The 57671-nt window shown below is 36.9% G+C and carries 54 protein-coding genes and 3 pseudogenes (2 of these 57 cut by a window edge); 39 read left to right on the top strand and 18 right to left on the bottom strand.

Annotated elements, in window-relative coordinates; all coding sequences use genetic code 11:
• Together R8749_RS10465 and R8749_RS10460 are read left to right on the top strand one after the other, a co-directional pair.
• On the top strand, positions 1–160 hold the 3' portion of the coding sequence (locus R8749_RS10465) for a hypothetical protein (RefSeq protein WP_317696571.1). Its footprint begins 251 nt before the window's first position; 160 of the gene's 411 nt are visible here — the last part of the coding sequence; the start codon falls outside the window, past its left edge; it ends in the stop codon at positions 158–160.
• 215 nt (positions 161–375) lie between these two features.
• Complete coding sequence (locus tag R8749_RS10460) at positions 376–3471, top strand: BspA family leucine-rich repeat surface protein (protein ID WP_317696569.1); 3096 nt, start codon at positions 376–378, stop codon at positions 3469–3471.
• A gap of 45 nt (positions 3472–3516) precedes the next feature.
• Here R8749_RS10460 and R8749_RS10455 read toward each other — a convergent pair whose 3' ends face one another.
• The gene (locus R8749_RS10455) at positions 3517–4155 is read right to left on the bottom strand and encodes a CAP domain-containing protein (RefSeq protein ID WP_317696567.1); all 639 of its coding nucleotides are present in this window, start codon (positions 4153–4155) and stop codon (positions 3517–3519) included.
• A gap of 192 nt (positions 4156–4347) precedes the next feature.
• On the opposite strand from R8749_RS10455, the gene R8749_RS10450 reads away from it, so the two are divergent.
• From R8749_RS10450 to R8749_RS10870, 8 genes are all read left to right on the top strand, one after another.
• On the top strand, positions 4348–5709 hold the full coding sequence (locus R8749_RS10450) for a transglutaminase-like domain-containing protein (RefSeq protein WP_317696565.1): 1362 nt from the start codon (positions 4348–4350) through the stop codon (positions 5707–5709).
• A gap of 2 nt (positions 5710–5711) precedes the next feature.
• A complete protein-coding gene (locus R8749_RS10445; protein ID WP_317696563.1) occupies positions 5712–6209 on the top strand; it encodes a GNAT family N-acetyltransferase in 498 nt (165 codons plus the stop codon).
• 246 nt (positions 6210–6455) lie between these two features.
• On the top strand, positions 6456–7631 hold the full coding sequence (locus R8749_RS10440) for a DNA cytosine methyltransferase (protein WP_317696562.1): 1176 nt from the start codon (positions 6456–6458) through the stop codon (positions 7629–7631).
• 48 nt (positions 7632–7679) lie between these two features.
• A complete protein-coding gene (locus R8749_RS10435; protein ID WP_317696649.1) occupies positions 7680–7910 on the top strand; it encodes a hypothetical protein in 231 nt (76 codons plus the stop codon).
• Between the two features lie 50 nt (positions 7911–7960).
• Positions 7961–8527, top strand: a complete 567-nt coding sequence (locus R8749_RS10430) for a hypothetical protein (protein ID WP_317696647.1) — start codon at positions 7961–7963, stop codon at positions 8525–8527.
• The gene (locus R8749_RS10425; protein WP_317696645.1) at positions 8505–8894 is read left to right on the top strand and encodes a hypothetical protein; all 390 of its coding nucleotides are present in this window, start codon (positions 8505–8507) and stop codon (positions 8892–8894) included. The genes R8749_RS10430 and R8749_RS10425 overlap by 23 nt, the downstream gene beginning before the upstream one ends.
• Before the next feature lie 126 nt (positions 8895–9020).
• Positions 9021–9308: a very short patch repair endonuclease gene (locus tag R8749_RS10420; RefSeq protein WP_317696643.1), complete on the top strand. Its 288-nt coding sequence runs from the start codon at positions 9021–9023 to the stop codon at positions 9306–9308.
• A 32-nt stretch (positions 9309–9340) separates the two neighbouring features.
• Positions 9341–9445, top strand: coding sequence for a hypothetical protein (locus tag R8749_RS10870; protein ID WP_425613196.1), 105 nt, complete (start codon positions 9341–9343; stop codon positions 9443–9445).
• A gap of 122 nt (positions 9446–9567) precedes the next feature.
• Here R8749_RS10870 and R8749_RS10865 read toward each other — a convergent pair.
• Both R8749_RS10865 and R8749_RS10385 read right to left on the bottom strand, forming a co-directional pair.
• A pseudogene (locus tag R8749_RS10865) lies at positions 9568–12582 on the bottom strand (DEAD/DEAH box helicase family protein).
• Positions 12583–12597: 15 nt separating this feature from the next.
• Positions 12598–12762: pseudogene (locus R8749_RS10385) on the bottom strand (restriction endonuclease subunit S); the annotation flags it as partial.
• A gap of 416 nt (positions 12763–13178) precedes the next feature.
• Between R8749_RS10385 and R8749_RS10380 the strand changes: the two are divergent.
• From R8749_RS10380 to R8749_RS10345, 8 genes are all read left to right on the top strand, one after another.
• Complete coding sequence (locus R8749_RS10380; protein WP_317696626.1) at positions 13179–13346, top strand: hypothetical protein; 168 nt, start codon at positions 13179–13181, stop codon at positions 13344–13346.
• A gap of 139 nt (positions 13347–13485) precedes the next feature.
• Complete coding sequence (locus R8749_RS10375; RefSeq protein ID WP_317696624.1) at positions 13486–14052, top strand: immunoglobulin-like domain-containing protein; 567 nt, start codon at positions 13486–13488, stop codon at positions 14050–14052.
• A gap of 276 nt (positions 14053–14328) precedes the next feature.
• Entirely contained in the window at positions 14329–14559 is a 231-nt protein-coding gene (locus tag R8749_RS10370; protein ID WP_317696622.1) for a hypothetical protein, read from the top strand.
• Positions 14560–14981: 422 nt separating this feature from the next.
• Positions 14982–15392, top strand: coding sequence for a hypothetical protein (locus R8749_RS10365; RefSeq protein WP_317696619.1), 411 nt, complete (start codon positions 14982–14984; stop codon positions 15390–15392).
• 55 nt (positions 15393–15447) lie between these two features.
• Positions 15448–17082, top strand: coding sequence for a hypothetical protein (locus tag R8749_RS10360; RefSeq protein ID WP_317696617.1), 1635 nt, complete (start codon positions 15448–15450; stop codon positions 17080–17082).
• Between the two features lie 408 nt (positions 17083–17490).
• The gene (locus R8749_RS10355; protein ID WP_317696616.1) at positions 17491–17925 is read left to right on the top strand and encodes a hypothetical protein; all 435 of its coding nucleotides are present in this window, start codon (positions 17491–17493) and stop codon (positions 17923–17925) included.
• A gap of 398 nt (positions 17926–18323) precedes the next feature.
• The gene (locus R8749_RS10350) at positions 18324–18692 is read left to right on the top strand and encodes a hypothetical protein (protein WP_317696614.1); all 369 of its coding nucleotides are present in this window, start codon (positions 18324–18326) and stop codon (positions 18690–18692) included.
• Positions 18693–18784: 92 nt separating this feature from the next.
• A complete protein-coding gene (locus R8749_RS10345; RefSeq protein ID WP_317698562.1) occupies positions 18785–19570 on the top strand; it encodes an immunoglobulin-like domain-containing protein in 786 nt (261 codons plus the stop codon).
• A gap of 385 nt (positions 19571–19955) precedes the next feature.
• Here R8749_RS10345 and R8749_RS10860 read toward each other — a convergent pair whose 3' ends face one another.
• From R8749_RS10860 to R8749_RS10340, 4 genes are all read right to left on the bottom strand, one after another.
• On the bottom strand, positions 19956–20036 hold the full coding sequence (locus R8749_RS10860) for a putative holin-like toxin (RefSeq protein ID WP_425613232.1): 81 nt from the start codon (positions 20034–20036) through the stop codon (positions 19956–19958).
• A gap of 280 nt (positions 20037–20316) precedes the next feature.
• Positions 20317–20430, bottom strand: a complete 114-nt coding sequence (locus tag R8749_RS10855) for a putative holin-like toxin (protein WP_425613195.1) — start codon at positions 20428–20430, stop codon at positions 20317–20319.
• A gap of 250 nt (positions 20431–20680) precedes the next feature.
• Complete coding sequence (locus tag R8749_RS10850; RefSeq protein WP_425613231.1) at positions 20681–20761, bottom strand: putative holin-like toxin; 81 nt, start codon at positions 20759–20761, stop codon at positions 20681–20683.
• Between the two features lie 216 nt (positions 20762–20977).
• Positions 20978–24469, bottom strand: a complete 3492-nt coding sequence (locus R8749_RS10340) for a BspA family leucine-rich repeat surface protein (protein ID WP_317696612.1) — start codon at positions 24467–24469, stop codon at positions 20978–20980.
• A gap of 305 nt (positions 24470–24774) precedes the next feature.
• Here R8749_RS10340 and R8749_RS10335 point away from each other — a divergent pair, with 305 nt between their 5' ends.
• The 8 genes from R8749_RS10335 to R8749_RS10300 all read left to right on the top strand — a co-directional run bounded on the left by R8749_RS10335 (position 24775) and on the right by R8749_RS10300 (position 31524).
• On the top strand, positions 24775–24966 hold the full coding sequence (locus R8749_RS10335; protein ID WP_317696610.1) for a DUF1659 domain-containing protein: 192 nt from the start codon (positions 24775–24777) through the stop codon (positions 24964–24966).
• Positions 24967–24977: 11 nt separating this feature from the next.
• On the top strand, positions 24978–25205 hold the full coding sequence (locus R8749_RS10330) for a DUF2922 domain-containing protein (protein WP_317696607.1): 228 nt from the start codon (positions 24978–24980) through the stop codon (positions 25203–25205).
• A gap of 205 nt (positions 25206–25410) precedes the next feature.
• Entirely contained in the window at positions 25411–26019 is a 609-nt protein-coding gene (locus tag R8749_RS10325) for a hypothetical protein (RefSeq protein ID WP_317696604.1), read from the top strand.
• A 206-nt stretch (positions 26020–26225) separates the two neighbouring features.
• Complete coding sequence (locus R8749_RS10320; protein WP_317696601.1) at positions 26226–27854, top strand: hypothetical protein; 1629 nt, start codon at positions 26226–26228, stop codon at positions 27852–27854.
• Between the two features lie 73 nt (positions 27855–27927).
• Positions 27928–28275, top strand: a complete 348-nt coding sequence (locus R8749_RS10315; protein WP_317696600.1) for a hypothetical protein — start codon at positions 27928–27930, stop codon at positions 28273–28275.
• An 11-nt stretch (positions 28276–28286) separates the two neighbouring features.
• The gene (locus R8749_RS10310) at positions 28287–28454 is read left to right on the top strand and encodes a hypothetical protein (RefSeq protein ID WP_317696598.1); all 168 of its coding nucleotides are present in this window, start codon (positions 28287–28289) and stop codon (positions 28452–28454) included.
• A gap of 86 nt (positions 28455–28540) precedes the next feature.
• Positions 28541–28807 (top strand): hypothetical protein, encoded by a 267-nt coding sequence (locus R8749_RS10305; RefSeq protein WP_317696597.1) that lies wholly within the window; start codon positions 28541–28543, stop codon positions 28805–28807.
• Positions 28807–31524, top strand: coding sequence for an immunoglobulin-like domain-containing protein (locus R8749_RS10300; protein ID WP_317696595.1), 2718 nt, complete (start codon positions 28807–28809; stop codon positions 31522–31524). Before R8749_RS10305 ends, R8749_RS10300 begins: the two co-directional genes overlap by 1 nt.
• 548 nt (positions 31525–32072) lie before the next feature.
• On the opposite strand, the gene R8749_RS10295 is transcribed toward R8749_RS10300, so the two are convergent.
• Genes R8749_RS10295 through R8749_RS10285 form a run of 3 tightly spaced genes read right to left on the bottom strand, consistent with a single transcriptional unit; the run spans position 32073 to position 33713 of the window.
• Positions 32073–32531 carry a DUF4411 family protein gene (locus tag R8749_RS10295; protein ID WP_317696594.1) on the bottom strand — a complete coding sequence of 153 codons (459 nt, stop codon included), beginning with the start codon at positions 32529–32531 and terminating at the stop codon, positions 32073–32075.
• Between the two features lie 7 nt (positions 32532–32538).
• On the bottom strand, positions 32539–33516 hold the full coding sequence (locus R8749_RS10290) for an ImmA/IrrE family metallo-endopeptidase (RefSeq protein ID WP_317696593.1): 978 nt from the start codon (positions 33514–33516) through the stop codon (positions 32539–32541).
• Positions 33516–33713, bottom strand: a complete 198-nt coding sequence (locus tag R8749_RS10285; protein ID WP_317696592.1) for a hypothetical protein — start codon at positions 33711–33713, stop codon at positions 33516–33518. Before R8749_RS10285 ends, R8749_RS10290 begins: the two co-directional genes overlap by 1 nt.
• Positions 33714–33832: 119 nt before the next feature.
• Here R8749_RS10285 and R8749_RS10280 point away from each other — a divergent pair, with 119 nt between their 5' ends.
• From R8749_RS10280 to R8749_RS10265, 4 genes and pseudogenes are all read left to right on the top strand, one after another.
• Complete coding sequence (locus tag R8749_RS10280) at positions 33833–34840, top strand: alpha-L-fucosidase (RefSeq protein ID WP_317696591.1); 1008 nt, start codon at positions 33833–33835, stop codon at positions 34838–34840.
• A gap of 182 nt (positions 34841–35022) precedes the next feature.
• Entirely contained in the window at positions 35023–35286 is a 264-nt protein-coding gene (locus R8749_RS10275; protein ID WP_317696590.1) for a hypothetical protein, read from the top strand.
• Positions 35279–36376 (top strand): helix-turn-helix domain-containing protein, encoded by a 1098-nt coding sequence (locus tag R8749_RS10270; protein ID WP_317696589.1) that lies wholly within the window; start codon positions 35279–35281, stop codon positions 36374–36376. The genes R8749_RS10275 and R8749_RS10270 overlap by 8 nt, the downstream gene beginning before the upstream one ends.
• A 108-nt stretch (positions 36377–36484) precedes the next feature.
• Positions 36485–36748, top strand: a pseudogene (locus tag R8749_RS10265) (family 1 glycosylhydrolase); the annotation flags it as partial.
• Between the two features lie 416 nt (positions 36749–37164).
• Here the strand turns inward: R8749_RS10265 and R8749_RS10260 are convergent.
• The 3 genes from R8749_RS10260 to R8749_RS10250 all read right to left on the bottom strand — a co-directional run bounded on the left by R8749_RS10260 (position 37165) and on the right by R8749_RS10250 (position 38716).
• On the bottom strand, positions 37165–37815 hold the full coding sequence (locus tag R8749_RS10260; protein WP_317696588.1) for a Panacea domain-containing protein: 651 nt from the start codon (positions 37813–37815) through the stop codon (positions 37165–37167).
• A gap of 194 nt (positions 37816–38009) precedes the next feature.
• On the bottom strand, positions 38010–38501 hold the full coding sequence (locus R8749_RS10255) for a UTRA domain-containing protein (RefSeq protein ID WP_317696586.1): 492 nt from the start codon (positions 38499–38501) through the stop codon (positions 38010–38012).
• Between the two features lie 89 nt (positions 38502–38590).
• Entirely contained in the window at positions 38591–38716 is a 126-nt protein-coding gene (locus R8749_RS10250) for a hypothetical protein (protein ID WP_317696584.1), read from the bottom strand.
• Between the two features lie 523 nt (positions 38717–39239).
• Between R8749_RS10250 and R8749_RS10245 the strand changes: the two genes are divergently transcribed.
• On the top strand, positions 39240–40259 hold the full coding sequence (locus R8749_RS10245) for a hypothetical protein (RefSeq protein WP_317696582.1): 1020 nt from the start codon (positions 39240–39242) through the stop codon (positions 40257–40259).
• A 4-nt stretch (positions 40260–40263) separates the two neighbouring features.
• Here the strand turns inward: R8749_RS10245 and R8749_RS10240 are convergent, their stop codons facing one another.
• The 3 genes from R8749_RS10240 to R8749_RS10230 form a co-directional block, all read right to left on the bottom strand.
• Positions 40264–41667, bottom strand: a complete 1404-nt coding sequence (locus R8749_RS10240) for a glycoside hydrolase family 1 protein (protein ID WP_317696579.1) — start codon at positions 41665–41667, stop codon at positions 40264–40266.
• Positions 41667–43553: a beta-glucoside-specific PTS transporter subunit IIABC gene (locus R8749_RS10235; protein WP_317696577.1), complete on the bottom strand. Its 1887-nt coding sequence runs from the start codon at positions 43551–43553 to the stop codon at positions 41667–41669. Before R8749_RS10235 ends, R8749_RS10240 begins: the two co-directional genes overlap by 1 nt.
• A 152-nt stretch (positions 43554–43705) precedes the next feature.
• Positions 43706–44176 carry a hypothetical protein gene (locus R8749_RS10230; RefSeq protein ID WP_317696575.1) on the bottom strand — a complete coding sequence of 157 codons (471 nt, stop codon included), beginning with the start codon at positions 44174–44176 and terminating at the stop codon, positions 43706–43708.
• A gap of 309 nt (positions 44177–44485) precedes the next feature.
• On the opposite strand from R8749_RS10230, the gene R8749_RS10225 reads away from it, so the two are divergent.
• From R8749_RS10225 to R8749_RS10215, 3 genes are all read left to right on the top strand, one after another.
• On the top strand, positions 44486–44833 hold the full coding sequence (locus tag R8749_RS10225) for a hypothetical protein (protein WP_317696573.1): 348 nt from the start codon (positions 44486–44488) through the stop codon (positions 44831–44833).
• 251 nt (positions 44834–45084) lie between these two features.
• The gene (locus tag R8749_RS10220) at positions 45085–45495 is read left to right on the top strand and encodes a hypothetical protein (protein WP_317696571.1); all 411 of its coding nucleotides are present in this window, start codon (positions 45085–45087) and stop codon (positions 45493–45495) included.
• Positions 45496–45710: 215 nt separating this feature from the next.
• The gene (locus R8749_RS10215; protein ID WP_317696569.1) at positions 45711–48806 is read left to right on the top strand and encodes a BspA family leucine-rich repeat surface protein; all 3096 of its coding nucleotides are present in this window, start codon (positions 45711–45713) and stop codon (positions 48804–48806) included.
• A 45-nt stretch (positions 48807–48851) separates the two neighbouring features.
• Here the strand turns inward: R8749_RS10215 and R8749_RS10210 are convergent, their stop codons facing one another.
• A complete protein-coding gene (locus tag R8749_RS10210) occupies positions 48852–49490 on the bottom strand; it encodes a CAP domain-containing protein (protein ID WP_317696567.1) in 639 nt (212 codons plus the stop codon).
• A 191-nt stretch (positions 49491–49681) separates the two neighbouring features.
• Here R8749_RS10210 and R8749_RS10205 point away from each other — a divergent pair, with 191 nt between their 5' ends.
• The 5 genes from R8749_RS10205 (at position 49682) to R8749_RS10185 (ending at position 54775) form a co-directional block, all read left to right on the top strand.
• Entirely contained in the window at positions 49682–51043 is a 1362-nt protein-coding gene (locus tag R8749_RS10205; protein WP_317696565.1) for a transglutaminase-like domain-containing protein, read from the top strand.
• Between the two features lie 2 nt (positions 51044–51045).
• Positions 51046–51543 (top strand): GNAT family N-acetyltransferase, encoded by a 498-nt coding sequence (locus tag R8749_RS10200; protein ID WP_317696563.1) that lies wholly within the window; start codon positions 51046–51048, stop codon positions 51541–51543.
• A gap of 246 nt (positions 51544–51789) precedes the next feature.
• A complete protein-coding gene (locus tag R8749_RS10195) occupies positions 51790–52965 on the top strand; it encodes a DNA cytosine methyltransferase (protein ID WP_317696562.1) in 1176 nt (391 codons plus the stop codon).
• 48 nt (positions 52966–53013) lie between these two features.
• Positions 53014–54312, top strand: coding sequence for an NgoFVII family restriction endonuclease (locus R8749_RS10190; RefSeq protein WP_317696561.1), 1299 nt, complete (start codon positions 53014–53016; stop codon positions 54310–54312).
• Between the two features lie 46 nt (positions 54313–54358).
• A complete protein-coding gene (locus tag R8749_RS10185) occupies positions 54359–54775 on the top strand; it encodes a very short patch repair endonuclease (protein ID WP_317696559.1) in 417 nt (138 codons plus the stop codon).
• 133 nt (positions 54776–54908) lie between these two features.
• On the opposite strand, the gene R8749_RS10180 is transcribed toward R8749_RS10185, so the two are convergent.
• On the bottom strand, positions 54909–57671 hold the 3' portion of the coding sequence (locus R8749_RS10180) for a DEAD/DEAH box helicase family protein (protein WP_317696557.1). 225 nt of this gene lie beyond the right edge of the window; 2763 of the gene's 2988 nt are visible here — the last part of the coding sequence; its start codon lies beyond the right edge, outside the window; the stop codon is at positions 54909–54911.

Raw genomic sequence — 57671 nt, 5'->3', positions numbered from 1 at the left:
ACTTACCCATCAGCAAATGCGTGAGGTGTTAAAGCCGCTTAAAGAAGCATTTAATTCTCTGTCAGATCAAAAGCTGACCGTCGACGTTCTTAAAAGAAAGGCTCAGAGTGATTTAAAAACAGCACCTGGCACTGTTAGTAATATAGATGAAGATAATTGATGGAATTATCAATACATATGGCGAAATTGCTGTGATTAAAGCGGTAGTGTTCGCTTTTTTGTTTGGGAAGTATTTCTAAAGAAGTTCTGATGAATTGTTGAAATTACTGATAGTTTGTCAAATCCCTTTTTTGAAACGAATACTTTTAAAATCTAACAAAATTAAAGTGTTAATGGTGCTAAAATTTGTTCTTAGTAATAGAACTAGGAGCAAGCATGAATTTAAGTTGGAGAAATTTCAAATATTTTTTTGAAGTTTTGATCGGAATTTTAATTTTCATAGTTGCATTGAGCTGGCACCTTGATCTTAAAGCTGAAGATAGATCAGCAGAGGTATCAGTCAATAAATCCCAAAAACTAACACGTGATGATTCTTCTAAAATTGATGGAAGAGTTGTGAGAAATGGGGATTTTCGTTTTAAAGCAAGCATCACGACAACCAATGATCAAAGTGTTGTAAGTTTAAATTGGGATTCAATAGACGGGGCAACTGATGGTTATATTGTCCAAAAAAATAAGAGTGAAAGAGATCTTGATCTTGAGAGCGCGTGGTCAAATCTCCCGACTAATTACGACAAAAAAGTTAAAATTTTAAATGTTTATCCACCAGGCGGGAACTTTTTAAAAACGTGGCTGGATCAAACTGATCCTCAGACGGGACAACCAATTTCAAAAAATCTAATTTCCGTTGATGCCATTGATTTTAGTACTTTTAATGCAGATCCCAATTCGTATTTAAAGGATGCTGCAGGAAATTATAAGTACGACGGGATTTATTTTGGCTCAAGCGACACTAATGGCGGCACGACACCGGGCGTAAATGATTTGACAGCAGCTTCAAAGTCTTTGGTGTCCGATTTTGGCAATACGGGTCGTTCTTTAATTTTTGGTCATGACACGGTTACGCTTACTCATCCATATTTAGGCAGTTTTGCTGGTAACTTAGGGCTAGAATTTGGTTCTTCTTTACCAGCTGGCATGACTGTTACTGGTCTGCATTTTCCATCCAGTTCTAAAGTGGCGTTTGCAAGAAAAGGATCTCTGATTAGCTATCCTTATCAATTTACGCCAGAACAAATTCTTAATATTATGCCCGCTCATACGTCATATCAATTTTACAAGTATAAAAGTGGTGCTTTGAGATGGATGCAGTTTTCACCGCCCTTAAGTGACTTAAAGACCGGCACAAGTATGACTAATCCGGATTATTTAAATGATGACAGTGGTAATGTAGTTGGCGATAACAATTGGTATTTGGTGACTAAAGATAACTATGCAATGATCCAAACAGGTCATAGTACTGGTTCTTGTACGACTGATGAAGCTAAAATCATTGCTAACATGATCTACTACACGAGTACCTTGAACATGACTACACACGGAGAAGATCATGAAATTGATCAAGACCTTACAGCACCGAAGGCCCCTTATTTAGCATCCCTGAATGAAAACAACAATAATTTTAGAGTTAATGCAACAGATACCGGGAACGATTATTTTTACCGAGTAAAAGCAAAAACTGCAACAGCAGACAAATATTCGGATATGGTTAAACTGACGACCGCTGCCAGTGGAATTAAAGGATACGTTTATCAGATTGACAGCGATCCAAATGGGGTTGCAGCTCCTGTAAAAAATGCAGCTGGCGAAGTGACCAATATAAATCTTTTGCCGGATGTGTCGGGTACAAGTTCAGCGACACTTAATTTAACTTCAATTACGGGAACAGATCAATATCTTCACATTGTTGCTGTGGATAACAATAACAATTTCGATTTATCAAAAAGCCGCACGGTCAAACTCAATACCACGCCTTGGTGGACTTTTCAAAATGGCGTTCTCACAATTCATCCTCATCAGTTGAACAAAACTCTTGATACAAGCGAGACAGTTCAAGATGAGGACAGTTGGAAATGGTTTCCAATCTGGCCGTGGTATTCTTTTCGCGATGAGATTACTAAAGTTGTGATTGAGCCGGGAGTTTCTGGAATTGGTGATTTAAGCCATTTATTTTATCAACTGGAAAATGTGACGGAATTTGTTGGGATTACCAATCTTGATACGAGCCAAGTGACGGGGATTCAGTCGATGTTTGAATGGTGTAAGTCGATCAGCACGGTGGATTTCTCAGGTTTTGATACCAGACAAGTTACCGATATGTCACGAGTTCTAAGACATTGCGAGAACGTAACGTCGATTAGGTACGGGGCCAATTTTAAGACCGATAACGCAACTGATATTGGCGGATTTTTCGAATCGATCAAAAAAATGACGACTTTTGACGTGTCAGGTTTTAACACCAGCAACGTTGAAGATATGGAGGATATGTTTGGCGGGTGCGACGCTTTAATTAGTGTTGATGTAAGTAATTTTGATACCAGTAAGGTTAAAGAGATGCGTTTTATGTTTTGTAATAACGCATCATTGAAAGAGGTCAATCTTGGTAACTTTAATACCAGCAATTTAGAGTCGATGCGGGAAATGTTTGTTAATGATCCTGCTTTAACGAAGGTGACCTTTGGACCTGATTTTAAGACCGATAAAGTCACAAATATGATGGGACTTTTTCGTAATTGCACCTCACTGCCAATCCTCGATTTATCTAATTTTACGATTAATTCTGGGACTAATGTTGATCAAATGTTTGCGAATACGCCAAAGCTATGGCAGCTGACTCTTGGAACTGATACAAAATTATCAGATCTAGCTGGAAATGATGTTGGGCTCGTAAATCCTGTGCGTGGTACAGAAATTAATGATGAGACAGGTAAGTATTACTGTACATATTCAATGTGGCGAGAAGTTGGCGTTGGCACACCGCATGAACCTTTGGGAGAAAATAAAACAGCTGCTCAAATTGTGAGTGATTCTAAGATTTTAAGCAAAACTACCACGTATGTTTGGGATCAGCTGGGAAGCCAAAGGATTCGCACTACGTCCGATATTGATTTTGGGACGCATGAAGGTGCGACACGCCATCATAGTTATGAAAGTACCGCGCAGAGTTTAACAGTAACCGATGACCGTAATGGTAAATCTGGCAATGCTTGGCGGATTGAAGCTGCTAATAGTGATATGCAGAATTCATCCGGCAAAACGATTAGTGGAAATCCGCTATTTTATAATGATGGCAGTAATGAATATAACCTAACCCCTGTTGCCCAGACGATCTATTCTGGAACTCGCAGCACTAATTTGGAAGATTCAAAGACAATTTCATGGAATTTAATTTTCAAAGCTGCTGCCAAAGATATTCCTGAAGCAGGGCATTATAGCAGTACTGTTACTTTTACTTTAGTTAATGTGCCTTGAGGGTAAATTAAAAACCGGTTTGTAAAAAAGCCGGTTTTTTTGGTGTTATTTTGTCATGTCATAATGACTTTTATATTTAGCAGACTCACCTTTCTGGAAATAATAGTTATAGTAGTCGTGAATTTGTTCAACTTTATCCTTGCTGTTAGGGTGAATTCCTGAGAATGTTTGTACGGCGTAAAGGTTGCCGTCACTGCCTTTAGCTACTCCAACGCCAGTTGCAATATAAAATGGATTGAGCATATTTTTTCGATGACGCAAATACGGATCATTTTTGTCGAGATATAGTTTTTTAATAATGTTAATGGCATTTGTTTTGGCGTTTTTGCTGTCAGGCACTGTTACAATGTTTTCGCCTGCATAAGAATTAGGATGAACAGTTCCCCAACCAACGGTGTTTGAATTCTTAATAGCTGCTAAATGTTCAGCACGGTATTGTGAAGAGATATCTAATCCATTGACTTCTGTTAAAGAGGATCGTTTGTTTTGAGAACGAAGTCTTTTTAGTTCAGCAATCACAGCTTTTGAATTTGCGTTTTGAGCGGCCGGTTTACTTTTTGGCTTAGTCTTAGCCGAAGTTTGGTTATAATTGCTGTGAGCAGCGGATACTGGTTGGATCGCAGTACCTAACATCAACGTTGAAAGAACGATTGAAAAAATGATAGTGTTTTTATTTAGTTTCATTTTTTACCCCTTTTTTTAAAAACAAGGTTATTTTAAATACATTTTTTGGAATATGTAAGAATTTTTTTTAAAATGGGGATTCCAGCTCGCAATTTTTATTACAATGCAGGAACCGAGATAAAATGATAAAGTAAATTCAATTTCTTTATTTGATGCCATAAGAGGATAATTTTACCCAGTTTAGGAGATGAGATGACAGAAAACATTGCAAAATTAGTAGTTCCATTACCAGAAGACGTTTTAAAACTGAAGAATTTTGGAGACTTTGCGGGTGCCGAAAAACTGATCAATTTTAAATTAGAAAAAGACATCTCTGAAATTTTAAAAGAACGTCTGCGTTTAGAATTGGATATTTTAAAAGTCATGAAGGAAAATGAGTATCCTTATGATTTAAAGCAAGCAGTTGAGGTAATGAAGGAAAATCTGACTTCTTATGACAATGGTGAGCTAGAGGAGTTAAAGGATCAAGGGCTGGTCGATTGGATGTACATAAACGGAGATGTTCATTTTCAGCGTCGATTCTTTTTAAATCTATCCAGCACGGATCCGAAATACAAAGCACGTTTAAAGCAGCAAGAAAATAACGAAGAGCGGCAAAACGAGCTTAACGATAACGTTCGATTAATGAAAGAGAAGGGGTCTCGCAAAGTTAAGATCCGACTTAGATCTTCAATTAAGGTGAAAAAGAATCACGAACGTGTCGGTGATTTTGTGAGGGTTCATCTGCCAATTCCCAAAGACTGCCAGCAAGTTTCTGAGATTAAGATATTGCGGACAACGCCTGAAGCAACAGTAATTGCGCCAGTTGATTCAGCACAGCGGACAGTTTGTTTTGAGACAAAATTAGAAAGCAATCAAGAATTTTCGGTTGAATATGAATATGTAAATCAGGTTAATTACGTCGAGCTTGATCCTAAAAAGGCAGAGCCCGTTGATATTACGAGTGATTTAGGCGAACAAGATCCGCACATCAGATTTACGCCGTTTTTAAAAGCACTCGAAAAAGAAATTATCGGCACTGAACAAAATCCAATTAAGCAGGCGCGGAGAATTTATGATTATGTAACAACGAAGGTGAATTACTCTTATATGCGCGAGTATTGTACAATTGACAATATTTCTGAGTATGCGGCTGTAAATCAGAAGGGGGACTGTGGGGTTCAAGCGCTTTTGTTCATCACGTTATGTCGGATTGCAGGAATTCCGTCCCGCTGGCAGTCGGGACTTTATGTTACGAAATTTTATACTGGTTGTCATGATTGGGCACAGTTCTATGTTGCACCGTATGGCTGGGTATTTGCTGATTTGTCATTTGGCGGCAGTTCTTATCGGAGCAATAATTTAGAGCGTTGGAATTACTATTTTGGTAATTTAGATATTTACCGGATGCCAGCCAACAGTGAAATTCAAGCACCTTTTACACCTGAAAAAAAGCAGTTTAGAGCCGATCCAGTTGATAATCAGCGTGGTGAATTTGAATATGTTGATGAGGGTATGATTTATGCTAATTTGGAAGTCGCACAAGAATTGATCTCGATGCAGGAGCTGGATTGAGTTTGGTAAATTATGAAACGCCGCAAGTTGTTGACGCAGAATCTTTATGGCAATTAATGGCTCAAATCGATCGCGAAACAAAATTTACGCTGTACGAGACAGATGAAAGAGAATATGATTTAGAACCTTTAAAAAAGTTAATCGAAAATGCCAATCGAGGAGTCGATTTCTTGCAGACAGCAAGCTGCGATGAGCAGATGATTGGGTATCTTTTGGCTCAAAGAGGCAGACATCGTAGAAATCGACATGTAGCTTCAGTTGTGGTGGGAATCATTGCTGATTTTCATAACAGAGGAATCGGTTCCGCTTTATTTCATAATCTCGATCAGTGGGCGCAATTAAATCAGATTAAAAGGTTAGAGCTAACGGTGGTAGAGACTAATGTCGCTGCAAAAAGGCTCTATCAAGCGCAAGGCTTTGAGGTTGAAGGAGTTAGACAGCGTTCGATATTACTGGACGGTCGGTACGTTAATGAGATTTATATGGCGAAATTACTGTAGGTGAAGTGAATGCTGCAGAAAACAATAAAAAGGCTGCAGAAAGGAAAATGAGTTTTTGATGATTCTAATATTGATTGAGTGCAATTCTGATTTATTCAGGAAGTACCTGATAATCTGCTAGAATTTGATCTTTTTGAAAAAGTTTAAGAAATTTTAAAACAAATTATTTATTACTTATTTTAAGTAAGTCATTGCTGCTTTTTAAACGTAAGTGCTGTATAATTTTTTTGAAGGAGTTGGTGTGACATGAAAACTAAGATAATAAGTCTTTTCGCAGGAGTTGGCGGAATTGATTTGGGTTTTTCTATGACGAATAAATTTGAGACTATATATGCTAACGAATTTGATAAATACGCTCAGGAAACGTTCGCGCAAAATTATAGTAAAAAAATACTTGATAGACGTGATATTCATAGTGTCGAAACAAAAGATATCCCTGATGCAGATATTGTCATAGCAGGATTCCCTTGTCAGCCATTTAGTATTGCAGGGTACAGGAAAGGTTTAAGTGACGAAAGAGGAGATTTGTTTTTTGAAACATTGAGGGTTATAAAAGCTAAACAACCTAAAGTGGTTTTTCTTGAAAACGTCAAAAATTTAGTCACTCATGATCATGGAAATACTTTTAAGGTTATTAGAGAATTTTTAGTACATGCTGGATACTTTGTGAAGTGGAAAGTATTAAATGCAAAGGATTATGGAAATATACCTCAAAATAGAGAACGTATATATGTTGTTGGATTTAAAGATCGAAAATCTTTTGAAAAATTTGAATTTCCTACACCTGTAAAGTTAATTAAACCATTATCTGACATCATAGAATATGACAAAACTGTTGATGAAAAATACTATTATAAGGAAGGTAAACAGCCTTTTTATAATAAATTAGCAGAAGAAATGCAAAATCCTGATTCTGTGTATCAGTGGCGAAGAATTTATGTACGAGAAAATAAAAATGGGGTAATTCCTACTTTGACTGCAAATATGGGGACAGGGGGACATAATGTTCCTCTTATTCTTACCTCTGATGGAAGAATAAGAAAATTAACTCCAAGAGAAACTTTTAATGCTCAAGGTTTTCCAAAAAGTTTTAAACTTCCCAAAATTGCAGATTCTCATTTATATAAGCAGGCTGGAAATTCTGTGGTTGTTCCATTAATTAAGAGAATTGCAGATTCCATTTATATGGCTCTTACAGATGAAGATATGAGTTTACCAGATACAGAAAATAAATTTTCTCTTATATATACATATATGAATGGAAGAATGGCGGGGTCATCATATCAAGTTGAGGTTTTGAAAGATGTTGAATCTTTAAAAAGAGATTCGAAATCTTATTCCTATTCTATTTATGATAATGATGATTTTTATAAAACAATCAAAAGTGGTGGGGAACACGAATTTTTAACAATTGTTGGTTAATATTGATTTACACAAAAATTTAGTTAAATCTCTTAGTGGAGTCTGAAAATGACAGTTTGGGAATTTTATAGCAAAGAACAGCAGCAAGACTATATAAGTTTTATAAAAATGTATGCGTCTTTATCAAAAATGTTTAATCAAAAGTCTAGTACAACAGGTGCTCCTTATTTGGATTCAAAATTTCAAGAAACCATTTATTCTAGAAGTTTTGGCGCAAAAGAGGTTGATGTTGGAAATACACCACATGATATGCTTTCTGTTTTGGTTCTAAAAGAATAGGCATCGGAATTAAAACTTGGCTTAACAGTAGAGAATCATACCAAAAAGTAATGCAGTTAAAGGCTTATAAATCTGAGATAGAGAAAGTTATAATCAGTGGAAAATTGGAAGATATAGCCTATAAAATATCTTCAATAAAAAACGAAAAATTAAAAACTGATTATGCTAGGCTTGGATTAAGTGATAATGGTTCTGATAACATTTATCATTATATAACTCGTGATGAAGGGAAGCTGGTTATTCACGAAACTGCTTATCCGCTTGTGAATATTAATAATTTAAAAGAATTCAATATGACCAAAACATCATTTTCCTTCACAGATGGACTAAAGGACTATAAATTTACTTTTGGAGACAGCCAAATATGGATGAAATTCGGTAAAACTTCTGACTGTACATTGATAGATGAAATTTATGTAGGTATAATTGATGATCCTTTTCAATTTTTGAAGGAAGCTTTTGAAAATAGAAATAAAATTGTTCTTTATGATGATATAAAACCAAAAGAAAAGTCAGATGCGGTTTATCTCCCTTTATATTCAATACAAGGTAAAGGCGAAGTGCCTTCTAAGTCAGGATTAAATGCTTTTAACGGTGCCAAAATCTCGTGGCAGTAATAGAGATCGTCCTGAAGCAGAAGCTTATATACCAATTCCCGCAGAATTTAGAAATAAATACCCGTATTGGTTTGATGATAGTGTAGATATACGTAAGTATGATCAATATAAAACAATTACGGGAAAATCTTCAATAGAATTAGAACTTCATTTACCGAATGGCAAAGTTTATCCTGCTAGGTTGGCTCAAGAAAACTTCAAATCACTGCAGACAAACCCACAAAGTGCTCTTGGTAAATGGCTTTTATACGATGTACTTCATCTTGAGAAAAAAGAAATAGTCACGAGAACAATTTTAAACAAAGCTGGCTTTGATTCTGTAAGAATTTGGCATGAAGATCCTGATAATAAAAGGAGTTATGGATAGATTTTGCACCGTTAGGCTCTTATGAATTATTTATGGGGCGCAAAGACAGCAGTGATTTTACTGATTTAAATGATGATTGATGCTAATTTTAAAAATTTATTCTGTTATTTTTATGTGGAGTATATTTTGTCTAATCATATTATTACAAGAGAGCAGAGATCTTTCAACATGTCTCAAATTCGCTCTACCAATACAAAACCTGAAATTAAACTTAGAAAAGCTTTATGGAACAGAGGAGTTAGGTATCGAAAAAATCTTAATACACTTCCTGGAAAACCTGATATAGCTATTACTAAAAGTAAAATTGCGGTATTTATAGATGGTGAGTTTTGGCATGGTTACAAATGGAATGAAAATAAAAATAACATCCATAGTAACCGTGATTATTGGATTCCAAAAATTGAAAAAATATAAATAGGGATAAAGAAATTAATCAGCAGCTTAAGATGATGGAATGGAAAGTTCTTCGATTTTGGTCAAAAGATGTAATAAAAAATACAGAATATTGTGTAGAGAAATTTTATTGTTGGTTAGAAGTTAAAAATCTGTAAGAGCTTTTGCTAGAAGAGAAAATTAAACGTACAATCAAAACGTTTGTTCGTCATATAAAAAAAAGCCCATCTTTCTGAATTGTTGTTTTCAGAATTATAAGGCCTTTTTAATGTCTATCGTGCTACTTATCCATCTTTTCAAACTGCTCAATTAGTTTCTCTTTAAGTTCTTTTTTCTTTTTAAATGATAGATCCAATTTGGTATTAATTTCATTAACCTTGCTGTTTAGGCTGGGGTTATTTTTGATATCGACGCCAGGAATGAATAATTGGTAGGCTTCGAAGATATCTTCTGAATTATAGCCATTTTCATACGCCCAGCGGTTAAGTTCGAGTTCTTGATTCTCTTTGTGAATTTCCTTAATGACATTTTTAAAACTTTGCGACGTAAAGTGCTTATGGAAATGTCCCGCCAAGATACCCTCTAGCAAGCGTTTTAAATCTAACTCCTCCATTGATTTTGATGATTCGACGTGTTCTTTGATTGCAGCTTCGTTTTCTGGCGTTTTTTCATCCATATAGTTATTCAAAAGCTCGATTAAGTAATCGTAGTCAATGATCTCACTTGAATATTTTTCAACCGAAATTTTGTAATCAGTGAAATCCATTGTTTCTTTTTAGGCAACTTTTCGTTGACATCATTCATTCGGGCCTGCAGAGCGCTGAGCTCATCAATTGACTGGATCGGGAGTTCAACAGTTTCGCCAGTCGAGTTGCCAGATTCATCTACTTTTTCCACTTCTGTACCGAATTGGAAACCTTGCTGCACCATTTTTTGAACGGCACTGTTAACTTCTTGAGCAGTTAAAACGAACTTCATTTGTTCTTTTTCACCAACTGGTTCTTGAGAGAAATCATCGCCTGCCAGTTTCTTGAGTTCCTCAATTTTTGGCGTAATATCCTCGATTTGGGTTGACATTTTAGGGGCTAAAATATCGTTGTTCATCAAATCTTGCTGTTCTTTTGGCGATGACGGCTTTTCGGCATCAGCGATCGTGTCGTTACCTCCTTGGTGTAGATGACAAGAGCCTGACTGACATTTTCCTCCATCAGCTCACCTTTGCGGTAAAAACGGACTTTGCCGTAAGGTTTTGCTTCTTTGTTGAGAACTCGATTAGTTCGAGACATCGCCTGGATGAGCAATCCTTCAGCTAAAACTTTATCAAGGTAGATGATGTTAACGAATTTTGAATCGAATCCGGTCAGCTGATGATCTGAGACGATTACCAGATCAAGAATGTCGTTGGGGTCATTGTGATTGTATGGCTTTTTGCGAGCAAGACGCTTAGTGATGTCATTTAGAAAAGAGCGCTCAGAATTAGGGCTATCAAGAAAGTTCATTGTGTTGAACATTTTTTGATAGTCGGACATCGCAGTTTTCAAAGATTCCTGCAAGTTTGCGGTGCCAACTCCGTTGTCTTCGTCGCGAGAGTAGACATTGTAACCTTGAGTTGAGGAGCCAAGGTTTTGAATAAATTATAGTATTCGACGGCAGCTTGTTTTCCTGAAACGGCAACATTGCTTGGAAATACTTCTTCTGACGAATGCCGCCGATTAAGGGGCCGGATGAATTGTTGTCATCCAATGGTCAATAATGTCTTGAACGACTGATTCATGATAACTAGTGGTATTGTAGACCGCTTTTTCCATCTCTTTGTCGGTCTTTTGATCGCTATTTTCAGCTTCAATCGCAGTTTTGTAATAGCTAACGTCAAATCCGAGGACGTTGCCGTCACCGATTGCGTCTTTAATCGTATAACGGTGGAGTCTTTTGCCAAAAATATCATAGGTCGAAACGTTGCGCGACGTTTTGATATCTTTGACCTCATCGGAGTAGAAGTTAGGCGTCCCTGTAAAACCAAACCAGGTTGTCTTTGGCAGGCGCTTTTTTGATGCGAGAAACAGCATCGCCACTAGCCGAACGATGAGCTTCGTCCATAATGATAACCATGCGCTGCTCAGATGTGAGCCCTGATTTCACAGCTTTGTCGAGACCTTGGACAGTGATGAGAAAAACGTGAGAAATTTGATCTTTGATGTCTTTTTTCAGCTGATGACCGTCAACGATTTTAATCCGATTTTCGAAAGTTTTATAAGCGTAACTTTTGAAATTTTCGTAAGTTTGATTAACAAGATCGACTCGATCCACGATAAAAAGCACGTGCTGAACCCTTGGCATTGCAGCGATTAACTGGGCAACCTTAAACGAGGTGACCGTTTTTCCAGAACCAGTGGTGTGCCAGATGTAGCCGCCTTCTTTTTCGACGAGATGGTTTTGTTCCATTTCCCGCATCCGATCAAGGATGGCGCGCGTTGCTTGGATCTGATATGATCTCATGACCATGAGGTTGTCGTTGGCGGCATCCGGGATCATGTTGGTTGTCACGAGACGATGAAGTGCCGGATGCCCATTTCCTGATGAGTGAATTCCATTGTGTTGGTGACATCTTTTCCTTCGTCATCGCGCCAGCCGAAAACAAAATCGCGGTGTAGGAATCGCAATTTTTAGGGCGAGCGAGATAGTGAGCAGAATGCTGCGAGAGGATGAATTGAACCTGCACGAAGCTCATCAGACCAGTGTACATCCGTCTCCATCGTATTTTTGTAACTGCTCAAAAGCGTTCCACTGATTTTGCAGCGCTTCGTCTTTTTCTTCGACATGAGCAACGGGCAGGCCATTGATTAGGAGCAATGTCGATCCGTCGCTTTTGGCTGAGTCGTCGGGAGATGGTTAAAAGTGATCTGGTTGACGACCTCGTACTCTGATCGGCCGCCAGCAATTTCGTCGCCATAGAATATTTCAATTTCTAGTTGTGTGCCGTCGTCACGGGTTAGCGGAAGAGTTCCAATGTTTCCGGCACCGGCCAATACAAGCTGTGCTTCGTAGGGCGTCTTGTTCTTATTGAGTTCAATTTTAAGCGAGTTGAACTCCTGGTCTGAGAGAGGTGTACCGTCCAATTTAGTGCGATTGTTGCGATTTAAATGTCACGCCAGTGGTCGTACAATTTATCATCGGAGCAGCCGGAGAGGACTTCGTTGTATGTCCAGCCTTCGCTTTGGAGTTTGGTTAGGATCGCTTGTTCAAATTTTTCTTCTGCCTTTTTGGCCTTTCTAGGTGTTTTTAGTGGATGGTGCATGGATGTCAGCTGTAATTAGACAAACATTTTTTGAGAAATGTGCTTTTTGAGTTCTTCAATTTTTTGGGATTTGTGTTCGCTCATGGCGATGAGCTCGTCGATTTTGGCGAATAGTTGGCCAATGCGAGTTTGTTCGGGGATAGAGGGGATGGAAATAATTTTATTTTCCATCTCAGCTTTTGTAACATGATCATTGTTGAGCCATTTGTATTATTTAAAAGCTGGGATTTATCGGCTTCCAATATTTGTAATGTGAAATTTAGTTTGAGTTTTTCTGATAATTCTACTTTCCAAATATGGTAATGAAATATAACTTTTTTACCTTTCCAAATGATCCTTCAATGTTAGTCTTCGTCCCTACACTACTACTATGATGATGGTGCAGTTTTAACGACAGCTAACGTTCCTCAGAATTTCAAGAATTTAGTAAGCAAAACTCTTGTTGCTGGAAATCCTGACTTTGTTGATGCTAGCGGTAAAGTTTCAAATAACAAATTACAGCAGGTTCTTGTTAGTTCGTTCCTTAGCAGCTGGCAGCAAAATGACGGCAGTTTTAAACAGACTGACTCTGGTCTTGGGTTAGGTCTCCCCTATACATGTATGGCGGTTTTGGAATCAGCAATTCTGACAGCAAGAATTCATATACCCAGTGGCCTTTAGGCTACAGTGATAACAGTGGCGATTACAAGAATGCAGTGAACAGTTTTTCAGGCGACTTTTATCGTGGCGGAACAGATCTTAAGGCAGCCGATGTAAAAATTTGATTAAAGGGATTCCTTTTAACGCTCTAACCGCTGACGTTAGTAAAGTAGATATCACAAACCTGGTACTTATCCGGTCGTTTATACCTACACCAATCCTGACAATGCGAAAGATACCGCAAGTATTACGGTTCCAGTAACTGTGTCGGAAGTTTCAAAACCAATTTTTGCATTCCAAGGAAGCGCTGATTCGACAATTAATGTTGATGACAGCTTTAACGAAAATGAGTACAAAGTAGTCGGATCATGGGCAATTTTTAACAACTACGGCGGTGACTACAGCAAGCTGCCTAATTTTGAAGGCATCGCTAAGAATAATGATGGATCTCCAAAAGTAACGATCACGGGGCATGTGGATACTCATACTCCTGGTATTTATCAATTAACCTACGAGGCCACGAGTATTAGCGGCGAAACTACGACAATGATTAGAAAAATTACCGTTTTGCCGAAAAGTATTGCTACCGATTGGACGATTACCGATATGAAGGCCGTTGGCTACATTAACTATGTTCCAAATTACGGAATTATGGTTTTCAATGCGCCAGCCGGCAGTGCTACCGGTCAACGATTAGCTCACACTACGGCGTGGAGAATCAGCCAAAAAGCAGTTAATGCTAAAGGGATGTTTTCTATCGCGTTGGCAAGAATCAGTGGATCAACGGGAGATATGTGTCATTTAGTCCAATCAGCACTATGGCTCCGCTAAAAGGCGAGATTGAAATTGTCTACGTGAGAGGTTATGGCGTTAACATTTGGAAGAGTGCCGGCACGACTAATAGTTACTACATGGATAGAAATTGAAACATGGAAGCAAGTGGAAGACTTTTGGTCTTCAGAACGGCTTTTACAAAGTTGGCCGAGATCAGTGGGTTCAAGGAGATTTCGCTAGATACAAAGCATATAAATAAAACAATTGAATGATTGAGTTCTTTTTTGCGTAATTTTCTTATAGACGGAATTATCGTCGAGAAAGGAGCAAGAGATGTTAAATCATATTGAGAAAATGAAGCTCGATTACGAATCAGGTCTGGAGACCCAGTGGACAATGGGAAGAGCCGAAGGTAAAGTCGAAGGTAGGGCCGAGGGAAAAGTACAAGGAAAAGTTGAAGGAAAGCAAGAGTTTGCCCGTAAGTTAATGAACAAAGGCATGTCCATTCAAGAGATTAGCGATTTAACCGATCTCAGCATTGAAGAAATCGAGAAACTTAAATAGATTTTAAGACAAGAGAAAGTAGAATTTGAGAAATTGAGTTCTACTTTTTTTCTTTTCAAAACTCGTTCTACTTTTAAATTTTGGATTTACTTATAGACACTTCTGAACCTAAAAACTGATTATAAACGACGTATTATTAAATCGTATACTAGTTAGATAACTAAATTTTGTTTCATATTTTGCAAACTTAAGATTTAAAAATGCGTGAAAAGTTTCATAATTGCGGTATAATTGAAACTAAGTTTCACAAAGAAGGAGAAAGTAATGAAATTTAAAGTAGCTGGTTTAGCTAGTACTGCATTGCTGTTATTATCACCTATAACAGGTGCTTTTACTGCAGCTATTAATACTAGTACAGTTCACGCGGAAATAATTGGGATTACGACGTTGATAATCCTGGCATCAATTCTTATGATGCACTTTTGCAAAATGCTGGTCCTAGTGATGGGATCGTTGATTGGTATCCTGCTAAGGATGCATTGGGAGACAACCCGACAGGACAAGAATTAGTTAAAGAACTAATCGACCTTTCAATCGCAACGAACGATTCAAGCTCTAATGCTAGAAAAGTTCTTTTTAACGATACTGTAGGTAACCTTAACGATATTCGCTCTGAATATAAAACTACTTATGATAAATATCCCGTTGCCTTAGGATTTATTGCGCAAATTCTTAATTTTAACAATTCTAAGTCAGGTCTGGTGCAAAACTTGAACAAGACGCAGTTGACGGAGATCAAGATCCAACTGATAGTGATGGAAATTCTGTTATTGCAGGCAAAATCAAAGAAATCCAGCCGATCACGCTGCACAGATTGGAAAAAATGTTTCTGACGTTTTAGGCTCAGCTTTCTTTGGCGACCCGGATGATGCTTACGCTCAGATTTATTTGAATGGTTACGACAACGTTTCGCAAAACGAAGCTAATATCATTCGTGAATCAACAAGCAGTATTACAATTGTTGCTCAAAGTAAGTCAACAGGCAAAAAGGCAACAGCAATCTTCAAACTTAACAATAAGACCCTCCCTAAGGGTGCTGACGGCATGAAGCTTAATAATTACGTTGATAATAGTGTTTATGCCCTTGACAATAAAAACGGTAATGGCGAGATCGCTGGCCTTAATATGACTACTGCTTCTCAGTCCACAATTGATAACCTTAATTTTTCAAAGCAGTCAACTTTTTGGGCTAGCGGTACAAAAAATGCTAATGCTAAAGATGATGGTGCAGGAACAATCGTTGTACCTCGCGGCACAACTGCAAAGCAAGTTGCTAAATTAATTGCTGACCGTAAGCTTGATGGGAACAACTCTCTTCGCGAATCAGCTCCAATGAAGGCTGTTCAAGCGGCCAAAATGCCTGCTGACGCCGGTGCTGATAACGAAATTGCAGGAGCACCTACAGGCAGTAACACTTGGAAAGATGTTTCTATGATCATTTTTACGAAAGTACAGGAGTTGCTAAAGCAAACGGTTCAGGTAGTGACTCATTATATAACTTTGCTGACAGTATTAATACTGGAATTAATGGTCCTGATAACCCAGCTTTTTCTTTTTTCTACGATAAATGAAAATCGTGAATACAATGGGCCATTTAACTCAAGAAATGGTTGGTTTGGTCAAAGCTACAATACTACCAAAATGAATACACGTATGATTGATACAAATGAACTTTTTGACCCAAGTAAGACTGGAAAATTTACTAATAAGTCTGCAGCTTCTTTACCAGGAGTTAAACAATCGGAAGCGACACCTTTTGATTCAGATGATGTTTCTTTGGGCCACGCAAAAAATATGACCGATTTAAAAAGTAAGGTCGCTGGAGTTTTAGATGATAATAGTGAAAAAGCAACTAATGTCGGAAAAGTTACACATTTATTCCAACCGTCTGATTATTTTAAAGAAGCTTATGATGCTAACCATTTTGTTACAAATAGTCCTTCTTTAAAAGATAATAATGTCGATGATATTGCAAGTAAAATCGCAAATAATGGTAGTTTCTCTGGTACTGATGTAAATGCTCAAATCAAAAAAAGCTTTACATACGAAACACCTGTTTCTGCTTGGCTTTATAAGTCTTACAATAACCCGTACTCTACAGTTGTAAGTAGTGCAGGTGCAAAAACTGTTGATGGTAAAACGCTTGATGAAACAGTTTCTACCGCAAATTCAACCGTTCAGCCTCAAGAATATCTTGATTTATCAAATCCTAATAATCAGGAAGCAAAAGACGATCCAAAAAATATAAAACTTTCTGAAAATATATCACCTATTTTTGTTGGTAATTATAATCCTTCTACATATGAGTTTGATGCAACTCCAAGTGGAACTAATCCCGTATTCTTCTGGGCAGGAACATTTAAGAAGGGTTTGCCATCTGATTCTACCAATATCTTGACAATTGATTTTAATACGATGATAAATGGAACATCAGGATCAGTAGGACTTCCTAGTGTAAATACTGGAAATAAAATCATGATTCCAGCGGGTACGTCAGGAACTTTGGTAAAATTGGAGCAGTAGGATCAGATACAGATAGTAGTTATGGTTCTGGCTCTACTACTGGAAAAGAAATTGGTCAATCAACTATTGATAATTCTGGTATAGGTATAGGTACTGGTAAAATAAATGGGCCAGGGGGACTTGTTATCAATGGATCAAATCAGAAATGGGTTATGAATGGAAAAAACATTGGCCTAGAAAATGGTTTGAACGGAGAAACTTAAACTTCAATAACCCTTATGACAAAATGGAAGTTTGGGATAATTCCCAATATTTTGTTCAAACATGGGATAAAATAAGACAACTAAAGAAGCGCAGGGTGACACATTTGTTCCTACAGATAAACCTGAGCCTTTATATAATATAAACATCACAAAAGATCCTAATCAAGCAGGTGGAATAAATTCAGATAGTTTTGAAAAGAAAACTTTGTCAGCTGTGGATTCACCTAATTTTGAAGCCAAGTATTACTATTCTGGATATTTTGAACTAGCTCCTGATGGTTCTGGTGACTATACAATTAAAAGGTTTTTAATAGGTAATCACCTTGCTCAAACTGCAGCATCAACGAGAGCATATTTCAACTCTAATCTTTACAATAATCCTAACGGATATTTTGCTAACGATTTAAGTACTGGGGAAGCAAAAACTTACACAAACAACAGCCGTTTCTTCGTATCACAAGACTTCTCTGTAGGACCTGTTTCAACAGATATGGTTAGTGATCCTGGTGGAACCGACCTCACAATTAATGGAGTAACTTATCCAGCTTCGAAAGGAACTAATCCAGAAGTTAATGCTGAAAAGATTATCGAATTTACAGCTAAAATAATGATCCTACCCAAAATCCCGCAAATCAATTAGCAGATCCTAAAGTTAAAAACGAATTCACAGCCGATAATGGTTACAAATTAGTTTCACTTGATGAAGCAGCTGAAAAGCAAGGAACAACAGTTGATGCTTTAGCAAACGAAGTTGCTAAAGTTACTGGTAAATCAGTTCAAACTGTTAAAAACACTAAATGGCTTGAAGCATCATTACCTCGTGTTAAAACAAACGCCGGTCAAGCTCGCATTAACGTCGTTGTTTATGATAAAGAAGCAGTTCCTGCTCCTACTAAGCAAGATACAAAACCATCATTTTCAACTACAGATTTAAGCAGCGGAAATGATCCATTTAATGTAAGCTTACGTCCTTACACAACAACTTACGATGACGGTGCTGTTTTAAAAACATCAGACGTCCCTGATAGTTTTAAAAACTTGTTAAGCACAACTCTTACTGCTGGCAATCCAGATTTAGTTGACGCAACTGGTAAAGTTTCAACAAATAAATTACAGCAGATTCTTGTTAGTTCATTCCTTGGCAGCTGGCAGCAAAATGACGGCAGCTTTAACCAAACTGATTCTGGTTCTGGCGTAAGCTCCCACTCTACTTGTATGGCGGTTTCGGAATTAGTAATTCTGATACTAAAAATTCATACGCTCAATGGCCAATGGGTTACATTGATAACAGTGGCGATTATAACAACGCAATTAATAGTTTTTCCGGCGACTTTTACCGTGGAAGTGCAGACCTTAAAACAGCAGATGGCAAGACTACTATCAAAGGAATCCCCTTCTCTGCTCTAACAGCTGACGTCAGCAAATTAGATATTACAAAACCCGGTACTTATCCAGTAGTTTATATATACTAACCTGACAATGCTAAAGACACTGCAAGCATTACAGTACCAGTTACTGTTAGTGATGCATCAGCACCAGTTTTTGCCTTTCAAAATTCTAAAGATTCAACAATTAAGGTTGGTGAAAGCTTTAACCAGAATGACTACAAAGTTGTAGGCTCATGGGCAATTTTCAACAATTACAGCGGCGACTACAGCAAGTTACCTAATTTTGAAGGCATTGCTAAAAACAGTGACGGAACACCACAAGTCACAGTTAGCGGAAATGTTGATACAAATACACCTGGGATCTATCAGTTGACCTATAAAGCAGTAAGCACTAGTGGTGCAGTAACAACAATGGTTCGTAACGTTACAGTTTTACCGAAAGAATCAACAACAGACTGGACGATGAATGATATGAAGGCAGTTGGATATATCAACTATACTCCAGGATATGGTATTATGGTTTACACTGCTCCAGCAACTGGTGCAAAAGGTCAGAGATTAGCTCACGGCACTTCATGGAAGATCAGTCAAAAAGCAGTTAATGCTAATGGCGACACTTTCTACAAGGTCGGAACTAATCAGTGGATCAATGGAAAATACGTAACATTCAGTCCAATTAATACAATAACTCCTCTCAAAGGTGAAGTTAAAATTGTCTATAAGAAAGGTTACGGTGTTAACCTTTGGAAGAGTGCTGGAACAACTGGCGGCTTCTATACTGGTCGTAAATTAAAACACGGCACATCATGGAAGACAAGCGGTAAGCAGAACGGCTTCTATAAAGTCGGTAAGGATCAATGGATTCAAGGCGACTACGCAAGTTATAAATCATATTAATACATTAAATTTCATAAATTCTCTACACGTTTAAGTAGGATTCGGGGCAACATACCGAGTCCTATTTTTTATAGAAGTGTAATTCTTGATCATAGAATATTATTATGCTATCCTAGTATTGCCAAAGTTTATGTATAGAATGGTTTTTTTATTTTTCTTTATGTTCTAGGATGGCTACGACGAGTAGACCAAAAATAGAAAAGTTAACACTTGGAATTTGCATTCCTTGAATAAGTTTGTTTTACATTATATATTTAAGTACAAAAAGAGCCGATGCGCTAACATCAGCTCCAATGTAAGCCGCTTCAAAGGCGGTGGCGATATTATAAAAATGGATTAAGCCATCCTATAAACTCTCCAAAGTTTTACATAGGACGGCTTTTTGTTATCTACTTTTGTGATCTAAAATGGCTACGATAAGTAGACCAAACGAGATCAGCAGAGTTAACACTTGGAACGTATCCAAGAATGCTGTTCCTTTCTATAAGATTTAGGTTCATAAAACCACCACCTTTCGAAATTTCACAGCCACCGCCCTCAAAACTTCTTACTGAATTAGTATACCAAATGATAATTTTATAGAAGCGCTTGAAGAACAATCCATTACATTATATAATTTAGGTATAAAAAGAGCCGATGCTCAAACACCAGCTCCAGTGTAAGCCGCTTCAAAGGCGGTGGCTCATTATATTAGATTAGTAAAATCGTCCTATAAACTGACCCAAGTTTAGGTAGGACGGTTTTTTTTATTTTTCTTTGTGTTCCAGAATGGCTACGATGAGTAGACCAAACGAGAACAGCAAAGATAAAACTTGGAACGTATCCAAGACGTTGCGCCAATAACAAAGATTTAGGTTCATAAAACCACCACCTTTCGAAATTTCACAGCCACCGCCCTCAAAACTTCTTACTGAATTAGTATACCAAAATGATAATTCTATAGAAATACTTGAAGAACAATGGATTACATTATATAATTTAAGTACAAAAAGAGCTGGTGCGGTAACACCAGCTCCAGTGTAAGCCGCTTCAAAGGCGGTGACTAAATTTATAAAACTTACAGTCGTCCTATAAACTTGTCAAAGTTTTTGTATAGGACGGCTTTTTTCGTTATCTGTTTTTCTGATCTAGAATGGCTACGACGAGTAGACCAAACGAGAACAGCAAAGATAATACCTGGAACGTATCCAAGACGCTGTTTCCTTTCCATAAGATTTAGGTTCATAAAAACCACCACCTTTCGAAATTTCACAGCCACCGCCCTCAAAACTTCTTACTGAAATAGTATACCAAAATGATAATTTTATAGAAGTGCTTGAAGAACGATATATAATTTAAGTACAAAAAGAGCCGGTGCTGCAACACCAGCTCAACTTAGTCCACTTGCCTCATAATTTCTCAAATTCATTAAATTCCAGAATCGTTTACGAGCGTAAATGTAACTTGACCAGTATAGTGACCGGTTGCTGGAATATCAATTGGGTTAGTTTTAATTGCTAAATTCCAAGGTATTGAAATATTATCTTGATAACCTGCACCCGCAGCACCCGTGTGAACGGTTTGTGCAGTTGAAGTTAAATTGTACTTATTGCCAGTGTCTGTATCGTAAAACCAAAGAGGGTTTCCACTAATGGATTTAGTCGAGTCCGTATCCAATTGCATTGGTTTAGTAACAGAGGCTTCAATCTTCCAAGTTTTACCTTGACGAGCATTTCTTGTATCAGTTTCGGTGAAAGTCTGGTTAGTGCTTTTCACTTCTTTATTGGTAAACGCTGGTTTTTGGAATCCAAAATCAATTAATGCATAAGTATAAAATGTTTGCCATCCAGTTTGATCCCAGACATAAGTTCTAACGTCGCGACGGGTTACAGAATCAGTCGTAATTTGACTCGCTTTAAGAGTTGGTCCCTTAGGATCGTGAGGCGTTCCTCCGGTACCTAATTCCTGCCATTGTGGATTAGTAGCATAGTAAATTGGTGTTGGCTGATCCAAATCGTTGATTTGAGTTCCGCGAACTGGATCGGTAAGTAGAGCTTCTTCAATTACTGAATTCGGTCCAAGCGTTAATTTCCAAAGAGAGGGAGTATTTTTAGTAATCCAAGTACGAAGGTAACCGGGAGTTCTCCTGATATTAAAACTACTTAAATCCAAACTAGTTAATTTGGTACAACTCTGAAATAAACTATTGAAATTATCGACTTTATTAGTGTTCCAATGATTTACATCTATACTAGTTAATCCTGCACAACCAGAAAACATTCCATTAATATTTGTAGAATTACTAGTGTCAAAGTGACTAACGTCCAATTCTTTCAAAGCGGAACAATCAGCAAACATAAGTTGCATATTTGTCACCTTACTAGTATCAAACTTACTAACGTCCAAACTTTTTAATACGTAGCATAGTCTGAACATCTGAGCCATGTTAGTTACTTTATTTGTTTTAAACTTATCCGGATCAAATTTTAAATCGGTCATTTTTCCGCACCAATAAAACATATATTGCATATCGGTTACTTCACTAGTGTCAAAGTTTAAAATATCTAAATTAGTAAACTGCTTGCAATAAGCAAACATGTAAGCCATATTAGTCACGTGAGTAGTGTCAAAACCTGTTACGTTAACTGATAATAAATTCATGCAGCCATTAAATAGTCCTGCCATATTAGTTACTTTACTGGTATTAAAATGACTTACATCGATATTAGTTAATAATTGGCACGTAGCAAACATCGAAGCAATATTAGTAACTTGGCTGGTATCAAAATTAGATACATCTAAACCAGTTAATGATGAATCACGATAAAACATTCCAGCCATATTAGTAACCTTACTGGTATCAAAATGTTCAACATGTAAAGAAGTTAGTGAATCACAGCTTTGAAACATATATTGCATATCAGTTACTTGACTGGTATCGAAATGAGATACATCTAAACTAGTTAACAACTGACAACCATTAAACATGGATGCCATATTAGTTACTTCACTAGTATCAAGCATTTCTAGTCCTTCAATAGATGTCATTTTGCGTAATGGTGAAAACAGTTTGATTAACGATCCTCTTGCTGTAACTCCGGGTGAAATTATTGCTTTAACTATTTCTGTATTGAGTACACTATGTTTTGGATACCATGGCCAATCCTGTTGAGTATAACCGCTAGTATCAACCCAATTGACATGATCTCGATCCCAGTTAAGTTCGTGAGGATAGATTGTTAAAACATTATTACTATCAACGTTCCACCAAAGATAATCACTCAAATTAATCGTCTGCATTTTAGCAGGATCAAAATTATTGTTTTTGTCTACTGCGATCACATGCAGATACTTGTTAATCCCGTCGGCGCGGTTTACATTAACCGTTCCCGACCCAGTCCCATCCGGCATTAAATTAAGATTAGAGACCTCGCCATTTACATCTTTGATTGGAGTTACTACACCATTAGGATTATTGTCAATTTGATAAACATATCCTTTTAAACCGCTGGTGATCGTCGATTTAACCACGTCTGAGTATTTAGTGGCACTTGCTGTTTTGGCTTTTACTCGGTAAAAATAATCTGTTCCCAGATCAGCGGCCTTAATCGTAATAGTTGCTTTATCATTATCGGTTGTTACTGTTGTCGTCGGCTTTTCCGGCGCGGCACTGTCTTTAACTGTATGGTCCTCACCATGAGTGGTCATATTTAGGGTGCTGGTATAGTAAATCATATTAGCAATAATCTTTGCTTCATCAGGTGTACAGGCACTCATCCCGTTGAAAATCGAATGACCAGTTTGGATCATCGCATAATTGTTTTTGGTAACGAGATAGAAATTATTATCAGCAATTCGATGCCCATCATCACCAGGTACTTGATTATTATTTTCATCAAGATAATTAATATCTTTCGCTTCTCCAGCAAAAGAAAACGGCGGTTCGTATTCCATCCACTTTTGTGCCCCGCCTTGATATAAATAGTATTGGCCGGACGAATGCGAGAATTTGATTTCCAATGTCTGATCTAACGTAAATTTATATGGGTATTGATTTAAAAATCCATCCATTGAAAATTTAACTTTAGTTGAGCCTAACCCAACGTTTCCCCCACTGCTGGGATATCCTGGCAATATTTTTAATCCTAGACTAGGACCAAATTGAGCTAAATATGTATGAGGATAATATACTGTATCGTGCCCCAAGATAATTGAACGTCCAGTTTGACCGTAAGCAACTGTTGCTGCATACGAAGTTGCGTTCAAATCGTTGTTAGGTCCATTCCCCCCGTTACCATCTTCAGAACCGAAATAGACACCGTCATACTGATAATTTCCTGCTGCGTCTTTTAAGTACTGATTGGGATTACTGTTAAAATCAGCGAAAGACACTGGCACAACGTTAATTAACCCCATCGAAACAGGCTGCCCCGTACCAGGATCAATTTGATTCATCCAAGTCTGAAGGTAATTACAGTTATCGGGGTAGACATTAAGAATCGTTATGTGTTTACCGTAATTAGTGGGCGGAATTTGCCATAAAGCATCATTGGTTGGCAGAGTTGAGTCATTAGTTCGTTGAATCACGTAACCATCAGAAATATCAGGGACACTGTCCCAGTCTAAAACCTCAAATGGCTGATTAGAAACATTGATCTGATTATCAACTTTGAGGCGAAAATCGTTAGTTTTGACAACTGTTCCAAGAGTTTGAGGACTAACGCCGCTTCGTCCCTGAGGCATTAATTTACCCTTTTGTGACAAAGATTTAGCTGAATTGGCTGAAGTTTTGCTTGAGTTATTTGATGACGTTAAATTATCAGCACGACTGTTTTCTCTAGGCATGATACTACTAAAGGCAAACAATACCATAAATCCCACGATGAAAATTAATGGCAGCTTTGCTTTTTTCCAATTCATTAATAAATCCTTTCAGTTGTGAAAAATTGTCTTTAACCCGATTCTAACATCCCGTTAGGGTTCTTTTTATTTACCTTTTAAAAAAAAATTTATCAAAAACCTAGAAATCTTATTTTTTATGATTGGATTAATTAAAAGCTCGGAAGCATTCAAATAACGGACGTGTTTCTTCATATTAAATGTGTTCAGCGTAAGCTGAATTTTTTTATTTTAGGGCTAAAGTTTTCGGTAGTTCATACGATATATATAGTGTAAGAGGCAGCGGCCGAGTCATCTTACGAAAATAAAACAGAAGGAGTATTGAAATGTCTAAGGTTTTAAAAACTAATTTACAGGTAACTTTGGTTAAAGGAGCAGATAGAAAAACTAAAACTTTTTCTAATGTCGTTGCAGGAGTTGACGATGTAAAGGCACAAAAGTTAGGACAAGTTGTCGCTAGTCTTTCACCAAACGCTAGTCTCGAACAAGTTAGAGCTGTTGAAACAAAGGAATTTTAAGGAGGAGTCAAATGGCAAAAGTATTACAATTGAAGTTTAAAAATGAAGCTGGCAAGAACACAAGTATGAGTTTCACTTATGTGAACGATAATTTATCTCGTGAGACCGTTGCAAAAGCAATGGAAGATCTTGCTGCTCTAGATTTATTTAAGGACAAAGACGGAAATCTTCTTTATAAGACACCCGTATCTGCAAAATATGTTGAAACGACAGAAACAGAAGTCGTTCCAGCAAACTAACTATAAAAACTAAATTCCAAATTAAACATTGAAGATCACTAAGAAATAGGTGATCTTTTTTTTGCGTGGTTATATGCCCTTTACAATAAAAATTACCATTACTGTTGCAAATATGTTACAGTATTGATATTGGTACATATTTTGGTTTCTCAAAAATATTTTGAGTTATAATCATAAATGACCAAAAAGATTGAAAGGGAGAATTATGAAAGCAAATCATAAATTCAAATTTGCTGGAGTAGCGAGTACAGCTCTTCTGCTGCTGTCTCCTATCTCTAGTGCTTTTACCGCTGCTGCTCAGGCAGTTAATGTTCACGCTGACGGTAATAATTGGGATTACGATGTTGATAACCCTAATTTAAGTGAATATGACCAGCTACTTCAAAACGCTGGACCTAGTGACGGTTCAGTCGACTGGTACCCCGCTCAGCGTTTTGCCAGCAGTAAAAATATTAATGCGTCTCTATTAGTTAAACAATTAGTCGATCTATCGATCGCTACCAATGACTCTACTTCTGACGCTCGGAAAATTCTTTTTAATGATACTACCGGCGATAATGCTAATCAAAGTTATAAAGATACTTACGATAAATATAACCTCGCTCTTGGCTTTATCTCCCAGATCCTAGCATTCAAAAATGCTCGGGTTGGAAAGGTGCTTATCTTAAACAAGGCTTTGAATCGCCTGATGGAATACAAGTTGGGAATTTTGATCCTAATGAGGATAAATTCGCTGATACTGGCGAAACTCCGAGAGATATCATCCGCCAAATTCCGCAGTCTAAAGACGGCGTTAATATCTCTGACGTTTTAGGTACTGCCTTCTTTGGCAATCCTGATGATGCCTATGCGCAGCTTTATATTAATGGCTATGATAACGTTTCGCAAAATACGGAAAATATTATTCGCGAAACGACTTCTTCCATTACGATCGTTGCCCAGAGCAAAGCTACTGGTAAAAAAGCGACTGCCGTTTTTAAACTTAACAACAAGACTTTTAATCAGCTGCCTGATAAGGTTTTGTTAGAGAACAGAATCGATAAGTCGCCCGCATTTTCCGGTACTTGGGGCACTAAATATATTCCTGAGTCTGAGAAAGCTGAAGCTAATTCTAAAGGCTTGTCGCGGTTAGGGGACTCTACCAACGGGGCCTTTAATCAGACCACCAATCTTAGAAATGGCTTGACCGATGATCAGAAGTTTCAGCTCACCGGTGGTGGGTCGACTGCTTGGGTTGATCCCAAATCTGGTGATGGGACGATCGTCGTGCCGCGCGGGACGAGCGCTGATGTCATTGCCAAGAAGATTTATCAGCTTCAATACCAAAGCAACTTCTCTATCCGCAACGTTGCTCCGATGAAGGCTATTCATGGCGATGAATTTAGTACTCACCCTTCCGGCAGCTTGTCTACTAAGGATAACTCTTACAACGTCCAGTTTAATCCTAAAGGAACTGTTGGAACTAATGATGTTGATAAATTTGCAGCAACTAACGATAATCTGACGCCTGTTAACAATGATAATTTTAGCTATATTGATCCTGTTTCGAGCGATACAGTTTTAAAAGCTGAAGGTGTTAATAACTACCTTGCGGTCGCTGATCCGAGACAAAAAGAAGATGGATCTCAGGCTGGGCTGAAGACTGATTTCAGCAACAAGCTTCTTCATACCCCGCTTGACACTAACTCTACTGGAAATGATGGGATTGGCCAAGATTATGACAATACCGTAGCTAAAAGGATCCCTAATCAGGCTGATACTAGTGCAGATGGGATTGATACGCCGATCGGGGCCAGTCATATGGATACTGATAAATTCGGGCATGGACTTCCAAATACTGTAAACTTTTGGCCTGCTTATGATGTTAATACTTCTTTAGGTGCCGGAGTTAATGGTCTTGGTGTTAATGACGCTATTAATAAAGATCAGGCAAAATATGATAAAACTAATAATTACTATGAAGTGCCCACCTATCCATTTGGAGGACCAGACACAGCTTCAACGTTTGGGGGTGGAGATGCAGAATCAATTACTTTAGATCCAACATCTGCGGAAAATCAGCTTGGTAATGTTGTTCATGCTTTTGAGCCAAAGGACGGCAAGAAAGATGCTGCTTCTCCATTCATGGTCCGTGAAGCTTGGGACAGTACTCACGGCATCTTCGGGACTGCTCCTTTTACGGGTACAACGGAACAGCAGATTAAGGATAAGGTTGCAGCTAACGGTTCATTTACTGACACAACCGGTAAGTCAATCAAGAAGAGCTTTACCTATGAAGCACCTTTAAACAACATGGTCTTCAAGTCTTACCGTAATCCTTACAGTACGGTCATCTCTACTGCTTTGCCTTTTGCGAAAGATAATGCTGAATTTACTACCGGGAAGTATGATGACGGCAGTACATTCCCTACTGGGGGACTTGATAATCCTGCAGGATTAGCTGAACCGCTTGTAACACATCCTGGTGATATGAATAATTCCACTAATAGTTTCAGTGGTGAGTATAGTAATGAAACTGATGGCAATACATTACTATCAACGCTCCCATATACGAACCCGTGGTATGTCAATTATAGGGGTACTGCCAATACTATTGGTAGTATGGACTATAATGACAAGATTACTGATATCAAGGAAATGCAGAAGTAAATATTCAGGGCGCTCCAAACGCTACGGCTAAGTCTCTGCACTTAAATGGTCTTACTTGGGAATCTAAACGAATTTGGATACCGATGGTAATGGTGTTGTTGATACAACTGACACTAATACTAAAAAAATGGGTATTTATAATGCAAATAAACATGTTCAAAAAGTTGATGACTCAACTTTGAGCCAAGGATATGGGCCCAGTGGAAATATGAAAGTAGATGTGACTTCTGATCTAAGTATACCTCCAGCAGGTTCGACTCCTAATGAAAATAATACATATAATAGATGGATTGAGACAGATGGAAATAAATTAAAGGGAAAAGAATTACATAATGAAATATTTACCACTGCTGATACGGCTCATTCAGTGCCAAATTGGGAGGGGGAACTCATCATCCTCATGACCATAATGGAACCATAGCTGATAATGAATTGAAGCAAGTTCAAGATGCTAACAATAATGATGGGTTTAATTTAGACGACAATGGAAAGCCATTTTTGAAACCAGGTTCATTTGTTCGTAGTACATTGGTTGGAATACCGTGGTCGGGTTCGATAGGATCTTCATATAACAATGCTGCTGAAACAGGGGATTTGTAGTACCTAGTTCGGAGGTACCAAATCCAAACAATACTTCAGGAGAACAAGTAACAGGTAGTGGACCCTATTATGGTAATGGAAATATTGTGGTAAAATCTGCGACACAAACCCATCATGAGGTCCATAAACAGTTTGCCAAGAATGTTGGATATGTACTGATTAACGCAAGTGGTTTGAGTGAAGCTCAAAGCAGAAAGTTATCTAAATATCAAATTCCTGATGGAAAAAGGGGAACGGATTCAAATAATTATTTAAACTATATATCAAATTCTAATGATTTCGGAGATACTGAGCGTCCTTATATTTCTCCAGTAAATGATGATCTTACCTATCGTGGTGGATTACTTGGGTAATGAGTATTCATGGAGACCAAAGTAAGCCAGGAATGACTATTGATCATTATACAGCTGCTGATACAGATGCTACTGATCCAAATCCAAACTTATATTTTATTAGTCAAGGTAGTACAGCAAGTCCATCATTAGCTGGAAGCATCTATAATTCGATATTACAGAATGCTTCTAATGCTGATCCAATTTTCTTGGAAACACCTGGTCTTACACCTGATGAAAATAATGTCAGAGTAGATAAAGATAATGGTCAATTTGCTTCAGATACAGACTTGCATTATGGTTTGGCTTGGAACGATTCGTCAGATTTACCGCAGGTTAAAATCAAACGTTCACTTAACGTTCAGTATTTAGTTCCAGTTTCAGTTGCTAGAAACGTTAAAACTACATGGGAACAAACTGTGGATACTAGATACGAACAAACTTCTGATGCTCCTTCTCCTACACACGGTTATTTCTATGATATTAAACAAACCGTTAAGACAGACTACGATAACTATAATCTGTATTTAGGAGATGTAAAATTAGGTTCTTCACAAAGCGCAGATAGACCTATTGACGGTGTACTTACAAATACTTCTGATACCAATTCATCATATTATAATAATTATAATGCTGTTAATACAAAAACCGATTCGCTTGCTAAACTTCGTCCAGTAAACAACCAGATCGCCTATACTCGTATTGACAAGAGTTATCCTCATTATGATTCAGAGCTGTTTGATAAAGGTTCAAATACTGATGATATCAGTGCTAATAAATCATCAGTTAGTGGAAATAAGTGGATTGGCGAATCTAACGAAATTTCAGCTGATTCCAACAAAGAAAAAGATGCTGAAGCTTCAAAGAAGATCGGTACTTCTGATGATTATTCAATCGGAATTGTTAAAGCTCCTGATAAATTCTTCAAAACCACTGGCGGTGTTCCAAATGATCCGAAAAAAGGTTTAGAAGCTAATGATCAAAATGTTGTTCAATCAACCGAAAATGCAGCTGACGGCAAACAAGGAATCAACAAGACGATGGACGTTGATGCCAATGACAACGGAATGGCAATCAGTGATCCTGACAGCTACACAACATTAGCTAAAGCATATAATGTTAATATTAGTGGTGATGGTGATAAAGCTAAAGTTACTCCTAATGATAAAGATAACAGTTCTAATAAGTGGGATCGTGTTAAGTTAGTTGAACAGTTAATGCAGAACGGCGGAGATGCAGGTGCATTCTACTACATTCCATCCCTTCCTCGTCTTTACAGCAATTGGGGCAAAGCCAGAGTAAACGTAGTAGTTTATGATCAGGCAGCAGTTCCAGCTCCAACTAAACAAGACACAAAACCATCATTCTCAACAACAGATGTATCTGGCGGAAACGATCCATTTAATGTCAGTCTTCGTCCATATACCACAACATATGATGATGGTGCAGTATTAACTACTGCTAACGTTCCACAGAACTTCAAAAACTTATTAAGTAGAACACTAGTAGCTGGTAACCCTGACTTAGTAGACAATACAGGTAAAGTAGCAGCTAATAAATTACAGCAGATCTTAGTTAGTTCATTCTTAGGCAGCTGGCAGCAGAATGACGGCAGCTTCAAGCAGACTGACTCAGGACGAGGTGTAAGTTCACCGCTCTACATGTATGGCGGCTTTGGAATCAGTAACTCTGATACGAAGAACTCATACTCACAATGGCCGAAAGGTTATGTTGATGGAACCGGTGACTACAGCAATGCCGTAAACAGCTTCCCAGGGGACTTCTACCGTGGCGGAGCAGATCTAAGACTTACTGACGGCAGCGGAAAGATCAATGGAATTCCAATGACCTCCTTAAGTGCAGATATCAGTAAAGTAGATGTCACAAAACCGGGAACTTATCCAGTAGTTTATACCTACACTAATCCAAGCAATGCCAAAGATACCGCAAGCATTACGGTCCCAGTTACGGTAACTGATTCAAGTGCACCTGTATTTGCCTTCCAGGGCAGTACCGACAGTACCATTAATGTTGGCGACAGCTTTAATGAGAATGAGTACAAGGTCGTAGGGTCATGGACAATCTTTAACAATTACGGCGGAGATTACTCGAAGCTTCCTAACTTTGAAGGAATCGCAAAGAGCAGTGACGGAACACCTCAGGTAACGATTACGGGACATGTTGATACTCATACGCCTGGTATTTACCAGTTAACGTATAAGGCAACAAGTATCAGCGGTGCAACAACTACAATGGTTAGAAACATTACCGTACTGGCTAAAGAGAATGCAGCTGAATGGACATTAACCCCTAATAAGATGGTTGGGTACATCAATTATGTACCAGGCTATGGCATTATGGTATACAATGCACCAGCAGGCAAAGCAACCGGTCAGAGATTAGCACATGGTACAGCATGGAAGATCAGCCAGAGAGCAGTTAATACAAAGGGAGAAGTTTACTATGCAGTAGGCAAGAACCAGTGGATTAACGGCAAGTACGTGTCATTCACGCCAATTAACACGATTACCCCACTACGAGGCGAAGTACAGATCGTCTACAAGAAGGGATACGGAGTTAACTTGTGGAAGAGTGCAGGTACAACGAACGGCTTCTATCCAGGACGTAAGTTGCAGCATGGTAGCAAGTGGAAGACATCTGGTAAACAGAATGGCTTCTACAAGGTTGGTAAGGATCAGTGGATCCAAGGCGACTATGCGAGTTACAAAGCTTACTAAGAGCTAAAGAAATAGAACTCAGTTGATTCTGGGTTCTTTTTTTGCGCATATTACAGCGGGTATTTTTTGAAGATCAAAGTAAAAAATGTTTTAAAATAAAATTGATTTTATTGCAGTGCTAAATTATTATACTTGTAGTTGATCTAACAAGTTATTTTAGAACTTCTATAACTTGTTTTTAGGGAGTGTTTTTGGTAGGAAACACTCTTTTTTGTTTTAATAATTGAAAAGTTAAGTATAATATCTTATAGAGATCAAGTTCGGAGGGCCCGAGGAGTAGGTGCCGAACTAACGAAATCCTAGAATCTGTGAAAATCGGATCTAGGGTTTTCGTTTTTTATGAGAAATATTAGGTATACAAAAATTTCAAAATATAAAGAAAAAAAAGCCTCAAGCCACTGGACGCCAGTGTGAGACTTTCTCTGTAGAGAACAGAACGAGCGTTGCGACGCACAACTGTTTTCTGTTCCACCATGAAGAACATGTTATCAAATCAGTTTTTGTTTTGTCAACTTTTATTAAATATTATTTTTTTCTGCTAACAAAGATTAAAATGACAATTCCATTTCTTTTAAAAGTTCGTACATCGGAATTGTTGAAACTTCGTATCTATTTGCGACTGCACTGATTTTAGGTTCTTTGTTGGAGAAAGATTTTTTATCAGGAAGAGAAGTTCGTAAATTTCCATCTAGTGTAACAATCGTAAAATCATTTACTTTTGCAATTGCAATTAACCACGGATCAGCTTTTTCTGGTTTTTGCCATTCCGCAAAACCTGCTTCTGACCAGCGAGAACAATTTCTAACCCACTTAATTAATTTATTATAAACACTAATTATTTCTTCATTAATTTCGATTTCGTTTTTCTGGTGTTTTTCTTTTACCCAGGTTACAAGTTCATCCGGGTATTCAATTTCATTGTTCACGTAATCAATTATTTGAACTTCGTGTCTTTTGTTGAGCTCAATCCATAGTTTCGAAAAAACTTCGGGATTATACCATTTCATGTGAGCGTCAATCAAAGAGATAATCAATTCCCAAAACTTTATTTACAAAATTATAGTAACTTTTCAAACCAACTCCTAACATTGAAGCAGCAGTTCTTAACGGCAGTTCACCACTAGATTCACTATTAATGACCGCACTCGCGTATCTACGGTCAACTCTCGAAAGAGCTGTAGTGTAGAAGTCCCTTTTTTCACTTTCCTTTTTCTCTGATTTTATAACCAGATTTTTAGATTGTTGTTCTTTTGCCCATTTAATTAATTCATTGCAATTATCACTAATATTAAGTTCTTTAGCTCTGATTGCGGTAGAAACTAAGCTAGTATGAAATTTATTGCTTAAGCGCTTAAGATTTTCTTGACTAGAAATACCGTCATTAATGTAATCTTTAAAAACATTCTCTGGCATCAGGATATTCACAGTAACTTGGTTAATCCAACGTTCTTTTTTGATTTGAGAATCTGGTCCGACATTTAGAATTTCGTTCTCTCCAACTAAAATATGAATTAGTTCATGCAATAAAGAAAATATTTTGCCTCGAACGCTGTCACATGAATTAATGAAAATCATTGGAGCAATCTCGTCGTATAAAGCAAAAGCTCGAAATTCATTAACATCAAGTGTTCGGTGGGTATCATTTCCAACAATTCCATTTTGCATGACTGTAATGCCTAGGGAGCTAATGCTTTTACGAATCACATTAAATGTATCAATATCAGTTCTGCTTCGTTGGTAAACTTTTGAAAAATCTAAAAGTTCAGTAATTTTATTTGCAACAGTTTGGGGATTATTATCGAATGTAAATTTGGGAATTGATTGAAATAGGATTTCACCGTTTTGTTCAATAAGGTAGTCTTTCAACCATTCTTGACGTGTTTGCATGCTGTGGATTGTGTCAATTAAACGTCTGCTGGGGTATACCTCTAAGTTGTTGATAGTTCTAAAATTGACAAATGAATTCTCTTCTTTAGGAATTTGTTCATCCATTAAGTAAACAAAGGGATTTTAGTATCATTACTAAAATTTTGAAGCTGTTTCAAAGTAGGGTAGTCTTCTTCTTTTTGAGGGTTCTGCCATCGATCAAGTTTATATTTTTTCTCTAATTGAGAATAATCTTTTTCACCGTGCTGAATTGCCCAGACAATGACTTCCCATTTTACGTGAATTCTTATTCTTTTATTCAATGAGCTACCCCCCTTTCATTTTTTATTTAGTATAATTGATAAAAATTCTTAAAGCAAAAAGATATTGTTAAGTAATAATTAATGCTTGACTTATTTAGCAAACGTTTTACTCTAAAGCCATGAATAAAAACATTGAATGGTTTAAAGAAGCTCGATACGGCATGATGATCCACTGGGGTTTATATTCACTTTTGGCAGGTGAATACAAAGGAAAATCAGCCGGAAATTATGCGGAGTGGATTCAGTCGCGCTTACAAATTCCAAACGCTGAATACGAGAAGTTAACGTCAATTTTTAATCCGATTTACTTTGATGCCAGAGAGATTGTTGCCCTCGCCAAGAACTGTGGAATGCAGTACTTGGTAGTGACGACCAAGCATCATGATGGTTTTGCGATGTATCACTCGTTGGTGGATTCTTACAATATCTATGATGCAACACCATTTCATCGCGATGTCATTGCTGAATTTGCTTCAGCATGCGATAGTGCTGGGTTAAAGTTTGGAGTGTATTATTCGCAGGATTTAGATTGGCATGAACCTAATGGGGGAGGCTATACAGCAAACGATGTTGAGTCCGCGGGGACTACTTGGGATAACAGTTGGGATTTTGTGCAACATGATAAAGATTTTTCTCAATGCTTTCACGATAAAATTTTGCCCCAGATCAAAGAAATTATGACAAATTATGGCGAGATTGCGACAGCGTGGTTCGATGTTCCAATGACTTTAAACTTGGAGCAAAGTCAGGAAATTTATGATGTTGTTAAGAGTCTGCAGCCCAATTGCTTAATTAATTCTCGTTTAGGTAATGGCAAATATGACTACGTTTCGCTTGGTGATAACGAGATTCCTGCGCGTAAAAATGAAGCGAAAGATGTTGATTACAATGCGTTAGGCGGGTTTAAACCATCACCTAACGGTCTATACGAAACTGCGGCAACGATGAATGACTCGTGGGGATTTTCCTATCGTGATCAGAATTGGAAGTCACCGACAGAGATTCATCAGTCTAAGAATCATTTGAACCACTTAGGGATCAATTACCTGTTAAATGTGGGACTTGATGGACTAGGACGCGTGCCAGTACCGGCAGCGGAGATTTTGCGGGAGGAAGTAAGGATTTAAATATAACTATAAAGTATTTTTATATATAATATTTGGAATTTTGTTTCTTTTTTGGTAACATTAATTAAAAACGGATGGACCTATAAGATCGAAGTAAGGTATAAAAATAAAAAATTGGGAAACGATGCAAAGATCTAAAATGTGCTAGAAAAAAATTCGGAAGTAGAAACGCAGATGGTCTTTTGTCTCTTGTTAATTTATTAGAAAGTGCTGAAAATTTACAAGATATTAATCTTTTTAGAATTTATAATCTACATAAATTATCTCATGATCGTAAAGATAAATATGCATTGGATATAAATGGTCGTAGAAGCGGTTATCGATTAATAATTCAACCAATTAATATAGATGGTACTAAATTTATAAATAAAGGTGATAATTTAATAGAATTTTATCGAGAAGTTGAAATAATTGGAGTTGAGGAGGTGTCAAATCATTATGAATAAAATAAGCGTTGGAAATTTGATTGCCTTTCATCCGGGTTATTATATTTTAGAGTATTTAAATCATGAAGGAATGACACAAGAGGAACTCGCAGAAAGGTTAAATACAAATAAGAAAAAAGTTAGTGAATTAGTAAATGGCAAAATTAATCTAGATGATGAATTAATTACAAATTTATCACTAGCCTTAGGGACATCAGAAACTGTTTGGCGTAATCTCAATAATAAGTACAAAGAGGTAAAAGCCAAAATCGATGCCGAAAGAAATCTAGAAAGTGAACGCCCAATTTTAGAACAAATGGATTATTCCTATTGGGTTAAACTAGATTGCGTAAAAAACACGAGAGATTTTAAAGAAAAAGTCGAAGAATTAAAGAGACATTTTAGAATCTCTACTTTAAAGGTTCTTAGTAAAAAAAATTTTTTGGTTCAGTATCGGACTTCTGTCAAAGAGGTTGAATCCAAGAATATTATTAATTCTAATGCTTGGGTACAAACGGCATTAAATATCGCTGTTCAAAAAAATGTATCTTCAATAGATCTAGATTATTTAAAAACAAAGTTACCGGATATAAGGAAAATGACGAAACAAAATCCAGAAGTTTTTTTGCCTGAACTTAATCGTATTTTCGAAAATTCTGGTGTGGCTTTTGTAATTCTCCCAAATTTAAAAAATTGTGGTATTAATGGAGCTGTTAAATGGATTGGCAAAGATCGGATTTTGTTGGCAGTTAATGATCGTAGTAAATATGCGGATCAATTTTGGTTTACATTATTTCATGAAATAAAACATGTTTTTCAGAGAAAAAAAGGACACATGATCGTAACGCCGATTGGAGATAATGGGATTACTAATAATTTGGATTTAGATCGTTTAGAAAAAGAAGCAGATCAATTTGCTCAAAATCATTTGATTAATCCTGCAGATTATAAAGCTTTCATTAAAGAAAATGATTTTTCTCGTCGAGCAGTATTAGAATTTTCTGAAGGTATTCAAATTCATCCGGGAGTTGTAGTAGGTAGATTACAAAGAGAGAAGTATCTAGATTACAGACACTTAAATGACTTAAAAATTCAATATCATTTCGACTAAAAGGAATTCAGTTTATCTGGATTCTTTTGTAATTATCTCGAACTTTCGTAAATGATATTGAGCAGCATTTCAGTAAAAATTACAGGGATTGACTGGAGATCAACTGCTGATTATCGAATCGATTATTTAAAAGATCATCTTTCAGCAATGGCGGATGCAATTAATATTGATCATATTCCTTGTTTAGGCTATACGATGTGGGGTCCAATCGAGTTAGTGTCATTATCAACAGGCGAAATGAAGAAACGCTACGGCTTTTTTTATGTAGATATGGACGATCTAGGACACGGTACCTTAAATAGAACTCTAAAGAAATTTTATCAGTGGATGAAACATGTTGTTGAAACCAATGGTGAAGCTTTAGACGAATAGAAAAAACGCTAATGAATTCAAGATCTGATTTCATTGGCGTTTTCTATTGGGGGAGCACTTAAACATCAAGATATGGCATTAAACGTTTTAACACCATTTTAAGTAATTGTTTAAAATATAATCCAAATCTTTTGGATTGAGCTTTTGTCCTTTACACATTAAATTAAAAGTCTGAAATTCATCGTATAAGATAAGTTTTCTAGAATCCAGTTTGACAAAACTAGATTTCGGGAATGGAGGATAGTTGTTACTCAATAAGTAGTTACTTTTAAATATTAATTTATTTTCTTTCCCCGCACTAGAGGAAACGTTCAGTACGTGAACGCCATTTTCTAAAACTTTAACTATTAGGTATGGTCGGCTATATGCAGGCATACTACCGTCAGCAAAACAAGTTTTACCCCAATAAGCTTCTATTACATAATCACCAAATGTCCGTCATCAATCGAAACCGTATATGATTCTTCATCTGCTTCAAATGAATCTAGTTGAGGGAGAATTTCATCAATATTGATCTCTTTTGGATCGTAAAAGAAGGTTACACCATTAATTAGTTCTTTAGTTTGGTTAATTTGCCGGTTATTTTGATAAGTATTTAAAACTTCTTTCATTTTATCAACTTCTAAATCTAAATCCTTATTTGTTATTTCAGCTAATTCTTTATGATGATAACCATTTTCGTTTGTTGACGCTTGATAACGCTTTTTCCAAAAATTGAATTGATGGTTTAATTCAGAAAGTTCTCTAGCAGTTAAATTTCCAAAGATATCAATAGTTTTATTTAAAACATCGTACTCTTTTTGAGAAAAATCAGGATCAAAATTTATTGAATCTTGTTTGAAAGAATTATAGTCATTTTTGTATTTTTGGCGAACTTCTTCAATTACGGTACCGTTTTCGAAAGCACACATTTTTTCAGGAAACAACAATTCTTTGTTTTCGGCATAATTAATAAAATTTGCGAAAAAAAGAAGCTTTTGTAGTTTCATATTTCCATCAAAAGTATCAGGGTGAGAATCAAAACCATTTTTTAAAAAGAATTTGGCATAATCAGTTACATTCCTCATTTTGATTTCCTCCATTTTGGCAATGCTTAAGCATTTATATTATATCAGTAAAAATATCTGTATTATAGAAATAAAAAAATAACATTAATAAGTATTGTTATTGGAGGATATTCGGGATCTTATCTCGTAAGTTATTTTTCAGTTGAAGTAAAACGAAACCCTTCCTTTTCAAAAATCGAAAAAGAAGGGCTTTTCTATGAATTGATTGATTCAATTTTGACTCCCCAATACAGCGGATCTTTATAAGTTATAGAGTATTCTAAACCTTCTGTATGGCTTGTGGGAAGAAAAGTAGTTTTTTTGTTGCGAATAAATAATTTGCTTTTTTGATCGCAGTTAAAGTAATTTAAAATTTGAGAATCTTCTACAACAATTGCTTTACAGATCTGAGAGTAATGCATCTTATATGGATCAAGGTCACAATCTTCAATAATTCGCTGATATATTGAAGCATAGTAGTCAAGAGGAGCATGAGGGCGCATTTTTAAATGTTTGCCATTGATATAACTAATTATGTATTCAGTTATGTTATTGCCAACTGAACAGAGCTGTTTAATTTCTATATACTTCTCGTTCGACGTTAAGTGAAGCTTAGCTTGAATGTCGTTACTGTTCTTTTCTTTTACTGATAATACTTTTGTGCTTTCAGGTATTTTATTATTCACGTTTAATTTACTAATTTGCACTAGCTGCTGGTGATCTTCTTTTGAAACAAAAGTGCCTTTTCCTTGAAGTCTTACAACGTATTTTTTCTCTTGTAGTAAATTTAAAACTTTTACCGCTGTGGTTGAACTAACGTGATAACGATTACATATCTCGGCTTCACTATAAAACTAAAAGTACCATTATTAATTTCATTAATTAAATGGTTTGATATTTCTTGATATTTTGGGGTTGTCATTCGTAAGCTCCTTAGTTTCTGTTTTAAAGCAAGATTAACTTGAGCATTTAACAATCCACTACTAACTAGGTAAATATTATCTAAATTAAGTTAGTAATTTCTATAGCTTGAGTTATATTCGTTCAATTATAATTTTAAACCAAGTAATAACAAAAAATTGATTCACAATTATAATTATTCTTGACACGAATCATTCTAATTTAGCTCTTAGATATTTTGCCCCAATGACCATTTAATTTCAAGAGGGTTTAAATAAACGTTAGAAATGGTTTTATTGAAGTTAGGACAATGTTTCGTTTGCCTATCTTCTTTGATGTTCGTGAAAATGTAATAGTAGCTATCTAATATATAATTAATTAAATCGGACTTTAGATCATTTATATTATTAATCAAGTATAAATTAAATCGGTTCAATGAGATCTTAATCTCAAAAAATTAAAATTTATTTAAAAAAATTACTTTAAATTTAATTACGATTTATGAAATAATAAAAGGAATTTTTAATTTTTGAAGGGGAAAATTAATGGGTACGTCAGATGGTAATGGACCACATGATCATACAGACATCACAAAAATGCTAGAAGTGAGAGAACAATATGGATTAAATTATGACGAAGAATTATATCAATTGATAAATAAGATCTATAAAAAATTAAAGAAAGAAAAACTTAGTGTAAAAGCTTTTTCAACTTCCCTTATTTTTTATTACGCAATGATCATTTGTTATGTAGCTTTGTTTATTTTGTTAGGCCTATTTTCAAATAAAATTACAGTAGAAAAAAACTCTAAATCTTTTAAATTTCCTTATTTTCCATTTAAATTGAACAAAAATATCTTTTTTTCAGTTAATTTTTGGCTAGATACATTAATTGTAATGTTTTTAATATTTACAATTCTTTTTATATTTTTTATTTTTAAAGATATAAAAAATTTGCGTAATTCAGATAAACGAGATAATTATTACAAGTTATTAAATTCAGCAATTAATAGGGGTGAAGGAAATGCTTATGAGTTCAAAACATTATTAAGATTTACGTATAATTCAATAAAACAAAGTAACTTTACGATAAAAATTAATATTGATGATCCCAAAAGTTATATAGAAATTTTTTCTAATTATTTTTCAAGAAGTGCTAAAAGAAATAAGAATTTTCGATATGCGGGATGGATAATAATTTCCATAATATTAATACCCATGTTTCTTGATATTTTTAATAAGTTAAAACATATCGAAGTACAAGTATTTATTCTTATTATTTCAAGTATACTTTTGGGAATACTCTTTTTCACTCTTGTTTACTCAGATCCGGTGTTATTGGAAAAAATTTTTATTCCCAATTTAGCAAAAGAATCAGACGTAATTGACCTTTTAACTATTTATTTTTATTACTATCAAAAAATTAAGGACCAGGTTGAAAGTGAATCTGGAGAAAAAGAGGATTTAAATTCTGAAACAAAACTGGCAAATGGTAAAGATAAATCTTCAAACAAAGTTAAAGGATCTGCTGATGACCCTAAAAAAATATCAAATGATAAAAATTAAACCACTAGTCACTCAACCCATTATTTTTAATCACTTTCCTATACCAGTAAAAACTGTCTTTAGGGATTCTCTTTAAATCCTTAAGATCGAAATCAGTACGATCAACGTATATAAAACCATAACGCTTTTTAAATCCTTGGTGAGAACTTAGTAAATCCATTGCTGACCAAGGACAATAGCCAAAGAGCTCGACGCCGTCTTGAATGGCATCATAGCATGCTTCAATGTGGTCATGAAGATAGCTAATTCGGTAAGGGTCTTTGACCTCGCCATCACTAGTCAGCTTGTCAGCAGTACCAAGACCGTTTTCGGTAATGATCATTGGCAGGCGAAATTGACGGTGATATTCATTAAGTAAAATTCTTAGGCCTGTCGGGTCAATTTGTGCTCCATACTCGCTTGCTTTAAGTTCAGGATTTGGCATGATCTTAAAATAGCCGGCCAGGTCAAAATCAATATCTCTAACTCTAGTGCCGAATGGATGCTCTTCATCAATCGGGAAATATCCTGCCATTAAGGTTCGGTAGTAATTCACAGCGATAAAATCAGGTTTAGCATTCTTAAGGATGTCAGTATCGGTTGGTTCGGTTTTTGGCGCGATGTCCATTTTATTTAAATATTCTTTGTAATAACCCGGATACTCCCCGTAACAATACATCTCCAGCGCGTAGTTGGTTTTAAAATTATCATTCATCTTAGCAGCCCAGACGTCCATTGGGCGACTTGTTGCAGGATAGGTCATCGTTGAAGATACCGCGGGACCAATTTTTGCATCTGAAATCATTTCGTGGCAGTTGTTAATGGCTTGAGCGCTTGCTAAAAACATATGGTAGTCCATTTGAGCCCGAACTCTTTCACAGTCTTCTTTTGGTGTGTCCCACATATTCATCCGTTCGTCCACGCGAATCATCAAGTTTTGTTCATTAATTGGCTGCCAGTATTTGACCCGATCACCAAACGCTTGAAAACAAGTTTGGGCATAACGACTAAAAGCATGAACGCAAGCGCGGTTTTCCCAGCCGTTATACTTTTTCGCTAAAGCCAGTGGCAGATCAAAGTGATAAAGCGTGACCAAAGGGATCATGCCTTCTTTAATGAGACAATCGATAACTCGATTATAGAAGTCAATTCCTTTTTGGTTAATTTCGCCATCTCCGTCAGGAATTATTCGGCTCCAAGCAATTGAAAAGCGGTAAGCCTTCATCCCCATTTTCTTCATTAACTTGATGTCATCTTCATAGTGGTGATAAAAATCACTGGCCACAGTAGTATCAGCCTGCTTATTAGAGAGCTTAAACGAATTGAAGTCGGCAACACTTTCGCCTTTGCCATCCTCATTCCATGCTCCTTCAATTTGAAAAGCCGAGGAAGAAGCGCCCCACAAGAAATCTTCTTTAAATTTTTTCATTAGTTCTCCTTTTTGATGAATAAAAGTTCGTCATTTTGATTAACTTCTTTAGCAGCAGTTGCGCCAATTGCTGCATAGTCTTTTGAGTTGGTAATAATAATTGAAGTGGTCAGGTCAAATCCTTCTTTTTTGATCGCTGAAGAATCAAAGCTGACGATCTGTTCACCCTGTTTAAGGTGCTGATCGACGTCGACTGCTTTTTTAAAATACTTGCCTTTTAGTTCGACGGTATCAATGCCGATATGGATTAACATTTCTACGCCGTTATCTAAGGTCAAGCCAATTGCGTGCATCGTTGGATAAAGCACATTTACTGTACAGTCCATCGGGGCTGCAACTTCGCCAATTGTGGGATCAACGGCGATGCCTTTACCCATGGCGCCGCTCGCAAAAACTTCGTCGTTCACTTCTTCCAGCGGGATAACTTTTCCGGCAACGGGTGAGAGAATTTGAATGTCACTTTCGGTAGGCGCGACTTGATCATCAACGACGTCTTGGGCTGCAATTGACCTGGTTTCATTTTCTTCAGGTAAATCTTTAAATCCCAAAATCATTGTCATTGCACAGGCACCAAAAAAGGCAATCATACATCCCAGAATATACGTAATAAATCCTTTGGCTCCTGCACTCGCATAGACGGGGATCGTCAAAACACCCTGATTGGCAAAAGCATTTCCGAAAGATCCGCCCCAGCCCATTAAACCACCGCCGATAGCACCGCTGATTACCGCATAGACCATTGGCTTTTTAAGCCGTAAGTTAGCTCCGTAAATTGCCGGTTCGGTAATTCCAAAGAGGGCAGTGACGGTAGCTGAGGCTGCGACAGTTTTCAAATTTTTATTTTTGGTTTTGAAAAATACTCCTAAAGCAGCGCCAGCTTGTGAAAAGTTTGCAGCTCCCGCAAAAGCTAACAAGTTCTGCCGCCCCGTTTTGGCAACATCGTTAATTCCAATGGGAATAATTGCTCGATGAGCTCCGAAGATAACCAAGACGCACCAGATTCCTCCGATGAAAGCACCAAGCAGAATTGGACTAATATGCATGATGAAATAATAAAGCCAGTTGACGAAGTTACCGAGGTAAATTCCGATTGGGCCAAAGACCATTAAGGTTAGAGGAATCATGATAATCAGAGAAAGCGTTGGCACCATGATGATCTTTAAGACTTCCGGCATGATTTTGGTAATAAAGCGTTCAACGTAAGAAAGAATGAAGACCGCGATAATAATTGGAATAACAGAAGAGGTGTAGTTAGCTTTTGTGATGCCAATCCCAAATAGAGTTACGGCGGATTTGCCGGTCATTAAAGTCACGATTGTCGGATAGCAAAGCGTGGCGCCGATAATCATGGCGATGTAATCATTAGTTTTGAACACTTTGGCCGCTGAGCGGGCTAAGATAATTGGCATGAAGTAGAAAAGAGCATCAGAAGCCGCATTTAAAATGATATAAGTATTGAATGTTTTGATGTCAGTATGGTACATGTTGGTGCCGATAATCGCAGCAACGGCGAGAATTCCTTTAAGCATGCCAGAAGCGGCAATGGCGGGAATTGTTGGGGTGAAAATCGCCGCAATAACGTTTAAGATTTTAGTCCAGATGCTGACCTTTTCTTCTTTGTCAGGCTGATCATTTTGGAGTTCACCTAATAACGGCATGATCGCTTCAGCAACTGCATCTACCTTGTTGCCGAGGACGACTTGAAATTGACCGCTGGCTTCTACGACCTGGATGACTCCTTCAATGTTAGAAATTGCGTCTTTGTTGGCTTTGCTTTTATCTTTTAAGACGAATCGCAGTCGGGTAAAACAATGGGTCAGCTCAGAGACGTTTTCTTTGCCACCCACATCATCTAAAATTTGTTGTGCAGTTTTTTGATAATCCAAGATCACTTTCTCCTTTGTAAAAAAAACGAGACCAAAAACACCTAAGTCAGTTTTCACTTAGCTGAGTTCGATCTCGTTTTCTTTAGTGTGTAATATTAAGAAATTTAACACGCTTACTAAATAAAAGCAAGATTTTTTGAATTCAAATTCTGTTATTTATTCACAACTTCAAAGAAGGAGGTCGTTAGCGGAGCATACTTTTGAGATGAATCTTTATGATCGATTGCAAAAGAATGAAGATGCTGGGAGTCACTTTTAAAAAGTCGGTAATCTAAAATATTAACTTGAAAAGTTGGTCGTAGTTCTGAAACGTCTTCGGCGCCTCGTTCTTCAAAGTTTTTAGTTAATTCGGTTAAGCAGTAATATTCAACCTCGCTTTCTGAAGAGAGATCTTCACTCTTTAGGACTTGGACCCGGATGATTACATCGGCGCCATCTTTTAAATGAGCAAGGGCACTTACTCCTTTGTATTTAGAGTAATCAGGATTTTCCAGCGTAAAGTTTTCTACGTCAAGATCTAACATGTCCTTGGCAAATCCGATAAGGATATTAGGGTGCATGGGGTTACAGAAAGTTTTTCTTAAAAAGTCATTGTTTAAAGGTAAAGCTCTTTTGTTTGTCATTGCAAACTCCTTAAAATTTTTTTGGATTTTTCGCGTCCATATAAACATTACGCAGCTTTTTCTTTTTGGGAAAAACTAACGTAAAATTAAGAAAAATAAAGGTAAGGATAAACAACGACAAAAGAAAAAAAGATCGAATTAATTAGAGCAGGCAAAGAAGGAAATCATAGTGTTTGGGTTGAAGGAACCAAAAATATGTTAATTATGAAGGTTTTATTGGGATTATTCGGTTAATGAGAGATAAGCTGCCTGATCTCGATCCTGAATTATTTTCAGCGGATATGCATCAGATTATTCAAGAGGTGCAGCTTGATCCAGATCGTTTTACGAAAGACAAATGGAACGGATCAAAAAATTGAAATTCCTCAGCTGCGGGTTAAAGATCTGTTAACGGAAGAGAAAAAGACGTTAAAGATTCCTCTTGAGACAATAAGGAAGGTTACCGATTATTCAGAATGTCTTGAAATCATTACGGAGACAGAAGTTTTAATTAAGGGACCTTATGACGCTATTTCTGACGCAGCTCCTAAACATATAATTGCTGAGGTACTAGCTAAAATGCAAATCAATTATTTACTTTACAATTATGAGTCGAACGAAACTGCAATTTTTAAAATTATTGACGATGCAAGCAGGAAAGGGAAAAATAATAACTAAATTAAAAGTAATGGAATTTAAAAGCTGATGGAATGAAAAAGAAAACAAAAATTGGAATCGTTTTAGTGATTTTTGCTGCTGCTTTTTGTGTGTACGTTTGGCACGAATGGCCTTATTGACAGCTCAATTCTGATTTAGAACCAGTTAGTGCGGGCTTTTCAAGAGAATCGAGTACTCGCTGGAGCATCGGCTATCTAAAGCCGTTAAACATTAAGGTTTCTGGTAAGAATTACAAATATTCGATCATCACAGTGGGCTACAACGTTGATGGGAAAATGGTCCCCACTTATATGAGATTTTATTTAGAGAATTATAAATTCATGAGATGGTTCACGGTCTCTTTTGAAACGCCAACCGTTACATTTTCCTATGAAGATGGCCCTGGTGGCGAAGGGGTTGAGTCGCGGGCAGAAATTGATCTGGAATATAACGTGAATAAATCTAATAAAACAGGTGAATTAATTGATGATAATTATCGATTTGATGAAAAACAGAAGCAAAAACTTACCCATCAGCAAATGCGTGAGGTGTTAAAGCCGCTTAAAGAAGCATTTAATTCTCTGTCAGATCAAAAGCTGACCGTCGACGTTCTTAAAAGAAAGGCTCAGAGTGATTTAAAAACAGCACCTGGCACTGTTAGTAATATAGATGAAGATAATTGATGGAATTATCAATACATATGGCGAAATTGCTGTGATTAAAGCGGTAGTGTTCGCTTTTTTGTTTGGGAAGTATTTCTAAAGAAGTTCTGATGAATTGTTGAAATTACTGATAGTTTGTCAAATCCCTTTTTTGAAACGAATACTTTTAAAATCTAACAAAATTAAAGTGTTAATGGTGCTAAAATTTGTTCTTAGTAATAGAACTAGGAGCAAGCATGAATTTAAGTTGGAGAAATTTCAAATATTTTTTTGAAGTTTTGATCGGAATTTTAATTTTCATAGTTGCATTGAGCTGGCACCTTGATCTTAAAGCTGAAGATAGATCAGCAGAGGTATCAGTCAATAAATCCCAAAAACTAACACGTGATGATTCTTCTAAAATTGATGGAAGAGTTGTGAGAAATGGGGATTTTCGTTTTAAAGCAAGCATCACGACAACCAATGATCAAAGTGTTGTAAGTTTAAATTGGGATTCAATAGACGGGGCAACTGATGGTTATATTGTCCAAAAAAATAAGAGTGAAAGAGATCTTGATCTTGAGAGCGCGTGGTCAAATCTCCCGACTAATTACGACAAAAAAGTTAAAATTTTAAATGTTTATCCACCAGGCGGGAACTTTTTAAAAACGTGGCTGGATCAAACTGATCCTCAGACGGGACAACCAATTTCAAAAAATCTAATTTCCGTTGATGCCATTGATTTTAGTACTTTTAATGCAGATCCCAATTCGTATTTAAAGGATGCTGCAGGAAATTATAAGTACGACGGGATTTATTTTGGCTCAAGCGACACTAATGGCGGCACGACACCGGGCGTAAATGATTTGACAGCAGCTTCAAAGTCTTTGGTGTCCGATTTTGGCAATACGGGTCGTTCTTTAATTTTTGGTCATGACACGGTTACGCTTACTCATCCATATTTAGGCAGTTTTGCTGGTAACTTAGGGCTAGAATTTGGTTCTTCTTTACCAGCTGGCATGACTGTTACTGGTCTGCATTTTCCATCCAGTTCTAAAGTGGCGTTTGCAAGAAAAGGATCTCTGATTAGCTATCCTTATCAATTTACGCCAGAACAAATTCTTAATATTATGCCCGCTCATACGTCATATCAATTTTACAAGTATAAAAGTGGTGCTTTGAGATGGATGCAGTTTTCACCGCCCTTAAGTGACTTAAAGACCGGCACAAGTATGACTAATCCGGATTATTTAAATGATGACAGTGGTAATGTAGTTGGCGATAACAATTGGTATTTGGTGACTAAAGATAACTATGCAATGATCCAAACAGGTCATAGTACTGGTTCTTGTACGACTGATGAAGCTAAAATCATTGCTAACATGATCTACTACACGAGTACCTTGAACATGACTACACACGGAGAAGATCATGAAATTGATCAAGACCTTACAGCACCGAAGGCCCCTTATTTAGCATCCCTGAATGAAAACAACAATAATTTTAGAGTTAATGCAACAGATACCGGGAACGATTATTTTTACCGAGTAAAAGCAAAAACTGCAACAGCAGACAAATATTCGGATATGGTTAAACTGACGACCGCTGCCAGTGGAATTAAAGGATACGTTTATCAGATTGACAGCGATCCAAATGGGGTTGCAGCTCCTGTAAAAAATGCAGCTGGCGAAGTGACCAATATAAATCTTTTGCCGGATGTGTCGGGTACAAGTTCAGCGACACTTAATTTAACTTCAATTACGGGAACAGATCAATATCTTCACATTGTTGCTGTGGATAACAATAACAATTTCGATTTATCAAAAAGCCGCACGGTCAAACTCAATACCACGCCTTGGTGGACTTTTCAAAATGGCGTTCTCACAATTCATCCTCATCAGTTGAACAAAACTCTTGATACAAGCGAGACAGTTCAAGATGAGGACAGTTGGAAATGGTTTCCAATCTGGCCGTGGTATTCTTTTCGCGATGAGATTACTAAAGTTGTGATTGAGCCGGGAGTTTCTGGAATTGGTGATTTAAGCCATTTATTTTATCAACTGGAAAATGTGACGGAATTTGTTGGGATTACCAATCTTGATACGAGCCAAGTGACGGGGATTCAGTCGATGTTTGAATGGTGTAAGTCGATCAGCACGGTGGATTTCTCAGGTTTTGATACCAGACAAGTTACCGATATGTCACGAGTTCTAAGACATTGCGAGAACGTAACGTCGATTAGGTACGGGGCCAATTTTAAGACCGATAACGCAACTGATATTGGCGGATTTTTCGAATCGATCAAAAAAATGACGACTTTTGACGTGTCAGGTTTTAACACCAGCAACGTTGAAGATATGGAGGATATGTTTGGCGGGTGCGACGCTTTAATTAGTGTTGATGTAAGTAATTTTGATACCAGTAAGGTTAAAGAGATGCGTTTTATGTTTTGTAATAACGCATCATTGAAAGAGGTCAATCTTGGTAACTTTAATACCAGCAATTTAGAGTCGATGCGGGAAATGTTTGTTAATGATCCTGCTTTAACGAAGGTGACCTTTGGACCTGATTTTAAGACCGATAAAGTCACAAATATGATGGGACTTTTTCGTAATTGCACCTCACTGCCAATCCTCGATTTATCTAATTTTACGATTAATTCTGGGACTAATGTTGATCAAATGTTTGCGAATACGCCAAAGCTATGGCAGCTGACTCTTGGAACTGATACAAAATTATCAGATCTAGCTGGAAATGATGTTGGGCTCGTAAATCCTGTGCGTGGTACAGAAATTAATGATGAGACAGGTAAGTATTACTGTACATATTCAATGTGGCGAGAAGTTGGCGTTGGCACACCGCATGAACCTTTGGGAGAAAATAAAACAGCTGCTCAAATTGTGAGTGATTCTAAGATTTTAAGCAAAACTACCACGTATGTTTGGGATCAGCTGGGAAGCCAAAGGATTCGCACTACGTCCGATATTGATTTTGGGACGCATGAAGGTGCGACACGCCATCATAGTTATGAAAGTACCGCGCAGAGTTTAACAGTAACCGATGACCGTAATGGTAAATCTGGCAATGCTTGGCGGATTGAAGCTGCTAATAGTGATATGCAGAATTCATCCGGCAAAACGATTAGTGGAAATCCGCTATTTTATAATGATGGCAGTAATGAATATAACCTAACCCCTGTTGCCCAGACGATCTATTCTGGAACTCGCAGCACTAATTTGGAAGATTCAAAGACAATTTCATGGAATTTAATTTTCAAAGCTGCTGCCAAAGATATTCCTGAAGCAGGGCATTATAGCAGTACTGTTACTTTTACTTTAGTTAATGTGCCTTGAGGGTAAATTAAAAACCGGTTTGTAAAAAAGCCGGTTTTTTTGGTGTTATTTTGTCATGTCATAATGACTTTTATATTTAGCAGACTCACCTTTCTGGAAATAATAGTTATAGTAGTCGTGAATTTGTTCAACTTTATCCTTGCTGTTAGGGTGAATTCCTGAGAATGTTTGTACGGCGTAAAGGTTGCCGTCACTGCCTTTAGCTACTCCAACGCCAGTTGCAATATAAAATGGATTGAGCATATTTTTTCGATGACGCAAATACGGATCATTTTTGTCGAGATATAGTTTTTTAATAATGTTAATGGCATTTGTTTTGGCGTTTTTGCTGTCAGGCACTGTTACAATGTTTTCGCCTGCATAAGAATTAGGATGAACAGTTCCCCAACCAACGGTGTTTGAATTCTTAATAGCTGCTAAATGTTCAGCACGGTATTGTGAAGAGATATCTAATCCATTGACTTCTGTTAAAGAGGATCGTTTGTTTTGAGAACGAAGTCTTTTTAGTTCAGCAATCACAGCTTTTGAATTTGCGTTTTGAGCGGCCGGTTTACTTTTTGGCTTAGTCTTAGCCGAAGTTTGGTTATAATTGCTGTGAGCAGCGGATACTGGTTGGATCGCAGTACCTAACATCAACGTTGAAAGAACGATTGAAAAAATGATAGTGTTTTTATTTAGTTTCATTTTTTACCCTTTTTTTAAAAACAAGGTTATTTTAAATACATTTTTTGGAATATGTAAGAATTTTTTTTAAAATGGGGATTCCAGCTCGCAATTTTTATTACAATGCAGGAACCGAGATAAAATGATAAAGTAAATTCAATTTCTTTATTTGATGCCATAAGAGGATAATTTTACCCAGTTTAGGAGATGAGATGACAGAAAACATTGCAAAATTAGTAGTTCCATTACCAGAAGACGTTTTAAAACTGAAGAATTTTGGAGACTTTGCGGGTGCCGAAAAACTGATCAATTTTAAATTAGAAAAAGACATCTCTGAAATTTTAAAAGAACGTCTGCGTTTAGAATTGGATATTTTAAAAGTCATGAAGGAAAATGAGTATCCTTATGATTTAAAGCAAGCAGTTGAGGTAATGAAGGAAAATCTGACTTCTTATGACAATGGTGAGCTAGAGGAGTTAAAGGATCAAGGGCTGGTCGATTGGATGTACATAAACGGAGATGTTCATTTTCAGCGTCGATTCTTTTTAAATCTATCCAGCACGGATCCGAAATACAAAGCACGTTTAAAGCAGCAAGAAAATAACGAAGAGCGGCAAAACGAGCTTAACGATAACGTTCGATTAATGAAAGAGAAGGGGTCTCGCAAAGTTAAGATCCGACTTAGATCTTCAATTAAGGTGAAAAAGAATCACGAACGTGTCGGTGATTTTGTGAGGGTTCATCTGCCAATTCCCAAAGACTGCCAGCAAGTTTCTGAGATTAAGATATTGCGGACAACGCCTGAAGCAACAGTAATTGCGCCAGTTGATTCAGCACAGCGGACAGTTTGTTTTGAGACAAAATTAGAAAGCAATCAAGAATTTTCGGTTGAATATGAATATGTAAATCAGGTTAATTACGTCGAGCTTGATCCTAAAAAGGCAGAGCCCGTTGATATTACGAGTGATTTAGGCGAACAAGATCCGCACATCAGATTTACGCCGTTTTTAAAAGCACTCGAAAAAGAAATTATCGGCACTGAACAAAATCCAATTAAGCAGGCGCGGAGAATTTATGATTATGTAACAACGAAGGTGAATTACTCTTATATGCGCGAGTATTGTACAATTGACAATATTTCTGAGTATGCGGCTGTAAATCAGAAGGGGGACTGTGGGGTTCAAGCGCTTTTGTTCATCACGTTATGTCGGATTGCAGGAATTCCGTCCCGCTGGCAGTCGGGACTTTATGTTACGAAATTTTATACTGGTTGTCATGATTGGGCACAGTTCTATGTTGCACCGTATGGCTGGGTATTTGCTGATTTGTCATTTGGCGGCAGTTCTTATCGGAGCAATAATTTAGAGCGTTGGAATTACTATTTTGGTAATTTAGATATTTACCGGATGCCAGCCAACAGTGAAATTCAAGCACCTTTTACACCTGAAAAAAAGCAGTTTAGAGCCGATCCAGTTGATAATCAGCGTGGTGAATTTGAATATGTTGATGAGGGTATGATTTATGCTAATTTGGAAGTCGCACAAGAATTGATCTCGATGCAGGAGCTGGATTGAGTTTGGTAAATTATGAAACGCCGCAAGTTGTTGACGCAGAATCTTTATGGCAATTAATGGCTCAAATCGATCGCGAAACAAAATTTACGCTGTACGAGACAGATGAAAGAGAATATGATTTAGAACCTTTAAAAAAGTTAATCGAAAATGCCAATCGAGGAGTCGATTTCTTGCAGACAGCAAGCTGCGATGAGCAGATGATTGGGTATCTTTTGGCTCAAAGAGGCAGACATCGTAGAAATCGACATGTAGCTTCAGTTGTGGTGGGAATCATTGCTGATTTTCATAACAGAGGAATCGGTTCCGCTTTATTTCATAATCTCGATCAGTGGGCGCAATTAAATCAGATTAAAAGGTTAGAGCTAACGGTGGTAGAGACTAATGTCGCTGCAAAAAGGCTCTATCAAGCGCAAGGCTTTGAGGTTGAAGGAGTTAGACAGCGTTCGATATTACTGGACGGTCGGTACGTTAATGAGATTTATATGGCGAAATTACTGTAGGTGAAGTGAATGCTGCAGAAAACAATAAAAAGGCTGCAGAAAGGAAAATGAGTTTTTGATGATTCTAATATTGATTGAGTGCAATTCTGATTTATTCAGGAAGTACCTGATAATCTGCTAGAATTTGATCTTTTTGAAAAAGTTTAAGAAATTTTAAAACAAATTATTTATTACTTATTTTAAGTAAGTCATTGCTGCTTTTTAAACGTAAGTGCTGTATAATTTTTTTGAAGGAGTTGGTGTGACATGAAAACTAAGATAATAAGTCTTTTCGCAGGAGTTGGCGGAATTGATTTGGGTTTTTCTATGACGAATAAATTTGAGACTATATATGCTAACGAATTTGATAAATACGCTCAGGAAACGTTCGCGCAAAATTATAGTAAAAAAATACTTGATAGACGTGATATTCATAGTGTCGAAACAAAAGATATCCCTGATGCAGATATTGTCATAGCAGGATTCCCTTGTCAGCCATTTAGTATTGCAGGGTACAGGAAAGGTTTAAGTGACGAAAGAGGAGATTTGTTTTTTGAAACATTGAGGGTTATAAAAGCTAAACAACCTAAAGTGGTTTTTCTTGAAAACGTCAAAAATTTAGTCACTCATGATCATGGAAATACTTTTAAGGTTATTAGAGAATTTTTAGTACATGCTGGATACTTTGTGAAGTGGAAAGTATTAAATGCAAAGGATTATGGAAATATACCTCAAAATAGAGAACGTATATATGTTGTTGGATTTAAAGATCGAAAATCTTTTGAAAAATTTGAATTTCCTACACCTGTAAAGTTAATTAAACCATTATCTGACATCATAGAATATGACAAAACTGTTGATGAAAAATACTATTATAAGGAAGGTAAACAGCCTTTTTATAATAAATTAGCAGAAGAAATGCAAAATCCTGATTCTGTGTATCAGTGGCGAAGAATTTATGTACGAGAAAATAAAAATGGGGTAATTCCTACTTTGACTGCAAATATGGGGACAGGGGGACATAATGTTCCTCTTATTCTTACCTCTGATGGAAGAATAAGAAAATTAACTCCAAGAGAAACTTTTAATGCTCAAGGTTTTCCAAAAAGTTTTAAACTTCCCAAAATTGCAGATTCTCATTTATATAAGCAGGCTGGAAATTCTGTGGTTGTTCCATTAATTAAGAGAATTGCAGATTCCATTTATATGGCTCTTACAGATGAAGATATGAGTTTACCAGATACAGAAAATAAATTTTCTCTTATATATACATATATGAATGGAAGAATGGCGGGGTCATCATATCAAGTTGAGGTTTTGAAAGATGTTGAATCTTTAAAAAGAGATTCGAAATCTTATTCCTATTCTATTTATGATAATGATGATTTTTATAAAACAATCAAAAGTGGTGGGGAACACGAATTTTTAACAATTGTTGGTTAATATTGATTTACACAAAAATTTAGTTAAATCTCTTAGTGGAGTCTGAAAATGACAGTTTGGGAATTTTATAGCAAAGAACAGCAGCAAGACTATATAAGTTTTATAAAAATGTATGCGTCTTTATCAAAAATGTTTAATCAAAAGTCTAGTACAACAGGTGCTCCTTATTTGGATTCAAAATTTCAAGAAACCATTTATTCTAGAAGTTTTGGCGCAAAAGAGGTTGATGTTGGAAATACACCACATGATATGCTTTCTGTTTTTGGTTCTAAAAGAATAGGCATCGGAATTAAAACTTGGCTTAACAGTAGAGAATCATACCAAAAAGTAATGCAGTTAAAGGCTTATAAATCTGAGATAGAGAAAGTTATAATCAGTGGAAAATTGGAAGATATAGCCTATAAAATATCTTCAATAAAAAACGAAAAATTAAAAACTGATTATGCTAGGCTTGGATTAAGTGATAATGGTTCTGATAACATTTATCATTATATAACTCGTGATGAAGGGAAGCTGGTTATTCACGAAACTGCTTATCCGCTTGTGAATATTAATAATTTAAAAGAATTCAATATGACCAAAACATCATTTTCCTTCACAGATGGACTAAAGGACTATAAATTTACTTTTGGAGACAGCCAAATATGGATGAAATTCGGTAAAACTTCTGACTGTACATTGATAGATGAAATTTATGTAGGTATAATTGATGATCCTTTTCAATTTTTGAAGGAAGCTTTTGAAAATAGAAATAAAATTGTTCTTTATGATGATATAAAACCAAAAGAAAAGTCAGATGCGGTTTATCTCCCTTTATATTCAATACAAGGTAAAGGCGAAGTGCCTTCTAAGTCAGGATTAAATGCTTTTAACGGTGCTCCAAAATCTCGTGGCAGTAATAGAGATCGTCCTGAAGCAGAAGCTTATATACCAATTCCCGCAGAATTTAGAAATAAATACCCGTATTGGTTTGATGATAGTGTAGATATACGTAAGTATGATCAATATAAAACAATTACGGGAAAATCTTCAATAGAATTAGAACTTCATTTACCGAATGGCAAAGTTTATCCTGCTAGGTTGGCTCAAGAAAACTTCAAATCACTGCAGACAAACCCACAAAGTGCTCTTGGTAAATGGCTTTTATACGATGTACTTCATCTTGAGAAAAAAGAAATAGTCACGAGAACAATTTTAAACAAAGCTGGCTTTGATTCTGTAAGAATTTGGCATGAAGATCCTGATAATAAAAAGGAGTTATGGATAGATTTTGCACCGTTAGGCTCTTATGAATTATTTATGGGGCGCAAAGACAGCAGTGATTTTACTGATTTAAATGATGATTGATGCTAATTTTAAAAATTTATTCTGTTATTTTTATGTGGAGTATATTTTGTCTAATCATATTATTACAAGAGAGCAGAGATCTTTCAACATGTCTCAAATTCGCTCTACCAATACAAAACCTGAAATTAAACTTAGAAAAGCTTTATGGAACAGAGGAGTTAGGTATCGAAAAAATCTTAATACACTTCCTGGAAAACCTGATATAGCTATTACTAAAAGTAAAATTGCGGTATTTATAGATGGTGAGTTTTGGCATGGTTACAAATGGAATGAAAATAAAAATAACATCCATAGTAACCGTGATTATTGGATTCCAAAAATTGAAAAAAATATAAATAGGGATAAAGAAATTAATCAGCAGCTTAAGATGATGGAATGGAAAGTTCTTCGATTTTGGTCAAAAGATGTAATAAAAAATACAGAATATTGTGTAGAGAAAATTTTATTGTTGGTTAGAAGTTAAAAATCTGTAAGAGCTTTTGCTAGAAGAGAAAATTAAACGTACAATCAAAACGTTTGTTCGTCATATAAAAAAAAGGCCCATCTTTCTGAATTGTTGTTTTCAGAATTATAAGGCCTTTTTAATGTCTATCGTGCTACTTATCCATCTTTTCAAACTGCTCAATTAGTTTCTCTTTAAGTTCTTTTTTCTTTTTAAATGATAGATCCAATTTGGTATTAATTTCATTAACCTTGCTGTTTAGGCTGGGGTTATTTTTGATATCGACGCCAGGAATGAATAATTGGTAGGCTTCGAAGATATCTTCTGAATTATAGCCATTTTCATACGCCCAGCGGTTAAGTTCGAGTTCTTGATTCTCTTTGTGAATTTCCTTAATGACATTTTTAAAACTTTGCGACGTAAAGTGCTTATGGAAATGTCCCGCCAAGATACCCTCTAGCAAGCGTTTTAAATCTAACTCCTCCATTGATTTTGATGATTCGACGTGTTCTTTGATTGCAGCTTCGTTTTCTGGCGTTTTTTCATCCATATAGTTATTCAAAAGCTCGATTAAGTAATCGTAGTCAATGATCTCACTTGAATATTTTTCAACCGAAATTTTGTAATCAGTGAAATCCATTTGTTTCTTTTTAGGCAACTTTTCGTTGACATCATTCATTCGGGCCTGCAGAGCGCTGAGCTCATCAATTGACTGGATCGGGAGTTCAACAGTTTCGCCAGTCGAGTTGCCAGATTCATCTACTTTTTCCACTTCTGTACCGAATTGGAAACCTTGCTGCACCATTTTTTGAACGGCACTGTTAACTTCTTGAGCAGTTAAAACGAACTTCATTTGTTCTTTTTCACCAACTGGTTCTTGAGAGAAATCATCGCCTGCCAGTTTCTTGAGTTCCTCAATTTTTGGCGTAATATCCTCGATTTGGGTTGACATTTTAGGGGCTAAAATATCGTTGTTCATCAAATCTTGCTGTTCTTTTGGCGATGACGGCTTTTCGGCATCAGCGATCGTGTCGTTACCTCCCTTGGTGTAGATGACAAGAGCCTGACTGACATTTTCCTCCATCAGCTCACCTTTGCGGTAAAAACGGACTTTGCCGTAAGGTTTTGCTTCTTTGTTGAGAACTCGATTAGTTCGAGACATCGCCTGGATGAGCAATCCTTCAGCTAAAACTTTATCAAGGTAGATGATGTTAACGAATTTTGAATCGAATCCGGTCAGCAGCTGATCTGAGACGATTACCAGATCAAGAATGTCGTTGGGGTCATTGTGATTGTATGGCTTTTTGCGAGCAAGACGCTTAGTGATGTCATTTAGAAAAGAGCGCTCAGAATTAGGGCTATCAAGAAAGTTCATTGTGTTGAACATTTTTTGATAGTCGGACATCGCAGTTTTCAAAGATTCCTGCAAGTTTGCGGTGCCAACTCCGTTGTCTTCGTCGCGAGAGTAAGACATTGTAACCTTGAGTTGAGGAGCCAAGGTTTTGAATAAATTATAGTATTCGACGGCAGCTTGTTTTCCTGAAACGGCAAACATTGCTTGGAAATACTTCTTCTGACGAATGCCGCCGATTAAGGGGCCGGATGAATTGTCATCCCAATGGTCAATAATGTCTTGAACGACTGATTCATGATAACTAGTGGTATTGTAGACCGCTTTTTCCATCTCTTTGTCGGTCTTTTGATCGCTATTTTCAGCTTCAATCGCAGTTTTGTAATAGCTAACGTCAAATCCGAGGACGTTGCCGTCACCGATTGCGTCTTTAATCGTATAACGGTGGAGTCTTTTGCCAAAAATATCATAGGTCGAAACGTTGCGCGACGTTTTGATATCTTTGACCTCATCGGAGTAGAAGTTAGGCGTCCCTGTAAAACCAAACCAGGTTGTCTTTGGCAGCGCTTTTTTGATGCGAGAAACAGCATCGCCACTAGCCGAACGATGAGCTTCGTCCATAATGATAACCATGCGCTGCTCAGATGTGAGCCCTGATTTCACAGCTTTGTCGAGACCTTGGACAGTGATGAGAAAAACGTGAGAAATTTGATCTTTGATGTCTTTTTTCAGCTGATGACCGTCAACGATTTTAATCCGATTTTCGAAAGTTTTATAAGCGTAACTTTTGAAATTTTCGTAAGTTTGATTAACAAGATCGACTCGATCCACGATAAAAAGCACGTGCTGAACCCTTGGCATTGCAGCGATTAACTGGGCAACCTTAAACGAGGTGACCGTTTTTCCAGAACCAGTGGTGTGCCAGATGTAGCCGCCTTCTTTTTCGACGAGATGGTTTTGTTCCATTTCCCGCATCCGATCAAGGATGGCGCGCGTTGCTTGGATCTGATATGATCTCATGACCATGAGGTTGTCGTTGGCGGCATCCGGGATCATGTTGGTTGTCACGAGACGATGAAGTGCCGGGATGCCCATTTCCTGATGAGTGAATTCCATTGTGTTGGTGACATCTTTTCCTTCGTCATCGCGCCAGCCGAAAACAAAATCGCGGTTGTAGGAATCGCAATTTTTAGGGCGAGCGAGATAGTGAGCAGAATGCTGCGAGAGGATGAATTGAACCTGCACGAAGCTCATCAGACCAGTGTACATCCCGTCTCCATCGTATTTTTGTAACTGCTCAAAAGCGTTCCACTGATTTTGCAGCGCTTCGTCTTTTTCTTCGACATGAGCAACGGGCAGGCCATTGATTAGGAGCAAAATGTCGATCCGTCGCTTTTGGCTGAGAGTCGTCGGGAGATGGTTAAAAGTGATCTGGTTGACGACCTCGTACTCTGATCGGCCGCCAGCAATTTCGTCGCCATAGAATATTTCAATTTCTAGTTGTGTGCCGTCGTCACGGGTTAGCGGAAGAGTTCCAATGTTTCCGGCACCGGCCAATACAAGCTG

Source organism: Xylocopilactobacillus apis, from assembly GCF_033095965.1.
Lineage (GTDB): Bacteria > Bacillota > Bacilli > Lactobacillales > Lactobacillaceae > Xylocopilactobacillus > Xylocopilactobacillus apis.
Note: the sequence above shows the minus strand (reverse complement) of the source record. Positions and strands in the feature narration are given on the sequence as shown.

Coding starts and splice junctions, on each gene's coding strand:
- R8749_RS10370 (WP_317696622.1), top strand. CDS start 14,329: ATGTTAAATCATATTGAGAAAATGAAGCTCGATTACGAATCAGGTCTG.
- R8749_RS10325 (WP_317696604.1), top strand. CDS start 25,411: ATGAAAGCAAATCATAAATTCAAATTTGCTGGAGTAGCGAGTACAGCT.
- R8749_RS10435 (WP_317696649.1), top strand. CDS start 7,680: ATGACAGTTTGGGAATTTTATAGCAAAGAACAGCAGCAAGACTATATA.
- R8749_RS10215 (WP_317696569.1), top strand. CDS start 45,711: ATGAATTTAAGTTGGAGAAATTTCAAATATTTTTTTGAAGTTTTGATC.
- R8749_RS10250 (WP_317696584.1), bottom strand. CDS start 38,716: ATGACAACCCCAAAATATCAAGAAATATCAAACCATTTAATTAATGAA.
- R8749_RS10230 (WP_317696575.1), bottom strand. CDS start 44,176: ATGACAAACAAAAGAGCTTTACCTTTAAACAATGACTTTTTAAGAAAA.
- R8749_RS10380 (WP_317696626.1), top strand. CDS start 13,179: ATGTATGGCGGTTTTGGAATCAGCAATTCTGACAGCAAGAATTCATAT.
- R8749_RS10260 (WP_317696588.1), bottom strand. CDS start 37,815: ATGAGGAATGTAACTGATTATGCCAAATTCTTTTTAAAAAATGGTTTT.
- R8749_RS10870 (WP_425613196.1), top strand. CDS start 9,341: ATGATGGAATGGAAAGTTCTTCGATTTTGGTCAAAAGATGTAATAAAA.
- R8749_RS10300 (WP_317696595.1), top strand. CDS start 28,807: ATGAGTATTCATGGAGACCAAAGTAAGCCAGGAATGACTATTGATCAT.
- R8749_RS10455 (WP_317696567.1), bottom strand. CDS start 4,155: ATGAAACTAAATAAAAACACTATCATTTTTTCAATCGTTCTTTCAACG.
- R8749_RS10270 (WP_317696589.1), top strand. CDS start 35,279: ATGAATAAAATAAGCGTTGGAAATTTGATTGCCTTTCATCCGGGTTAT.
- R8749_RS10280 (WP_317696591.1), top strand. CDS start 33,833: ATGAATAAAAACATTGAATGGTTTAAAGAAGCTCGATACGGCATGATG.
- R8749_RS10190 (WP_317696561.1), top strand. CDS start 53,014: ATGACAGTTTGGGAATTTTATAGCAAAGAACAGCAGCAAGACTATATA.
- R8749_RS10430 (WP_317696647.1), top strand. CDS start 7,961: ATGCAGTTAAAGGCTTATAAATCTGAGATAGAGAAAGTTATAATCAGT.
- R8749_RS10330 (WP_317696607.1), top strand. CDS start 24,978: ATGGCAAAAGTATTACAATTGAAGTTTAAAAATGAAGCTGGCAAGAAC.
- R8749_RS10460 (WP_317696569.1), top strand. CDS start 376: ATGAATTTAAGTTGGAGAAATTTCAAATATTTTTTTGAAGTTTTGATC.
- R8749_RS10340 (WP_317696612.1), bottom strand. CDS start 24,469: ATGAATTGGAAAAAAGCAAAGCTGCCATTAATTTTCATCGTGGGATTT.
- R8749_RS10335 (WP_317696610.1), top strand. CDS start 24,775: ATGTCTAAGGTTTTAAAAACTAATTTACAGGTAACTTTGGTTAAAGGA.
- R8749_RS10205 (WP_317696565.1), top strand. CDS start 49,682: ATGACAGAAAACATTGCAAAATTAGTAGTTCCATTACCAGAAGACGTT.
- R8749_RS10450 (WP_317696565.1), top strand. CDS start 4,348: ATGACAGAAAACATTGCAAAATTAGTAGTTCCATTACCAGAAGACGTT.
- R8749_RS10855 (WP_425613195.1), bottom strand. CDS start 20,430: ATGAACCTAAATCTTTGTTATTGGCGCAACGTCTTGGATACGTTCCAA.
- R8749_RS10210 (WP_317696567.1), bottom strand. CDS start 49,490: ATGAAACTAAATAAAAACACTATCATTTTTTCAATCGTTCTTTCAACG.
- R8749_RS10440 (WP_317696562.1), top strand. CDS start 6,456: ATGAAAACTAAGATAATAAGTCTTTTCGCAGGAGTTGGCGGAATTGAT.
- R8749_RS10240 (WP_317696579.1), bottom strand. CDS start 41,667: ATGAAAAAATTTAAAGAAGATTTCTTGTGGGGCGCTTCTTCCTCGGCT.
- R8749_RS10245 (WP_317696582.1), top strand. CDS start 39,240: ATGGGTACGTCAGATGGTAATGGACCACATGATCATACAGACATCACA.
- R8749_RS10290 (WP_317696593.1), bottom strand. CDS start 33,516: ATGGATGAACAAATTCCTAAAGAAGAGAATTCATTTGTCAATTTTAGA.
- R8749_RS10295 (WP_317696594.1), bottom strand. CDS start 32,531: ATGAAATGGTATAATCCCGAAGTTTTTTCGAAACTATGGATTGAGCTC.
- R8749_RS10195 (WP_317696562.1), top strand. CDS start 51,790: ATGAAAACTAAGATAATAAGTCTTTTCGCAGGAGTTGGCGGAATTGAT.